Here is a 55,032-nt window from a genome sequence, read left to right on the forward strand (position 1 = left end):
GCGTTCATCCTGAGCCAGGATCAAACTCTCCGTAAAAGAAAAAAACAGGACCACCAGGGAAAACCAGCGACCTGCGAGTTTGAAACTGACCAAAGAGATGACATCATTGCTGACTTCATCCGAATGCCAACCCCCAAAAAGGGAGCTGGTCTTTGATCCAAAGGAATTTCTCAAACCAGCCCAAAGACTGGAACGAGGAATAAATTGGCATTTGACAAGTGCACGCTGTTGAGTTCTCAAGGATCGGATGCTCCCACAGTTCAGCCTCGCGGCATCACAAGTGGGGCTTGATCTCACCCCCATCTCGCTGCGCCTTGCGGCGAACCTGAGGTGGGAGTTCCCAATCATAGTCCAAGATCTCCCGCAAGGGAAGTTCTTGATCGAGATCGGGGGTTGTTCACCGCTTGGGGAGTCAGGCCTTCCGGCCCTTCGCTCTACCGCTTGGGGCGAACAAGTAATAAGTTACGCGGATCCCGCAGATCCGGCAAATCGTGGCCGCATCCCGGGCGTGTCGCGCCCCGGATGCCGGGCACGAGCTCAGATCCCGGGCACGAGCTCAGATCCCGAGCGCGTGCACGGCCGCCTGGCTGCGCGCGACGAGTTCCGCGCGCTGCTCGGCGACGCGCACCGGGGCGGTGCCTCCGACGCCGTCGCGGCTGGCGACGGATCCGGAGATCGTGAGCACCTCCCGGACGGCCGGCGTCAGGTGCGACGACACCTCGGCGAGGAGCGCATCGTCGGCGTCCTCGAGCCCGATGCCGCGCTGTTCGCACGCGCGCACCAGGGATCCGGAGATCTCGTGCGCCTCGCGGAACGGCACCCGGTGCTTCACCAGCCACTCCGCGACATCGGTCGCCAGCGAGAAGCCTTGCGGGGCGAGCTCGGCCATGCGGGCGGTGTCGAAGCGCAGCGTGGCCACCATGCCGGTGAACGCGGGCAGCACGACCTCGAGGGTGCGGACCGAGTCGAAGACCGGCTCCTTGTCCTCCTGCAGATCGCGGTTGTACGCGAGCGGGAGCCCCTTGAGCGTGGCCATGAGCCCCGAGAGGTTGCCGATCAGGCGCCCGGACTTGCCGCGCGCGAGCTCGGCGATGTCGGGGTTCTTCTTCTGCGGCATGATGCTGGACCCGGTCGAGTAGCCGTCGTCGAGCGTGACGAAGCCGAACTCGCGGGTGTTCCAGAGGATGATCTCCTCCGAGAACCGGGACAGGTTCACGCCGATCATCGCGGCGATGAAGGCGAACTCCGCGACCACGTCGCGCGCCGCGGTGCCGTCCAGCGAGTTCTCCGCAGGGCGATCCAGCCCGAGTTCTCGGGCGACCAGCGCGGGATCGAGCCCGAGGGTGGATCCGGCCAGCGCTCCCCCGCCGTACGGCGAGACGCCGGCACGCGCGCGCCAGTCCACGAGTCGTTCGAGGTCGCGGACCAGCGGCCAGGCGTGCGCCTGCAGGTGATGGGCGAGGAGCACCGGCTGCGCGTGCTGCAGATGCGTGCGCCCCGGCAGGATCGCCCCCTCGTGCGCCTGTGCCTGCGCGACCAGCGCGTCGATGAGGCCGAGCAGATCGTGCGCGATGAGCCGCGCGTGGTCGATCAGGTACATCCGCACGAGAGTCGCGATCTGGTCGTTGCGGCTGCGACCGGCGCGGAGGCGTCCGCCCAGGTCGGCGCCGACCTCGGCGATCAGCGCCGCCTCGAGGGCGCCGTGCACGTCCTCGTCCGCCGGTTGCGGCAGCAGGGTGCCGTCGGCGATGCGAGCCGCGAGGGCGTCGAGCCCCGCGTGCATCCGCGTCGCCTCATCCGGTTCCAGATACCCCGCGGCCTCGAGCGCGATCGCGTGGGCGTGGGAGCCGGCGATGTCGTACGGTGCCAGGATCCAGTCGAAGTGGGTCGACCTGCTCAGTTCGGCGAGCTCCGGGCTGGGACCTCCGGCGAAACGGCCACCCCAGAGAGCGCCCGCGTTCGTGCCGTGGCTTCCGCCGCCGTGCGCCGCGCTCATGGCTGATCCTGCTTGCCGATGAGCCAGACGAGCAGCGCCTTCTGCGCGTGCAGGCGGTTCTCGGCCTCGTCCCAGACCACGCTCTGCGGCCCGTCGATCACCTCGGGGTCGACCTCGTATCCGCGATCCGCGGGCAGGCAGTGGATGAAGATCGCTGCGGGGTCGGCGAGCGACATCGTGCCGGTGGTCACCTTGAAGTCGCCGAGGTCGCGCAGGCGCGCCGCCTTCTCCTCCTCCTTGCCCATCGACACCCACGTGTCGGTCACGATGACGTCCGCGCCGGTGGCCGCCTGCGCGGGATCGGTGAGGAGTGTGAGGGACCCTCCTGTCTCCGCGGCACGGCGGTGCGCATCGGCGACCACGTCCTCCCGCGGCGCGTAGGCGGCGGGAGAGGCGACGCGCACGTGCATGCCCGCGGTGACACCGGCCAGCACGTACGAGTGCGCCATGTTGCTGCGGCCGTCGCCGAAGAACGACAGCGTGAGGCCCTTCAGCTCGCCCTTGTGCTCGCGGATCGTGAGCAGGTCGGCGAGCAGCTGGCAGGGGTGGAAGTCGTCGGAGAGCGCGTTGATGACGGGGACGCGGGTTCCCTCCGCCATCTCCTCCAGGCCCGCCTGCGCGTAGGTGCGCCAGACGATCGCGGCGACCTGGCGCTCCAGCACCCTGGCCGTGTCGGACGGCGTCTCCTTGCCGCCCAGCTGGCTGTTCGCCGTCGAGATGATCAGCGGGGATCCGCCGAGGTCGGCGATCCCCACCGCGAACGACACGCGGGTGCGGGTGGACGACTTGTCGAAGATCACCGCGACCGTCTGCGGACCGGCGAGCGTCTTGTCCGCCCAGCGGTCCTTCTTCAGCTCGACCGCGAGATCCAGGATCTCGGTCTGCTCGGCGGTCGTGAGGTCGTCGTCGCGCAACAGGTGGCGGGTCATGCGTTGGTCTCCGTGAGTGCGGTGGCCGCGACCTCGGCGAGGGCGGCCGTGAAGAGTTCGATGAACTCGGCGATCTCTGCGTCGCCGATCGTGAGCGCCGGCGCGATGCGCACCGACGACGGGTTGGCGGCGTTGACGATGAGCCCGAGCCGCTGCGCCGCGGACACCACCTCACCCGCGACCGGAGCCGCGAGCGCCACCCCGATGAGCAGTCCGCGCCCGCGCACACCGGTGACGAGCGGCGATCCGATCCCCGCGATCGCCGCACGCAGCTGGGTGCCGCGGTCCCGGGAGTTCTGCACCAGGCCCGCCTGCTCGATCTCCTCGAGCACGGCGTTGCTGACAGCCGTCGCCAGCGGGTTGCCGCCGAAGGTCGACCCGTGCGAGCCGGGCTGCAGCAGCGTGGCCGCCGCGCCGAACACCACGAGCGCGCCGATCGGGAAGCCGCCGCCGATGCCCTTGGCCAGTGTGATCGCATCGGGCACGATGCCCTCGTGCTGGAAGCCGAACCAGTCGCCGGTGCGGCCGGCGCCGGTCTGGATCTCATCCACGATGAGCAGCGCGCCGTGCTTCTCGGTGAGCGCGCGGGCGGCCCGGAGGTACCCCTCGGGCAGCTCGAGCACGCCGGCCTCACCCTGGATGGGCTCGACGAACAGGGCGGCGACGCGGTCGTCGATCGCCGACTCGAGCGCCTCGATCGTGGCGGGGATGTGCTCCACGCCGCCGGGGAGCGGCTGGAACGGATCCCGCATGGACGCCTTCGCCGTCAGCGCGAGCGCGCCGATCGTGCGGCCGTGGAACGCGTTGTCCAGGGACAGGATCCGCGGACGCCGGGATCCGCCGTCCTCAGACAGCCCGTGCAGGCGGGCGAGCTTGAACGCGGCCTCGTTGGCCTCGGTGCCGGAGTTGCCGAAGAACACCCGGCCGTCCACTCCGGCGCCGGCCAGGCGCTTCAGGCGCGCCGCGAGCTCCAGCTGCGGCGGCGTCGCGAAGTAGTTCGAGACGTGCGCGAGCGTCGCGGCCTGGCGAGACACGGCCTCCACGAACACGGGGTGGGCGTGACCGAGCGCGGTCACCGCGATCCCGGCGAGGAAGTCGAGGTAGCGTCGCCCCTCACCGTCCCACAGGTGCGATCCCTCGCCGCGGACGAGCAACTCGAACCGCGGTCCCGCATTCAAGATCAGGTCACGGTCTGCATCCTGCTGCCAATTCATCCCGCCACCACCTCCGTTCCGATTCCCTTGCTGGTGAAAAGTTCGACGAGCACCGAGTGCGGCACCCGTCCGTCGATGATCGCCGCCGCGTGCACGCCCGACTCCACGGCCGCCAGGCACGCGGCCATCTTCGGGATCATCCCCGACTCGAGCGACGGGAGCAGCGTCTTCAGCTCCGTGGTGGTCAGGTGCGAGACCAATGATTCGCGGTTCGGCCAATCCGCGTAGAGCCCGGCGACATCCGTGAGGATCACGAGCTTGACCGCGCCGAGCGCCGTTGCGAGCGCAGCCGCCGCGGCGTCCGCGTTCACGTTGAGGGACTGGCCGGGATGGTCCAGATCCGGCGCGATGCTGGAGACGACCGGAACGCGCCCCGCAGCGAGATGGTCGTGCACGGGAGTCGGATCCACTTCGACGACGTCGCCGACGCGGCCGAGGTCGACTTCTTCGCCGTCGATGATCACGCCGCGTCGCCGACCGCCGAAGAGTCCGGCGTCCTCGCCGCTGAGGCCGGTCGCGATCGGCCCGTGCGAGTTGATCTTCGAGACGAGCTGCGGGTTGACCTGTCCGGTCAGCACCATCCGCACCACGCCGATCGCCTCGGTGTTGGTGACCCGGTAGCCGCCCTTGAACTCACTCGGGATCTCGAGCCGTTCGAGCATGTCGGAGATCTGCGGTCCGCCGCCGTGCACGACGACCGGCTGCACTCCGACAAAGCGGAGGTAGGCGATGTCCTGCGCGAACGCCTCCTGCAGCTCGTCGCTGATCATCGCGTTGCCGCCGTATTTCACGACGACGATCTGGTCGCGGTACCTCTTCAGCCAGGGCAGCGATTCGATCAGCGTCTGGGCTTTGATCGCCGCTTCCTCGGGGGCGGTGTCCTGGAGGTCGCTCATGAGGAGTACGCGCTGTTCTCGTGCACGTACTCGTGGGTGAGGTCGTTGGTGCGGATCGTCGCCGTCGCGTCGCCCGACTTCAGATCGATCACCAGGTCTGTGGCGCGGGGGGTGAGATCCACCTCTTCGCGCGGGCGGTCGGGGCCGCCCTCCGCGCAGACCCGCACACCGTTCATCCAGACCTCGGTGTCATAGGGGTCGAAGACGGCCCGGGTGGTGCCGATCGCGGCGAGCACCCGGCCCCAGTTCGGGTCGTTGCCGAAGATCGCGGCCTTGAACAGGTTGTTCCGGGCGACCGAGCGGCCGACCTCCACGGCGTCCTGCTCGCTCACCGCACCCCGGACCACGATCGTGATGTCGTGGCTGGCGCCTTCCGCGTCACCCTGCAGCTTCTTGGCCAGCTCGTCCGCGGCCTCCGTCAGCGCCGCCGCGAACGCGTCGAGACCGGGACGGATCCCGCTCGCCCCGTTGGCGAGCAACGTGACCTGGTCATTGGTCGACATGCAGCCGTCCGAGTCGAGCCGGTCGAACGTGACCCCGGTCGCGCGTCGCAGTGCCGCGTCCGCGTCGGCGGCGTCGACATCGGCGTCGGTCGTGAGCACGACGAGCATCGTGGCGAGCCCCGGGGCGAGCATGCCCGCACCCTTCGCCATGCCGCCGATGGTCCAGCCGTCGCGGCGCACGACGACCGTCTTGGCGACGGTGTCCGTCGTCATGATGGCCTCGGCCGCGGCCTGGCCGCCGTCCGCGCTGAGCTGGGCGATGCCGGCCTCGACGCCCGCGAGCACCTTGCCGCGGAACACCTCGTCGCCGGTCCCGATGAGCCCCGTGGAGCAGACGACCACGTCGCCCGCGCTCACCTCGAGCAGTTCGGCGGTCTTCTCGGCGGTGAGGTGGCTGGTCTGGAATCCGAATGCGCCGGTGAAGCAGTTCGCGCCGCCCGAGTTCAGCACGACGGCCTCGACCGTGCGATCGGCGACGACCTGCTGCGACCAGATGACGGGGTTGGCCTTGGCGCGGTTGCTGGTGAACACCGCCGTGCCGACCTTGCGCGGGCCGCGATTCACGACCACCGCGACGTCGGCCTTGCCGGTGGACTTGAGGCCTGCGGCGACTCCGGCCGCCTCGAACCCCTGGGGTGCGGTCACGCTCACGGGGCCACTCCGTTCGTGGTGAGCGCCGTGGCCTCGTCGAGGCCGAGCGCGATGTTCATGGACTGGATGGCGGCGCCCGCGGTGCCCTTGACGAGGTTGTCGACGGCGGTCACGACCACGACGCGGTTCGCGGCGCGATCGATCGCGAGCCCGATGAGCGCGGTGTTGGCGCCGAGCACGTCGGCGCTGCGCGGGAAGGATCCCTCCGGCAGCAGCTGCACGAACGTCTCGTCGCCGTACGCGTGCTGCCAGGCGTCGCGGATCTGCTGATCGGTCGTGCCCGGCACGATCGGCGCGGTCGAGGTCGCGAGGATCCCTCGGGCCATCGGCACGATGACCGGGGTGAAGGAGATCCGGATGTCTTCGGCGGCAGCTGCCCCCGTCGCGGCGAGCGCCTGCCGGATCTCGGGGATGTGCCGGTGCGTCCCGCCGACCGCGTAGGGGTTGGCGGATCCGAGGATCTCGCTGCCGAGCAGATGCGTCTTCAGGCTCTTGCCCGCACCCGAGGGGCCGACCGCGAGCACGGTCACGATGTCGGACGGATCGATCACGCCGGCGGCGACGCCGGGGGCGAGACTGAGGCTGACGGTCGAGGCGTTGCAGCCGGGGGCCGCGATCCGCGTGGCGCCGCGCAGCTTCTCGCGCTGCTTCACGCCGTCCACCAGGAGTTCGGGGACGCCGTAGCTCCACGGCTCGTGGAAGTCGCCGCCGTAGAACGCGTCCCACGCCGCCTCGGAGGTGAGGCGATGGTCGGCGCCGGCGTCGATCACGAGCGGCACGTCGCCGAGGGCATCGGTGTACTGGCCGGACTGGCCGTGCGGGAGGGCCAGGAACACGATGTCGTGCCCGGCGAGGATCTTGGGCGTGGTGTCCTGGAGGGTGAGGTGCGCCAGCGAGCGGAGATGCGGCTGGTGCTCGGAGAGCTTCTGCCCGGCGTTCGAGTGCGCCGTGACGGTGCGGATCTCGATGTCGGGATGGTTCGCGAGCAGGCGCAGGATCTCGCCGCCCGCATAACCGGATGCGCCGGAGACGGCGACGGTATACGTCATGCTTCCACCTTAACGGTCGGAGACGGATGGGCCGGGGCGGCGACACCGGCACTCCACCGCGCACGACGCGGGAGCGCAGGGTCGCCTAGAGTCGGCGGTCGCCCGAACGGCGTCGACGCACCACAACACCCGTGAGGGTGATCGTCTGCGGAGCCGGAAGCATGCGGTGACGATATCGTGCGGTGCCGCCCGCGACCAAATCGAGACCGCTCAGCCGCCGAGATCGGCGGCGGCGAAGAACGCCCGCTCATGCTCGGCCGAGCGCACGAAGGCGACGCGCATGCGCGTGCGCGTCTCCTCGTCGGCGGCCGCCGCATGTGCGGACACGATCCGGATCGCCTCGCGATTCGCGGCCGCGAAGACCGGATCCGCGTACTCCTCGATCCACGGCGCGAACGGATGCGACGAATCGCCCCCGGCCTCGGCGTGCAGCCGGGCGCCGACATCCGCGTAGATCCAGAAGCAGGGCAGCAGTGCCGCGATGAGCACCCCGTAGTCGCCGTCGAACGCCGTGCCGCGCAGGTGATCCAGGTATGCGGTGGTGACGGGCGACGGATCTGCGGCACTCTCGCCCGGCGACAGCAGGCTCTCGTGCAGCTGCAGCTCGCCGAGCACGGACTGCTCGGCCGAGCGGGCCCAGAACCCCTGCTCCGCGGAGCGCGGGGCGAGTCGCGCCGCTTCGGCCAGGGTCCTCGCGTACGCCCGCAGGTACACCGCGTCCTGCGCGAGGTAGCCGCGGAACGCGGCCTCCGGGAGCGTGCCATCGGCGAGCCGGCGCAGGAACGGCAGCTCGTCGATCGCCCGGCGCACGGGCGCGATGTGGTCCCACCACTCCGCGGCGACGTCGTCGGCGGGGCGTGCGACCGTGAGTCCGCCGCGCTGCCAGAGCCCGGCGAAGTGGCTGACCGGACCGTGCCCCGAGCCCACCTGCAGGGCGGCGCCCGCGGCGATCGATTCACGCAGCCACGCGCGGACCTCGGCGACGGCGGCGAACCAGTCGTGACCGGCCGCCCGGCGCGCGGCGAGCCCGGACGACAGCGAGCAGCCGGTGCCGTGCGTGCTGCGGGTGCGGATCCGCGCCCCGGGATATTCGCGGAGAACGCCCGCCGGCCCGACGAGGGCGTCCGGCGCTTCATCGCCGCCGAGATGACCGCCCTTGACCAGCACGAGCGCGCCGGTCGCCGCCGACAGCCCCCGGGCCTGCGCGAGCGCGGCGGGCCAGGTCGTCGCCTGGTCCTCGTGCACGAGAACAGCGAGTTCGGGCAGGTTCGGCGTGATCAGATCGGCGAGCGAGAGCAGTGCGCGCAGGGCCTGCTCGGCATCGGCGTCGAGCAGCCGGTCGCCGCTCGTGGCCACCATCACCGGGTCCAGCACGACCGTGGCAGGCCGGTGCGCGGTCAGCCAGGAGCCGACCTCGGCGATCACTGCAGCCCCGGCGAGCATGCCGATCTTCACCGCGTCGATCCGCACGTCCTCGCTCAGCGCGTCGAGCTGCGCGCGCAGGAACTCCGCCGGCGGCACGTGCACCCCGCTCACACCGCGCGTGTTCTGCACCGTGAGCGCCGTGATCGCGGCCATGCCGTAGCCGCCGTTGGCGGCGATGGACTTGAGGTCGGCCTGGATCCCGGCCCCGCCCGAGGGGTCGCTGCCGGCGATGCTGAGCACCCGGGGCGTCCCGCCGCTGCCCCACTCGCGCAGCAGCTTGCGCGCCGCGATCCGCGGATCCGTTGCGCTGCAGAGCGCGGAGACCACGGCGACGCCGGCGGCCCCGGCCCGGCGGAGGGCGGCGACGTCGTCGCGGCCCACCCCGCCGATCGCGACGCACGGCAGCGAGCTGGCCGCCGTGAACGCCGCGAACCCGTCCACCCCGAGCACCGGCGGGTGATCGGGTTTGGTGGCGGTCGGATGGATCACGCCGACGCCGAGATAGTCGACCGTGCCTGCGGGCAGGGCCCGTACGGCGTCGCGGTGCCCCGGGGTGTTCGCCGTGAGCCCGATGATCGCGTCCGGGCCGAGCAGAGAGCGCGCCACCGCGACCGACGCGTCGGATTGGCCGAGGTGGATCCCGTCCACTCGCGCCCCGCGCCGGCGCGCCTCGATCAGCGCCTCGAGCCGGTCGTCGACGACCAGCAGCGCCCTGCCCGCGATCACCGCGGAGAGCTCGATCAGCTGCGCCACGATCTCGGCGTCGTCCGCGTCCTTGTCTCTGAGTTGCACGATCCGGACCCCGCCCGCGACCGCGGCGTCGACGACGGCAGTGACACCGCGCTCGCCGCACAGGGCGCGGTCGGTGACGAGGTAGAGCGCCAGGTCGTCCGGGTTCAGGCGAGTCATGCCGCGACCGGAGCGGTCACGGCGACGCGGGCCCGCGCCGCCAGGTCTGCGGGCGCGACCGCCGCGAGGGCGTCGAGGAGGCGCACCGCGAAGGATCCGGGCCCGTCGGCCCCCTGCGCGGCGTCTTCGGCCGCGATTGTGTAGACGATCGTGGCTGCCGCCGCCGCGACCGCGGGTGCGTGGCCGGTCTGCCGGGCCGCGCCGAGGAAGGCGGCCATCACGGCGCCGAGGGCGCAGCCGCCCCCGGTCACCCGGGTGAGCAGGGCGTCGCCGTTGTCGATCCGGATCTCCGCGTCCGCATCGACGATGAGATCGATCGGTCCCGACACGGCGACCGCTCCCCCGGTGCGCGCCGCGAGCTCCCGTGCGGCGTCGGCCGCGGCCTCTGTGCCGTCCAGCGCATCCACGCCTCGCCCACCCGCGCTGCGACCGGCGAGCGCGAGGATCTCGGAGGCGTTGCCGCGGATCACGGTGGGGCCCAGCGCCAGCAGCTCGTGCGCGAGCGCGGTGCGCACCGGAAGGACGCCGATCGCGACCGGATCCAGCACCCACGGCGTTCCGGCCGTGCGGGCCCCGTTCGCGGCCTCGAGGCTCGCCGCCCGCTGCTCCGGCGTGGGAGTGCCGAGGTTCACCAGCAGACCGGACGAGATCCCGGCGAACAGGCCGGCCTCGCCCGTGATGTCCACCATCGCCGGGGCTGCCCCCAGCGCGAGCAGGACGTTGGCGGTGAAGCCGGTCACCACCGCGTTCGTGATGCACTGCACGAGCGGGGGCTCGGCCCGCAGTGCGGTGAGCAGGCTCGCCGTGGCCTCGACCACGGACTCGTCAGACAGGTGTTCCAGACGCGCGTTCATCGCGACATCCCTTCGCTAGTACGACCTAGATCAGGTTCGACGGGTGTGATCTCAGCCGCGGATGCGGCACCCCGTGTCACTGCTGGTCAGTCTAGCGATGCCGCCCTCACTCCCGGATCTGCGCCCCGAACCGCTCGGCCGCGACGGCGACGCCGGAGAGCTTCGCCTCGGTCGCCTCTGCAGCGGTCAGCGTGCGATCGTCCGCACGGAAGCGCAGGGCGAAGGTCAGGCTCTTGGATCCGGCCGGCACGCCCTCGCCGCGGTAGTCGTCGACGAGGCGGACGGACTCGAGAAGAGCGCCCGCGCCCTCGGACAGCGCCGCGCCCACCTCGGCGGCGGGGACACCCGCTCCGAGCACGAGCGACACGTCCTGCGTGGCTGCCGGGTAGGTCGACAGCGAGGCCGCGACGACGCGATCGCCGGCCAGCGCCAGCACGCCGTCGAGGTCGAGTTCGAGCACGACCGCGCGACCGGGCAGATCGGCATCGGCCGAGACCTGCGGGTGCAGCTCGCCGACGTAGCCGACCTCGGCACCGCGCACCTGCAGCACGCCGGCACGACCGGGGTGCAGCGCGGCGCGGCTGCCCTGCACGACGTCGATCACGACGCCGGCGGCGTCGGCGATCACGCGCACGGCGTCGAGCGCCTCGCTGAGGCCGTACTCCTCGGCGGCGCGGCCGGGCTGGCGGGGCGCGACGTGTCCGGTGAACAGGGCGGCGACGTAACGGGCCTGCGGCGGGATCGACGCGTCGAGCGCCGCGAGCGTCTCGTCCGAGGGACGCACGCCGAGCGGCGGCACCTCATCGGTGCCGTAGACCACGCCCGGAGCGGGCAGGAACACGACGCCGGTCTCGAAGATCGCCAGATCCACGAGGCCGCGCGCGATGTTGCGGTGCGCGGTGTGCAGCAGTCCCGGGATGAGCGAGCGGCGCAGGAACGGCGTCTGCGAGTCCAGCGGATTCGCCAGGCGCACCCCCGGAAGCTCCTCGCCGGAGGCGGATCCGTGCAGGTCGTTCTGATCCTGCGTGCTGAACGGGAACGCCGGGGTCTCGACGAGGCCCGCGGCGGCCAGCGCGTTCGCCACCCGGCGACGCCCCTGCTGCATCTCGGTGAGCCCACGGCCGGACGGCGGGGTCGGCAGCACGGACGGGATCCGGTCGAGCCCGTGGATGCGCGCGACCTCCTCGGCCAGCGTCCACTTGTCGGTGAGGTCGGGGCGCCAGCTCGGCGGGATGACGGTCCAGCCGGTCCCTGAGCCTGTCGAAGGGTCGACGGCGGTCACCTCGGCGCCGATCGTCTCCAGCGCGCCGGTGACCTCGTCGTCGGCGTAGTCCACGCCGATCAGGCCCGGCACGAAACCGGCGGGCAGCTCGATGCTCGCGAGGAAGACCTCGCCGAAGAGCGCGCCGCCCTCCTCGGTCAGCGTGCCGCCGGCGAGCTCGACCATGAGGTCGGCGACACGGCGTGCGGCCGCGAACGGGATGAGCGGGTCCACGCCGCGCTCGAACCGCTTGGAGGCCTCACTGGGCAGCTTGTGCCGGCGGGCGGAGCGCGCGATCGTGATCGGGTCGAACGTCGCCGCCTCGATCAGCACATTACGGGTGCTCCCGCTCATCTCTGTGGTGCCGCCGCCCATGACGCCGGCCAGGCCGATCGGGCCGGAACCGTCGGTGATGAGGAGGTCTTCGGCGCTGAGCGTGCGCTCCTGGCCGTCGAGCGTGACCATCTTCTCGCCCGCGGCGGCGCGACGGATCACGATGTTCCCGTCGAGCTTGTCGAGGTCGTAGCCGTGCACCGGGTTGCCGAGCTCGAGCATGACGTAGTTGGTGATGTCGATGAGAACGCCGAGCGAGCGCATGCCGGCGAGCGTGAGCCGCGCGATCATCCACGGCGGGGTCGGGCGGGACGGATCCACGCCGCGCACGACGCGGGTGACGAACTCGCTCGCGCCCGCGTTACCACGGATCGGTGCGGTGTCGTCGAGGACCGCGGTGCGTCCGGAGCCCGGCTGCAGCTCGGCGAAGTCGCGTTCGGCGGGATCGCGGAACGCCTCGCCGGTCGCGTGCGCGTACTCGCGGGCGATGCCGCGCAGCGAGAACGCGTAGCCGCGGTCGGGCGTGACGTTCACATCGACCGCGACGTCGTCGAGGCCGAGGAGCGCGATCGCGTCGGTGCCGACGGGGGCGTCGATGCCGAGCTCGGAGAGGATCAGGATCCCGTTGTGCTCGTCGCCCAGCCCGAGTTCGCGGGCCGAGGCGATCATGCCGTCGGAGACGTGCCCGTAGGTCTTGCGCGCGGCGATCGGGAACGGCCCGGGCAGCACGGCGCCGGGCAGGGTCACGACGACCTTGTCCCCCACCGCGAAATTGCTCGCGCCGCAGACGATGCCGCGGACACCGCCCTGGGCCTCGCCCACGTCGACCTGGCACCAGCGGATGGTCTTGCCGTTGGACTGCGGCTCGTCCTCGTAGGAGAGCACCTGGCCGACGACGACGGGTCCGGAGATGCCGAAGCCGATGAGCTCCTCCTCCTCGAAGCCCACGGAGACGAGCGCCGCGAAGACATCGTCCGGCGTGGCATCCTCAGCCACATCCACGTACTCACGCAACCACGAAAGCGGGACGCGCATCACACCACCATCCCGAACTGCTCGCTGAAACGGACATCGCCCTCGGCCATGTCGCGCATGTCCTGCACGTCGCTGCGGAACATGAGCGCGCGCTCGACGCCCATGCCGAACGCGAACCCGCTGTACACGTCGGGGTCGATCCCCGCCGCGCGCAGCACGTTGGGGTTGACCATGCCGCAGCCGCCCCACTCGATCCAGCGCGCACCGCCCTTGAAGGTGGGGTGCCACAGGTCGAGCTCGGCGGACGGCTCCGTGAAGGGGAAGAAGTTCGTGCGGAAGCGGGTCTTCGCCTCCGGGCCGAAGAGCTGGCGCGCGACGTGGTCGAGCGTGCCCTTCAAATGCGCCATCGAGATGCCCTTGTCCACGACGAGGCCCTCGAACTGGGTGAACACCGGCAGGTGCGTCGCGTCGAACTCGTCGGTGCGGTAGACCCGACCCGGGCACAGCACGTAGATCGGCACCTCGCGGTCGAGCATCGACCGAACCTGCACGGGGCTCGTGTGCGTGCGCATCACCAGGTGACGCGAGGACGGATCCACGTAGAACGTGTCCTGCTCCTGACGAGCGGGGTGGTCGACGTCGAAGTTCAGCGCGTCGAAGTTGAACCACTCGTGCTCGAGCTCGGGGCCTTCGGCGATCTCCCACCCCATGCCGACGAACACGTCGCTGATCTGATCCTGGAGCAGGGTGAGCGGGTGCCGGGCGCCGACGCGGGAGCGCGACGCGACGGCGGTGATGTCGACGCGCTCGGCCTCGAGCCGCGCGGCGGTCTCCGCCTCGGCGAGCTCCGCCTCCTTCGCGGCCAGCGCCTGCGTGACGCGTCCGCGCCCCTGGCCGATGAGCTTGCCGAACGCGGCCTTGTGCTCGGGGGCGACCTGGCGCATCGACGCGTTCAGGATCGCCAGCGGCGATCCCTCGGCGACGTGCGCGGCGCGCGCGGCCTTCAGTGCGGCGGAATCGGTCGCCGATCCGATCGCGGCGAGCGCGGCGTCGACGGCGGTGTGAACCGCCTCGGGGGTGATGTCAGGAGAATTCTGTGCGGTGTCGGACACGAGATGAGAGTCTACCGGCGCGCTCAGGGCCGCCCCGCTCGCGGTCAGAAGCTGCGCGGTCCCCCACCGGCATCGAGCCTGCCTGCCCGACTCTGCAGCGCGATCACCTCGGTCATGGTGGATTCGTCATCGGCGGCCGCGTTGCCACCGGTCCCGTGCGGTAGCTTCGGCGAGCGGCGCGTGCGCGCCTCGAGCCACTTCGCGATGCCGGACAAGATCAGGCACATCGCGATGTAGATGACGGCGACGATGAGCCCCGCCTGCAGCAGCGGACGGCCGGGCTGCGAGCTGAGGTACTTGGCGAAGTAGATGAGCTCGGGGTAGGTGATGATGAAGCCGAGAGCGGTGTCCTTCAGCGTCACCACGAGCTGCGCGATGATCACGGGCAGCATCGCCCCTACGGCCTGCGGCAGCAGGATGAACATCATCACACCGGATTTGCGGAGCCCGATCGCGTATCCGGCCTCCTTCTGGCCGCGCGGCAGCGACTCGATGCCGGCCCGCAGCACCTCGGCGAGCACCGAGCCGTTGTAGAGCACGAGGCCGATGACGACGGCCGCGTACGGCGACATCCGGAAGGTGCTGTCCGGGATCGAGTTGATGCCGTAGTAGAAGATCATCATCATGACCAGCACGGGTACGGCGCGCATCAGCTCGATCACGACGGTGACCGGCACCCGCACCCAGGCGTGCTCGGAGAGCCGCCCGATCCCGAGCAGGAACCCGAGCACGATGCTGCCGACGGCGGCAGCCAGGAACGCGCTGACCGTGGCCCAGAGCGCCTGCGCCATGCCCTGCCACACCAGCGTGTAGGTGAACAGGTTCCAGCGCGCGGCGTCGAACTGGCCGGTCGCCGCGAAACGGTAGACGACGAAGCCCAGCAGGGCGAGCACGACCAGTACGGTGACCGCGCCGAGGAGCCGGTTGCGCAGCACCGCGCGGGGGCCGGGGACGTCGTAGAGAACGGATGCGCCGCTCATCGGGCGATCCTCCACTTCTTCTCGAAGTGCCGCTGCAGCAGGCTCAGCAGCATCACCAGGACGATGAACACGACGGCGACCCAGAGCAGGATCTCCATGACGGTGCCGGGTCGGTTCGCGGAATCCGCGACCGTCGCGCGGAGCGCAGCGAGCTCGGCGATGCCGAAGCCGGCGGCGATCGTGGTGTTCTTCAGCAGCGCGATGAACACGCTCATCATCGGCGGAACGACCGAGCGGAACGCCTGCGGCATCACCACGAGCGTCATGACCTGGCCGAATGACAGCCCGATCGCGCGGGCGGCCTCGGCCTGGCCGACGGGGACGGTGTTGATGCCCGCGCGCAGCACCTCGGCGACGTAGGTCGCGGAGTAGATGCCGAGCGCGATGATCCCGAGCGGCAGGAACGGGATCTCCGGCAGGTCGAGCTTCGGATAGCCAAACACGAAGAAGAAGAACACCAGCGTCAGCGGGGTGTTGCGGATGAGGTTCACGTACACCGTCCCCACGCCGCGGGCGATCGGGACGGGTGAGACCCGCATGGCTCCGACGATCGTGCCGAGCACGAGCGCCAGCGCACCGCCGCCGAGGAACAGCACGATCGTGTTCAGGATCGCCGCGCCCCACAGGTCGAGGTTGCCCAGCAGTGCGTCCACGCGATTACTCCTTCAGGACGGGGAGGATGAGAGGGGTGCGGCCGGCGTGCCCCCCGCGCGCCGGCCGCAGCTTTTCAGCGGATGCGAATCACTTCTCGATCGCCGGCTGCGCGACCTTCATGCCGCTCGCGCCGAGGTTCTTCTCGAAGATCGCCTTCCAGGTGTCCCCGCCGTCGGTGAACATCGTGTTCACGAAGGTCTGGAACGCGGTGTCGCCCTTGGCGAGGCCCACACCGTACTTTTCTGTGGTGAACGGCTCTCCCACGACCTTCAGCTCGGTCGGGTCCTGGGCCGCGTAGCCGATCAGGATCGCCTGGTCGGTGGTGACCGCGTCGACCTGCTTGTTGATCAGCTGCTCCACGCATCCCGAGTACAGGTCGACGCCGACCGCCTTGGTGTCCGGGAAGTTCTGCTGGATGTTCTGCAGGGGGGTGGATCCGGTCGCCGAGCACACGGTCTTGCCGGCGAGATCCTTCTCGCTCTTGATCGTGTCCTCGCTCTTGCGCACCAGCAGGCCCTGCCCGGTGACGAAGTACGGACCGGCGAAGTCGATCACGGCCTTGCGCTTGTCGGTGATCGAGTAGGTGCCGACGTAGTAGTCCACGTCGCCGTTCACGATCGCCTGCTCGCGGTTCGCGGACGGGATCGCCTTGAACTCGATCTTGTCCTCGCTGTAGCCGAGGGACGCGGCGACCCAGCGCGCGATGTCGACATCGAAGCCGGTGCGCTTGCCGGTGGTGGCGTCCTTGTAGCCGAGGCCGGGCTGGTCCTCCTTGACGCCGATCGTGATCTTGCCGTTCTTGGTGATGCGATCGAAGGTGGGGCTGCCGTCGAGTTTGACGTCCTTGGCTACCTCGAACAGCGGCTTGTCGCTCGTGGGGCTGACGCCCTCCCCGGAGGCTCCGGGAGTCGTCGGGCTGCCGCTGTTGCAGCCGGTCAGGGCGAGCAGGGCGGCGACCGCGAGGCCGACCCCGGCGAGGGTGCGTGTCTTCAGCATGTGCGTCTCTCCTTGTGTGGTGCAGGGTGCTGCGGTGGTGTGCGATGGTCAGTGCGTGAGCAGCTTGGACAGGAAGTCCTTGGCGCGATCGCTCTGCGGGTTCGTGAAGAACTGCTCGGGCTCCGCCTCCTCGAGGATCCGGCCGTCGGCCATGAACACGACGCGGTTCGCCGCCTTGCGCGCGAAGCCCATCTCGTGGGTGACCACGATCATCGTCATGCCACTGGCTGCCAGCTCGATCATCACGTCGAGGACCTCGTTGATCATCTCGGGGTCCAGGGCGCTGGTCGGCTCGTCGAAGAGCATCACCTTGGGGTGCATGGCGAGCGCGCGCGCGATCGCGACGCGCTGCTGCTGACCGCCGCTGAGCTGGGCGGGCAGCTTGGCGGACTGCTGTGCGACGCCGACGCGCTCGAGCAGCTGCATCGCCTCCTTCTCCGCGTCGGCCTTTTTCATGCCGCGCACCTTGATCGGGCCGAGCGTGACGTTCTCCAGGATCGTCAGGTGCGCGAACAGGTTGAACGACTGGAACACCATTCCGACGTCGGCGCGCAGCTGCGCGAGCCCCTTGCCCTCGGCGGGGAGGCGCTCGCCGTCGATCGTGATGGAACCACTGGTGATGGTCTCGAGCCGGTTGATGGTGCGGCAGAGAGTCGACTTGCCGGATCCGGACGGGCCGATGATCACGACGACCTCGCCCTTGTGCACGGTGAGGTCGATGTCGGTCAGCGCCTGGAAATCGCCGTAGTGCTTCTGCACGTGGTCCACAACCACGAGCGGGGCGCCGAGCGCGGCGTGGGCGGCAGAGGGCGCGGCGGCAGGGGCATCGGTCATGGCTGACTCTCCGTTGAATCGACTGAGCCGGTGAGCCCGGCGGCGACCCGGTCAGGCTATGCGCCAGGCGCGCGCGGCGTCTCGATCCTTGAGCGTTTCTTGAGGAGGGGCGCCGGCGGCAGGGCGGGGCTCAGCCGTGCGTCTCGCGGTAGTACCGCATCGCCCCCGGATGCAGGGCGATGGGATCCGTGAAGATCGCCTGCCGGCGGTCGAGGAGCGCCGCTGCCGGCACATCCTTGGCGATCGTCGCACGGGCGTCGAACAGCACGCGGGTGGCGTCGTGGATGAGGCCCTCCGGCGCATCCGCCCTGGTCACCAGATAGTTCGGCACGGTCATCGTCACCGTGGACGCCGTGATGCCGTAGATCCCGATCGGCAGATCCGCCTGCCGGTACGCGCCAGCGTGGGCTGCGTTGACGGCGTCCACGACGGTCGGCGGGATCGACAGCAGCCGGATCGGCGTGCTCGCCGCGAGCTTCTCGATGCCGGGCGTCGGCAGCCCGCCGACCCAGAAGAAGCCGTCGATGTCGCCGCGCTGCAGCGCGGCGATCGACGCGGCGAGGCCGAGCTGCGGATTGCGGATCGTGGCCGCCTGCACGCCCGCAGCGATGAGGATCCGATGCGAGACCACCTCGACGCCGGAGCCCTGCGCCCCGAGCGAGATCGCCCGGCCGGCGAGATCCTGGATGCTGTGCACCGCCGACCCTGCCCGCACCACGATGTGCACGTACTCGTCGTACAGACGCGCGACCGCCACGATCGGGATGGCGCGATCGAAGGCCCCGGTTCCCGACACCGCGTCGGCCACGGCGTCGCCCTGGGCGAAGCCGAGCACGGCGGCTCCGGAACCCACCCGCTCGAGGTTGTCGACGGATCCGTTCGTCGACTGGGCCGAGAACCGCGCGCCGAGCTGCTCCGAGAGCGCGGCGGCGAAGTGCATGCCGTAGGCGTAGTACACACCGGTCGTGCCGCCGCCGGCGATCGTCTGCGGATGGTCGGCCCAGCCCCGATCCGACGGTGCGCACGCGGCGAGGGCGGCCGCGCACAGCACGCCCAGCACGAGGGCGATGAGGCGGCGCAGGAGCACGCTCATCGCGCCTCCGCCCCGGGCAGGTGCAGGAGCACGCGCAGACCCGAGCCGTCCGCCGCTTCGACCTGCAGCCGTCCTCCGACGGTGGCGAGCAGATCGGTGGCGATCGCCAGTCCCAGCCCGGAGCCGGGCGTCGCGTCGGTCCTGGCGCTGCGCCAGAACCGGTCGGTCATGTGCTCCCGCTCGTCATCCGGGATCCCCGGCCCCCGGTCGCGCACGGCGAGCACGCAGCCGTCCGCGGTGCGCTCAGCCGACACGTCGATCGTGCTGCCCGAAGGAGAGAACTTCACGGCGTTGTCGATCACGGCGTCCAGCGCGCTCTCCGCGATCGTCTCGTCGGCGGCGGCGGGGACGGGCCCGTCGAGCCGCAGCTCGAGCGCGACTCCCTTGGCCGCTGCGGCGTCGCGCCAGGCCGCAACCCGGCGCTCGGCGAGCGCGGCCAGGTCGATCGGGTCCTGAAGCGCTGCCCGGTCGGAGCCGCGGGCGAATCCCAGCAGGGTGTCCAGGATCCGGGTCATCCGCCGGCCCTCCTCGCGAGTCGCCTCGACCTCGCCGTCCCAGCTCTGATCGAGTCCTGTCGCGAGCGACTCGAGGCGCAGCAGCAGGGCGCTCAGCGGGTTGCGCAGCTCGTGCGAGGCGTTCAGCGCGAACTCCTGCTGCCGGGACACCACCCGTTCGATCTCCCCCGCCATCCGGTTGAACAGCAGGATCATCCGGCGCAACTCCGGGGGCCCCGTCTCGTCGGAGATCCGGGCATCCATGTCGCCGCGCTCGATCGCCTCCATCGCGAGATCCACCCGGTGCACCGGCTTGAGCACCCAGGTGGCGAGGCGCAGCACCACGAACAGGCCGGCCACGATCGCCAGCGCGCACACGATCGCGAGCACGAGCCACTGCCGCACGATCTCGGCCCGGGGAGCGTCCACCCGCGCCGACATCACGACGGCGCCGATCACGTCGCCATCGTCCACGATCGGCTCGACGAGGGACTGCTCGGCGAGCTGCCACGGCAGCACGACCAGCTCCGGCAGGTCGCTGCGGCGCCCGGACAGCGCCAGCTGCACCTTGCCGGCCGTCGGTTCGTCGAGCACGAGCGCGGCGTCGGCGAGCGGCGCCCACGGGCGTCCCGAACGATCCACCACGACCACGGTCGTGCCGTAGAGCTCTCGATAGCGCCGCAGCTCGCCGTCCAGCACGTCGGCGCTGGAGGAGCGCAGCGCCTGCCGGGCGCTGGTCACGAAAGTGCCGAGATCGCCGACCTGCTGCGTGTAGAACGCCTGCTGCACACTGCGCGACACGGCCCAGCCGTAGGCGCCGCCGAGCAGCAGCAGCACCGCGGCCAGCGGAACCAGCAACACGACGAAGAGCCTGCGGCGCACGGCTCACAGCCCCGTCAGGCGATAGCCGACGCCGCGCACCGTCTCGATGAGGGACGGACGGCCGATCTTGCGCCGGATCGAGGCCACGTGCACCTCCAGCGAACGCGCGAAGCTCTGCCAGTCGGTGTTCCACACCTCGCGGATCAGGCGCTCCCGCGGCACCGCGACACCGGGGTAGCGGGCGAGCACCGCGATGATGTCGAACTCCTTGCGGGTCAGCTCCACCGGCTCCGCGTCGACCAGCACCCGGCGCGCGACCAGGTCGATCCGGACGCCGTCGATGTCGATCCCGACGGGTCCGGTCTCCCCCGGCAGCGCCTGGGTGCGACGGGTGACGGCCTCGATGCGCGCGAGCAGCTCCTGCACGTCGTAGGGCTTGACGAGGAAGTCGTCGGCACCCGCGCGGAGCCCGCGGATCCGCTCGTGCACCTGACTGCGGGCTGTCGCGATGAGCACGGGGACGCCGCTGACCGCGCGGATCCTCCGGCACAGCTCGATGCCGTCGATGTCGGGCAGTCCCAGATCCAGCAGCACGACCTCGGTCTCGGTGCCCAGGAGCGCCATGGCGCTCTGTCCGTCCATCGCCCGTTCCGTGGCGTAGCCCGCTCGTCCGAGGAATCCCGCGAGGGCGTCACCCACGCGTTCGTCGTCCTCGACGATCAGGATCTTCATGCCGCGCCCCTTCGGCTCAGGCGCGCTGTGCGAACGCGCTCTCGTAGAGGCAGACGCTGGCGGCGGTCGCCAGGTTCAGCGACTCCGCCCGACCGAAGATCGGCAGCCGCAGGGCGCGATCCGCCAGAGCCAGCGCATCCTCCTCGAGGCCGTGCGCCTCGTTGCCGAACAGCCAGGCGGTCGGGGCGGAGAGGATCCCCTCGGCGCGCGCGGCGAGCAGATCGTCGCCCTTCACGTCCGCCGCGACGACCTGGAGGCCGGCGTCACGGGCGCGGTCCACCACGTCGGCGAGATCGCCGCCCACCGAGACGGGCAGGTGGAACAGGGATCCGGTGGTGGAGCGCACCACCTTCGGGTTGTACAGGTCGACGGTGCGCCCGGTCAGCACGACCGCGTCGGCGCCGGTGGCGTCCGCGGCGCGGATGATCGTGCCGAGATTGCCCGGATCGCGCACCTCTTCGCAGATCGCGACGAGGCGCGGCCGCGCGGCGAAGATGTCGCGCACCGAGGTCGGGGTCTGCCGGGCGACGGCCACCACGCCCTGCGGGGTGACGGTGTCGGCCATCGCGGAGAGCACGAACTCGGTGACGTATTCGAAGCGCACGTCTGCGGCCGTCACCGCGGCGCGCAGATCCCCGTGCTTGTCCCAGGCGGTCGGCGTCGCGAACAGCTCGACGATCGCGTCGGGCCGATAGGACAGCGCCTCGCGGACCGCCTGCGGTCCCTCCAGCAGGAACAGGCCGGTCTCGGTGCGCGCGCTGCGTTTGGTGAGCTTCGCGACGGCGCGCACGCGCGGGGATCGGGGATTCTCCAGCACGATCCCAGTCTAGGCAACACGAAAGGGCGCCGTCTGCAGGACGGCGCCCTTTCGCGAGGAGAAGTGCTTACGCAGCCGACTTGGGCGCGTTGACGTCCGCCGGCAGAGCCTTGCGGGCGACCTCGACCAGAGCCGCGAACGTCGCGGCCTCGTTAACGGCGAGCTCGGCGAGCATGCGGCGGTCCACCTGGACGCCGGCGAGACCGAGGCCCTGGATGAAGCGGTTGTACGTGATGCCGTTCTGACGGGCAGCGGCGTTGATGCGCTGGATCCACAGACGACGGAAGTCGCCCTTGCGCTTGCGGCGGTCGCGGTACGCGTAGACGAGGGAGTGGGTGACCTGCTCCTTCGCCTTGCGGTACAGACGCGAGCGCTGGCCACGGTAACCCGAGGCGCGCTCGAGGATGACGCGACGCTTCTTGTGAGCGTTGACGGCGCGCTTGACTCTAGCCATTTTGGTGTGTTCCTTACGTGAGATCGGGGCGCGTCAGCGGCCGAGGAGCTTCTTGGCGACCTTGGTGTCAGCCTTCGACAGCACCTGGTCCTGGTTGAGGCGGCGGGTGCGACGGCTCGACTTGTGCTCGAGGTTGTGGCGCATCCCGGCCTGCTGCTTCTTCAGCTTGCCGCTGCCGGTGATCTTGAAGCGCTTCTTGGCACCCGAGTGGGTCTTCTGCTTCGGCATCTTCTCTTCCTTCGTATGGCGCCCATATAGGCGACAGGGTTCTTCCCGCGCGCTGCGGGAGGTCTGTGTGGGGTTTCTCGCTCTGCGCGGATCACTCCGCGGACGCGGCGGGAGCGGCGGTCTCTGCCGCCTCGGGTCCCTTTGCGTCACGGGCGGCCTGCTTGTTGGCCGCGCGCTGCGCGTCGCGCACCGCGTTCTGCTCGGCCTTCGCCTCGGACTTGTTCTTCAGCGGGGCGACGACCATCACCATGTTGCGTCCATCGATCGTCGGGTTCGACTCGACCGTGCCGAACTCAGCCACGTCCTCGGCGAACTTGCGCAGCAGTCGCACACCCTGCTCGGGACGCGACTGCTCGCGACCGCGGAACAGGATCATCGCCTTGACCTTGTCGCCGGCCTTGAGGAAGCCCTCGGCGCGCTTGAGCTTGGTCGTGTAGTCGTGCGCCTCGATCTTCAGACGGAAGCGCACCTCCTTGAGGATCGTGTTCGCCTGGTTGCGGCGAGCTTCCTTCGCCTTCTGCGCGGCCTCGTACTTGAACTTGCCGTAGTCCATGATCTTGACCACGGGAGGCTTCGAGTTCGGGGCCACCTCGACGAGATCGAGGTCGGCTTCCTGCGCAAGACGCAGTGCGGCCTCGATGCGGACGACGCCGATCTGCTCACCCGCGGGGCCGACGAGGCGGACCTCGGGGACGCGGATGCGCTCATTGGTGCGGGGATCGCTGATGCGGACTCCTTAGACGATGGTTTTCGGCCTCCATGATCCGGATGGATCACGGGCGAAAGCGGAATCGTCCCACCCGCCGACACTCAGACGTCGACGCCCACCCTCCACGAGTTGCCTCGTGGCCGGCCGGAGCCGGACTGCCGACGTGAATCGACGGGGTGCTGGACCCGGTAGCCTTGAGCGGCAAGCGCGGGTGGGAAGTGAATCCTCTTTCGTGCCGGGACCTGAGTCCCGGAGCCCGCAGAAGTCTATCAGAAGGCGGCACCCAGAGTGACCATGCACGCGTCCGAGTCCCCCGAGCACGTCTCCCCCCTCGTCGATGACGCCGACGGCGTCGCCGCGGGCGCCGCGCGCGACATCGCCGACGTCGCCGCCGTCGAGGTCATCACCACGGCCGCCGTGCATCTGCTCAGCGCCGCCGCCGTCAAGGTCGGGCTCGCGGACGATCCCGAGACGCAGAAGGATCTGGACGAGGCGCGCAAGCTCATCAACGCCCTCGCCGGGCTCATCACCGCCGCCGCGCCGGAGATCAGCGACATGCACGCGCGCTCGCTGCGCGACGGCCTGCGCTCGGTGCAGCTGGCGTTCCGCGAGGCATCCTCGATCCCGGATCCGATCGGTCAGGGCCCCGGCGAGAAGTGGACCGGCCCGGTCAACTGACCCGGGTTCGCCTCAGTCGCTCGCGCGCAGGCGCACAGTGAGCGAGTCGACCAGCACGGCGATCCGATCGTCCGTCGCCCAGCGCTGCGCGAGCCGCGCGAGCACCGCATCGAGCGTCTCGCGGTCGAGGCCGTCGACGAGTTCGAGCGTGACGATCAGCTCGGGGCCGCGCAGACGCGCCTCCGGATCGCCGGCCGAGACGGAGACGTCGATGACCGCGAGTTCGCTGCCGACGCTGTCCTGGAGCCCCGCGTAGACCTCGGGTGAGAGGAAGCTCGGCTCCCAGGCCTGCGCCTGCGCGACCGCCCACACGGCCGGCCGGCGCAGCACGAACTCCGTCTCGGATCCGGGATCCAGCACGATCAGCTCGGCATCGCCGGATGACGCGGACAGCGCCACCCGCGCCGCCTCGACGGGAATCGGGCGTGCGACCGGATCCCACGAGCGCAGGGTGTCGACGCTCGTGAACGCCGGCTGCACCGTGCGCCCGTCGGGAGCGGCGACCGTGACGAGCGAGAGTTCCTGCGTCTTGTCGACCACGAGGCCCGAGGGGACGACGCCCTCCTCTCCCTTCTCCGCGACCAGCGGCACCAGCACCCTGGCCGATCGGAACGCGTCGACGACCTCGGCCTGGGAGCCGTCGCCGGCACGGAAGCGCGTCAGCGCCAGCCAGAGGGCAGGATCCGCGGATCCGTCATCGGTGGCGTTCGGGTTCGGCTGGAAGGCGCGTCCCTCCCAGGGCACGCCTGCGGAATCAGTCTCCCGCGACATCCAGCGCCTCGGCCAGGGTGAACGCGCCCGCGTAGAGCGCCTTGCCGACGATCGCGCCCTCGACCCCGAGCGGCACGAGTTCGCGCAGTGCGGCGATGTCGTCGAGGTTGGCGATGCCGCCCGAGGCGACGACCGGCTTGGGGGTGCGCGCCGTGATCTCGCGGAGCAGGTCGAGGTTCGGCCCCTTGAGGGTGCCGTCCTTGGTCACATCCGTGACGACGTAGCGGCTGCAGCCGGCGTCCTCGAGGCGATCCAGGACGGTCCAGAGGTCACCGCCCTCCTTCGTCCAGCCGCGTGCCGCGAGCGTCGTGCCGCGCACGTCGAGCCCGACCGCGACGGCCTCCCCGTAGCGCGCGATCACATCGGCCGCCCACTCCGGGTTCTCCAGCGCGGCCGTGCCGAGGTTGATCCGCGCGGCACCGCTCTCGAGTGCGGCCTCGAGGCTCGCGTCGTCGCGGATCCCGCCGGAGAGCTCGACGTTGACGTGCCGGAACTGCTTGATGACGCGGCGCAGGATCGCGGTGTTGCTGCCGCGTCCGAAAGCGGCATCGAGATCGACGAGGTGGATCCACTCCGCACCCTGATCCGCCCATTCGGCCGCGGCGTCCATCGGGTCGCCGTAGCTGGTCTCGCTGCCGGCCTCGCCCTGGGTCAGGCGCACCGCCTGACCTCCGGCGACGTCGACCGCCGGGAGGAGGGTCAGCGAAGGTGCCTGTGCGAACTCGTTCATGTCGTCCTTGATGTGTTGATCGTTCGGGGGATGCTCAGAGCGTCGAGATCCAGTTCCGGAGCAGCTGGATGCCGGCGTCGCCGGACTTCTCCGGGTGGAACTGGGTGGCCGAGAGCGGGCCGTTTTCGACCGCGGCGAGGAACCGCGAGCCGTGCGTCGCCCAGGTCAGGCTCGGCTCGGGGAACGGGGGGATCACGTCGAGCTCCCAGGACTGCGCGGCGAAGGAGTGCACGAAGTAGAACCGTTCGTGCTCGATGCCGCGGAACAGCACGCTGCCCGCACCGGGCTCGACGGTGTTCCAGCCCATGTGCGGCAGCACCGGCGCATCCAGCTCGGTGATCACGCCCGGCCATTCGCCGAGCCCGTCGACCTCTGCGCCGCGCTCGACGCCGTGAGCGAAGAGCACCTGCATGCCCACGCAGATCCCGAGAACCGCGCGCCCACCGGCGAGACGTCGCTCGATGATCTCGTCGCCCCGATGCGCGGCCAGCGCCTCGCGCACGGCGGCGAACGCCCCGACGCCGGGGACCACGAGCCCGTCGGCCTCGAGCGCGGCCGTGCGGTCGCCGGTGAGCTCCGCGTCGGCGCCGGCGCGGATCAGCGCCTTGACCGCCGAATGCACGTTGCCCGAGCCGTAGTCGAAGACCGCGACGGTGGGCCGGCGGGATCCGCTCACAGCGCACCCTTGGTGGAGGGCACGCCGGAAACCAGCGGGTCGAGCGCCTTGGCCTGGCGGAACGCGCGCGCGAACGCCTTGAACTCGGCCTCGGCGATGTGGTGCGGGTCGCGTCCGCTGATCACGCGCACGTGCACGGTGAGCGCCGCGTTGTAGGCGATCGCCTCGAACACGTGGCGCACCAGGGAGCCGGTGAAGTGGCCGCCGATGAGGTGGTGCTCGTAGCCGGCCGGCTCGCCCTCGTGCACGAGGTACGGGCGACCGGAGATGTCGACCACGGCCTGCGCGAGCGCCTCGTCCAGCGGGACGAGGGCGTCGCCGTAGCGGGAGATGCCGGACTTGTCGCCCAGAGCGTCGCGGATCGCCTGCCCCAGCACGATCGCGACGTCCTCGACCGTGTGGTGGGCGTCGATGTGGGTGTCACCCGAGGAGCGGATCGTGAGGTCGGTGAGCGAGTGCTTCGCGAAGGCGGTGAGCAGGTGGTCGAAGAACGGCACGGAGGTGTCGATGTGGCTCTGGCCGGTGCCGTCGAGGTTCAGCTCGAGCTCGACCGTCGACTCGGACGTCGAGCGGGTGCGGCGGGCGATGCGAGCGGTCATGACGCCGATCCTACCGAGGCCAGCGCCTCCAGGAATGCGGTCGTCTCCGCCTCGGTGCCCGCGGTGACCCGGAGGTGGCCGGGGATTCCGACGTCGCGGATCAGCACGCCCTTGTCGTACAGCGCCTGCCAGGTCGCGGCGGGATCGGCGACACCGCCGAACAGCACGAAGTTCGACCAGGACGGGTGCGGCTCGTAGCCCAGCGCCTCGAGGGTCGCTGAGATGCGGTCCCGCTGCGCCACGATCTCGTCGACCATGGCGAGCATGGTCGGGGCGTTGCGCAGGGCGGCGATGGCGGCGGCCTGTGTGAGAGCGCTCAGGTGATAGGGCAGCCGGACGAGCCGCAGCGCATCGATGAAGGCCGGGTCCGCGGCGAGATAACCCACGCGCGCACCGGCGAACGCGAACGCCTTGCTCATGGTGCGCGACACGGCGAGACGCGGGCGCCCCTCGAGCAGCGTCAGGGCCGAGGGCGAGTCCTTCGGAGCGAACTCCTGGTACGCCTCGTCCACGATCACGATGCCCCGGGCGGCCTCGTAGACGGCCTCGATGACGTCGATCGGCAGGGGCGTGCCGGTCGGGTTGTTCGGGGCGCACAGCAGGATCACGTCGGGCTGATGCTCCTCGACCTGCGCGACGGCTTCGGCCACGGTGAGCTCGTAGTCGGGGTGCCGCACCCCGGCGACCCATCGAGCCCCGGTGCCCTGCGCGAGCAGCGGATACATCGAGTAGGTGGGGGCGAATCCGAACACGGTGCGGCCGGGACCGGCGAACGCCTGCAGGATGTGCTGCAGCACCTCGTTCGAGCCGTTGCCGGCCCAGATGTTGGACGCCTCAAGACCGTGACCCAGGTAGCCAGCGAATGCCTCGCGAAGTTCGGTGAACTCCCGGTCCGGGTACCGGTTCACGTCGCGCAGCGCCACCGCGATGTCGTCGAGGATGTCGCTCGCCACCGCGTCCGGCACGGGATGCGTGTTCTCGTTCACGTTGAGCGCCACCGGGAGGGGCGCCTGCGGTGCGCCGTACGGGCGCAGGCCGCGGAGATCGTCGCGGAGCGGGAGGTCGTCGAGCGAGACAGTCACCCTGCAATGCTAAGCGGCGCCACGTGGCTATGACGTCGGATGACGCGTCAGCGCCCCGCCGTGGAGTACTGCGCGGGGATCGCGAGGTGCTGGCCGACGCTGATCACGCCGCCGTCGATGAGGTTCAGCTTCGAGATCGCGGCGACCACGTCGCGGGGGTCGACCTTCGGCGCGACCTCGCCCGCGATGGACCAGAGCGTGTCGCCGGACTGCACGGTGACCGTGGCGAAGGTGTTGGCGCCGGTCAGCTCGCCGGACGCGAGCGCCGAACCGCCGCTCACCGCAGCGAACGCGATCGCCGCCGCGATCGGGAGCGTCACCAGCGCGGCCAGCACGCGCCGACCGCGCGCCGTGATCCGCAGACGCGTTCCGGAGACTCCGGCGGAACCGAGCGACGGGGCGAAGGTGATGCTGCTCATGGTGCTTCTCCTTAATTGTGCTGTCGGTCCGCTCCCCCGGAGGGAGTCCCTCTGTCTGAGGGAACATCCGCTCCGGCCTCTGGGGAGACGAACCTACGTTCCGAAGATACTTTCGACTTCGAACATCTGTCAAGCGTTCTTCGAACATCGCTTCCACGACATCTCCGACACGCTCGAACAGATCTTCCGAATCCGTGTCTCTCTCGGATACGGTTTCGATATACAGACCTCACCACGGACCACCGACATTCGAATCGAAGGAGATGTCATGAACGGCAGCGCGAGCCCTGAGCCCGAGGCCCCGCGGACGCGGCGCCGGAAGAGCCTGAGCGCGAAGCAGATGGCGATCCTCGAGGTCATCCAGACGTCGATCGCACGCAACGGGTATCCGCCGAGCATGCGCGAGATCGGCGACGCCGTGAACCTGAAGTCGCTGAGCAGCGTGACGCATCAGCTCGGGCAGCTCGAGCTGAGCGGCTATCTGCGCCGCGACGCCGGCAAGACGCGCGCCATGGAGGTGCTGATCGATCTGCCGGCCCTGTCCGGCGAGAATCCGGCGGACGCTGCTCCGTCCGTCGGCGATGCGGCCCTGGTGCCCCTCGTCGGCCGGATCGCCGCCGGCGTGCCGATCACGGCCGAGCAGCAGGTCGAGGAGATCTTCCCCCTCCCCCGCCAGCTGGTGGGCAAGGGCGAACTGTTCATGCTGAAGGTCTCCGGAGAGTCCATGATCGATGCCGCGATCTGCGACGGCGACTGGGTCGTCATCCGCTCGCAGAACACCGCGGAGAACGGTGAGATCGTGGCCGCGATGATCGACGGCGAGGCCACGGTGAAGACGTTCCGCCGGCGCGACGGCCATGTCTGGCTGCTCCCCCGCAACAGCGCGTTCGAGCCCATCCTCGGCGACGACGCCGTGATCCTCGGCAAGCTCGTGGCGGTGCTGCGCGCCGTCTGATCCACGTCACGCGGCAGAGGCCGCCCCGGGATGATTCCCGGGGCGGCCTCTTCTTCGTGTGGCGGTCAGACCGCGACGACGATGTCCTCACGGACGCGGCGGGTGGCCTCGACGATGTTGCGCAGCGAGGCGTTCGTCTCCTCGTAGCCGCGGGTCTTCAGACCGCAGTCCGGGTTGACCCAGAGCTGACGTGTCGGGATCTCCTCGACCGCACGCCGCAGCAGCGCCTCGATCTCGGTGGTCTGCGGCACGCGCGGCGAGTGGATGTCGTAGACACCCGGGCCGATCCCATGGTCGAAACCGCTGGCGGCGATGTCGGTGACGACCTCCATGCGGCTGCGCGCGGCCTCGATCGAGGTCACGTCGGCGTCGAGGGCGCGGATCGCGTCGATCACCACGCCGAACTCCGAGTAGCAGAGGTGCGTGTGCACCTGCGTGGCGGTCGCCGCACCCGCCGTGGAGAGGCGGAAGGACGCGACGGACCAGTCCAGATACGCCGGCTGATCGGCCTTCTTCAGCGGCAGCAGCTCGCGCAGCGCGGGCTCGTCGACCTGGATGACCGCGATGCCGGCCTCCTCGAGGTCGGCGATCTCGTCGCGCAGCGCCAAAGCGACCTGGTTGGCGGTCTCGGCGAGCGGCTGGTCGTCGCGCACGAACGACCAGGCGAGGATCGTGACCGGCCCGGTCAGCATGCCCTTCATCGGCTTCGCGGTGAGCGACTGCGCGTACTGCGACCAGGCGACGGTGATCGGCGCCGGGCGGGACACATCGCCCCAGAGGATCGACGGACGGGTCGCGCGGGATCCGTACGACTGCACCCAGCCGTTCTCGGTGACGTCGAAGCCGTCGAGATTCTCGGCGAAGTACTGCACCATGTCGTTGCGTTCCGGCTCGCCGTGCACGAGCACGTCGAGGCCCAGTTCCTCCTGCAGCGCGACGACACGGCCGATCTCCTCGCGGAGGAACCCGTCGTACTCGTCCGCGGTGATCTCGCCGCGGATGAACTGCGCGCGGGCGCGGCGGATGTCGCCGGTCTGCGGGAAGGATCCGATCGTGGTGAGCGGCAGCGCCGGCAGCGCCAGCGCGCTCTCCTGCGCCGCGACCCGGGCGTCGTAGTCGCCGCGGTCGAAGTCGGCGCCGGTCAGTGCGGCGGTGCGGTCGCGGACGGCGTCGACGCGCACTCCGGGTGCGCTCAGGCGGTCGGCGAGGGCCGCAGAGGCGGCGTCCAGCTCGCCGGCAATCGCGTCGCGTCCTTCGGCGAGGCCGCGGGCGAGCGTGGTCACCTGCGCGACCTTCTGGTCGGCGAAGGCGAGCCAGGCGAGCAGGCGCGCGTCGAGCTTGGTCTCGTCCTCGACGTCGTGCGGCACGTGCTGCAGCGACGTGGAGGTGGACGCCGCGACGCCCGCGGCACCGAGGCCGCGCAGCGCCTCGAGCGTGTCGAAGGCCGCGGCGAGGTCGCCGCGCCAGATGTTGTGCCCGTCGATCACACCGCCGACGAGCACCTTGTCCGCGAGGCCCGCGACGGCGGCCGGGACCGTGCCGCGGACGAGGTCGAGGCCGATCGCCTCGATCGGAGCGGCGGCGAGCACGGCGAGGTTGGCGTCCAGCGCCGCGTAGGGCGCAGCGACGAAGATCGCCGGGCGCTCGGCGAGTCCGCCGAGCACCGCGTAGGCGCGTGCGGCCGCGGCGCCGAGCTCTGCGACGGAGGCCGGCAGGGACTCGCTGACCAGGGCGGGCTCATCGATCTGCACCCACTCGGCGCCCGCGGCCTTCAGCGCCGTGAGCAGCTCGGCGTAGACGGGCACCAGGTCGTCGAGGCGGGACAGCGGATCGAAGCCCTCCGGCGCCTCGTCCGCGGCCTTCGCCAGCGCGAGGAACGTGACGGGACCGACGATCACCGGACGGGTGCGGAAGCCGGCCTGCGCCGCCTCCTGCACCTGACGCAGGATCCGGTCGCTCGAGAGCGAGAACACGGTGTCGGGCCCGATCTCGGGGACCAGGTAGTGGTAGTTCGTGTCGAACCACTTCGTCATCTCGAGCGGGGCGCGCTCCCCCTCGCCGCGGGCGATCGTGAAGTACGCGGGCAGGCCGATCGTGCCGTCGGCGGAGCGCAGATCCTCGAACCGGGCGGGAATCGCGCCGACCGTCACGGCGGCATCCAGCACCTGGTCGTAGTACGAGAACGACTCCGGGATCGCCGAGTCGGCACGTCCGAGTCCCTGCACGGCGAGGCGCTCGCGGGTGGCCGCGCGGAGTCCTGCGGCAGTGCTCTCCAGCTCGGCCTCGTCGATCCGTCCGCCCCAGAACGCCTCGACGGCCTTCTTGAGCTCGCGCTTGCGGCCGATTCGGGGATAGCCCAGGACGGTGCCCTCGGGGAATGCGGTCATGACGGTCCTCTCTGACGGAAGGGGGGAAGGGTGCGGCTCAGCGCGCGCTGGTGGATTGGAGGATGCCGGCGTCCTCGAGGACGCCGAGCACGGTGCGGTGCTGGTTGAACGCGTACAGGTGCACACCGGGCGCTCCGCCGTCGACGAGCTCGCGCACGAGCGCGGCCGCCTGCGCGATGCCGATCTGGGTGCGCCCCTCGACGGTGGGTTCGACCTCGAGTGCGATGGACAGCTCGGCGGGCAGCTCTTCGCCGCTCAGCTCCAGCACCCGGTTCAGCCGTGCCGGAGACGTGATCGGCATGATCCCGGGCAGGATCGGGATCGTCACGCCCGCGCGACGGGCGCGCTCAACGAACGCGAAGTAGTCGTCGGCGTGGAAGAAGAGCTGCGTGATCGCAAGGGTTGCTCCGGCCGCCTGCTTGGCCAGCAGCGCCTCGACGTCCTGGTTGCGGTGCACGGACCGCGGGTGTCCGTTCGGGTAGGTGGCGACCGCGATGTTGACCTTCTTGCGCGGGGTGACCTGCACGGCGCCCGGCACCCCGGGGATGGGCCGTTCCTGGTACGGCGCGCGCTCGGCCTGCGCGCGATCGATCAGCTGCACCAGCTGCGCCGAGCTCTCCAGGTCGCCGAGGAACGGCTCGCTCTCATCGAGGGGCGGGTCCCCGCGCAGGGCGAGGAAGCTGAGGATCCCGGCATCGAGGAACTCCCGGATCAGCCGCGAGGCGCCCGCGTAGGTGCTGCCGACGCAGGTGAGGTGCGCGAGCGGCTCGACCGTGGTCTGCTCGCGGATGTAGCGCAGCACGTCCAGCGAGCGCCCGCCGACCGATCCGCCGGCGCCATAGGTCACCGAGATGAATCGCGGCGACGCCGTGGCGAGCTGCTGGATGGTCTCGTGCAGCGCCTCGACCGGTGCCGGGGTGCGCGGCGGATACAGCTCGAAGGAGATCGGCACGCGCGGCGAGGCCGCCCCGGTCGGGGCGAACGGCGGCGCGTCGAAGGACATGTCTCTCCTGGGTCGGGGCGGTCACCCCACGCTAAGGGGCCCCGAGACGCGGCGCGTGCTGTGTTTCACCATGTGTCGGCGACGGGTGCCGGTGCGCCGTGCACCCGCATCGGCAGCGCTCTACGCTCGAAGCATGACGCCCCTGCACGGATCCTGGCCTTCCCCGCTGTCCGCGGTCGACCTCGCCGTCGCCGGCGTCAAGCTCGACGGGGCACGCTACGGCGCGGACGGCATCTGGTGGAGCGAGTCCGTGCCGCAGGAGCGCGGCCGGCTGACCGTGCGGCGTCAGGATCCGGACGGCTCCGTGCACGAGGTGCTGCCCGCACCGTGGAGCGCGCGGTCGCGCGTGCACGAGTACGGCGGCGGCGCATGGACGGTCGCCGAAGACGGGACGCTGCTCTTCGTCGACGGCGAGGACCAGCGCGTGCACCGCCTGGATCCGGGTTCCGAGGTCCCCGTCCCGCTCACCGCGCCGGGGCCTCGCTACGGCGGCCTGCGGGTGCAGCAGAACCGGCTGTTCGCCGTGCAGGAGGATCTGCGCCCCGAACAGCACGAGCGCGCCATCGCGGAGATCCCGCTGGACGGGTCTGCCGCGGATGACGACGCGGCCGTCGTCCGGGTCGTTTACCGCGGCGGGTTCTACGCCCATCCCTCGCTCTCGCCCGACGGGACCCGTCTCGCCTATGTCGTCTGGCCCGACACGCGTATGCCGTGGGAATCGGCGCTGGCCTGCGTCGTCGACCTCGCCACGGGGGCGGACAGCGCGATCCCGAGCCGGGCGGCGCTGCAGCCCGAGTGGCTCTCCGACGACGAGGTGCTGTTCGCCGACGATGCGACCGGCCGGTGGAACCTGCACCGGGCGCGCATCGGCGCGCAGCCGGTGCCCCCGATTCCGACGCCTCCCGCCACGAGAGAGGACTCCGTCCCCGTGGACGCCGACACCGGCGGCGGACTGTGGGTGCTCGGCCAGCGCTGGTTCCGGGTGCTCGACGACGGCCGGATCCTCGCGGTGCGCACGAACGGATCCGACTCGCTGGTGCTGCTGGATCGGGACGGTGCACTGATCCGCGAACTCGACGTGCCGTTCGACGCCGACCTCAGTCTGGAGGACGCCCGCGGATCGCGTGTACTGGTCATGGGACAGGGTGCGCGGGTCACCCCCGGCGTGTGGGAACTCGACGTCGATGCGGGGACGGTCCGCGCGATCCGCGGCGGGGATCCGGTGGATCCGGCCTGGGTGCCGGGAGCACGTCCGGTGACCTTCGCCGGTACGCACGGCCCCGTGCACGCGTTCGACCACGCCCCCGCGAACCCGGAGGTCTCCCCCGTTCCGGGCGCGCTGCCGCCGTACATCGTGCAGGTGCACGGGGGCCCGACCGCGCACTCGGCCGGGGCACAGGCCGGATGGATCACCTACTTCACCAGCCGCGGCATCGGCGTGCTGGAGGTCAACTACGGCGGGTCGACGGGCTACGGCCGCGACTACCGCACGCGCCTGGACGGACAGTGGGGTGTCGTGGATGTCGACGACGTGCTCGCGGCGGCGCGGGGCCTGGCCGAGGCGGGGATCGCGGATCCCGCCCGCATCGCGATCCGCGGCGGCTCCGCAGGCGGCTGGACCGTGCTGTCGGCGCTGGTGCGCGGCGGCGTGTTCGCGGCGGGGATCGACCGGTACGGGGTCGTCGACCTGCGCCTGCTCGCCCAGGAGACGCACGACTTCGAGCGGTACTACCTCGACGGGCTCGTCGGCCCGCTGCCCGAGGCCGAGCAGACGTACATCGAACGCTCACCGCTGACGCATGCGGACCGGATCGACGTGCCGGTGCTGATCCTGCAGGGCGCCGACGACGCCGTCGTGCCGCCGTCACAGTCGGAGGCGATCCGTGACGCGCTCGCGGCCCGCGGTGTGGCGCACCAATACGTGCTGTTCGCCGGCGAAGGGCACGGCTTCCGGCAGGCGGACACGATCATCGCGGCGGCGGAGGCCGAACTGCGCTTCCTGGGCGGAGTGTTCGGCTTCGACCCGATGCCCTAGGGCTATTCGCCGATGCGGTTGCGCGAGCGCATCGCGCGCTCGGCCTCGCGGGTGTCCTGGCGTTCGCGCAGCGTCTGCCGCTTGTCGTACTCGCGCTTGCCCTTGGCCAGGGCGATCTCGACCTTGGCGTGGCCGTCGGAGAAGTACAGCCGCAGCGGGATCAGCGTGTAGCCGCCCGCGGAGACGGCATGCGAGAGCTTCGCGATCTCCTCCTTGTGCAGCAGGAGCTTGCGGATCCGCTTCGCGGAGTGATTCGTCCAGTGCCCCTGCGAGTACTCGGGGATGTGCACGGCATCGAGGAACACCTCATTGCCCTTGACGAACGCGTAGCCGTCGGTCAGGTTCGCGCGGCCTTGACGCAGCGACTTCACCTCGGTGCCCGTGAGCACCAGCCCCGCCTCGTACGACTTCTCCAGGTTGTAGTCGTGACGTGCGCGACGATTGGTCGCGATGACCTTCTCCCCGCGTTCCCTGGGCATGACGAACTCCTGATCCTCTGCCGCGCGGGCGCACGGCAGCCAGTCAGCCTATCAGGCCCGCAGCCAGCGGCGGATCGCGAAGCCGGCACTGAGCGCGGCCAGGATCACGCCGATGCCGATGAGCACCGGCACCACGAGCGCCGCATCCTGCAGGCCGACCCAGGTGGTGATGAACGGAACCCGCTTGCTCAGATAGTCGTGCACGCCGAACTGCACGCCCAGCAGCACCGCGATGCTCGCCAGCACGGATCCGATCACCGCCGCGAACACGCCCTCCAGGACGAATGGTGTCTGGATGAATCGGTTGGACGCGCCCACGAGGCGCATGATCCCGATCTCACGCCGTCGCGCATACGCGGACAGCCGGATGGTGGTCCCGATCAGGAGCACGGCGGCGATCAGCATCAGCACCGCGATCCCGACGGCGATGTAGGTGGCGACCGTGAGCGCGTTGAACAGCGGATCCAGATACTCGAGCTGGTCCTTGACCTGGTCGACGCCCTTGAAGCCCGCGAACGCCTCGACGAGCACGGGCGACTGCGTCTGGTCCTTCAGGTTGACCTTGAACACCGCGTTGACCTGGTCGGCCGTGAGCACCCCGGCGTAGTCCTTGCCGACGAGCTTCAAGGTCTCCTGATAGGCCTGATCGGCGGTCTGGAAGCTGCTCTTCGCGATCAGCGGCTTGAGCGTGTCGCCCGCGAGTTCGGCCTGCACGGCGTTGATCTGGTCTTGGGTGGCCGCGCCGCCGGCGCAGTCGGCCGAGGTCGACACGGAGGAGCACATGTAGATCGCGACCTGCGCGCGATCCTGCCAGTACGCCCGCATCGTGCCGATCTGCCCCTGCATGAGGATCGCCGCGCCCACGAAGGTGAGCGAGACGAAGGTGACCAGCACGACCGAGATCACCATCGATGCGTTGCGGCGCAGCCCCGACAGGGCCTCGCCGAGGATGAGTCCGATCCTCATGACACGGGCCCCACTTCCTCGTCGTCGCCCGTATCGAGCCCAAGCCGGTCGGCGACGCCCAGTTCGGCGAGGTCGACGGCGGGGAGCGTGAGGGGATGGGTGGCAGGACGCGCGTCGTCCGCCGGCTTCACCATGGGCTGGACGGGCTGGGCGGGCTGGACGGGCTCGGCGGGCTGGGCCGGCTCGGCGATCGCGGCCTCGGTCTCGCGGTGCACCTCGCGCACGGTCTGCAGGGCGGCGGTCGCCGCGGCGCCGCGGATCGTCTCGGGCTCCAGTCGCGGCACATTGGACGTGTCGCCGTAGCCGCCGCCGACCTCATCGCGCACCATCTCGCCGTCGCGGAGCTCGATCACCCGGCGCTGCATCTGGTCGACGAAGGCAGCCTCGTGCGTGGCCATGAGCACCGTGGTGCCGCCCGCATTGATCCGGGCGAGAAGCTGCATGATGTCGACGGAGGTGCCGGGATCCAGGTTTCCGGTCGGCTCGTCGGCGAGCACGATCTGCGGGCGGTTCACGATGGCCCGGGCGATCGCGACGCGCTGCTGCTCACCACCGGACAGCTCGTGCGGCAGTCGCTTCTCCTTGCCGGACAGACCGACCAACGCGAGCGCCTCCGGCACCGCCTGCTGGATGAATCCGCGCGAGGCGCCGGTCACCTGCAGTGTGAACGCGACGTTCTGGAACACGGTCTTCGACGGCAGCAGCCGGAAGTCCTGGAAGACGGATCCGATGCTGCGGCGGAAGTAGGGGACCTTGCGGTTCGCGATGGTCTTCAGGTCGCGGCCGAGCACGGCGACGCGCCCCGAGCTGGGCGACTCTTCGCGGAGGATGAGCTGGAGGCAGGACGATTTCCCGGATCCCGACGCACCGACGAGGAAGACGAACTCGCCTCGCAGCACCTCGAAATCGACCCCGGACAGCGCGGGGCGCTTCGTCCCGCGATAGCGCTTGGTGACGTTCTCGAATCGGATCATGGCGAGTCGAGCCTAAGCGCGTCGCGCGCGGAGCCCCGCGAGCGACACCCCGCTCGCGCCGCCGCGCCGCCATGAGATAGCAGGATGACGGCCCGATCAGAGCCGGATGTAGATCGGCGGGCCGGAGCTCGCCCACGGGGCGTGGTGCTCGACATAGCGGCCCCAGTCCGGCGCGTCGATGATCCCCCCGGCACCGTCCCAGATGCCGATGTGTCGCCCGGGCCACCACACCAGGTCACCGGCCCGGGCTTCGCCGGCGGAGATCACGGTCCCGAGCGCGGCCTGGTTGTCGGCGCCGCGGGGCAGGCTGATGCCGAAGTGGCCGAACACGTATTGCACGAGGCCGTCGCAGCCGAAGGAGTCGCTCGGGTCTGCGCCCCACCCGTAGGGCACCACTCCGACGAACGTCTCGGCGTAGGCGACGATGGCATCGCCGGAGTAACCCTGCCCAGCGGCCACGGATCCGGGAGTCTGGGCGCTCAACGAGGCCGGAGCCGCCGTCACGACCGGGGGCGGCGGGGTGTACACGACGTCGAAGACATCACGAGACGACGGCTGCCCCTGCGCGACAGCGGCGACCGTGAAGGACTGCGGCGCGACCACAAGAGACACCGTCGGGTGTGCCGAGAGAGTGTCTGCCGGGTGGAAGGCGTACGCCGCGGTCGCGGCCACCGGGACGATCAGGGCTGCTATCGCAGACGCCGCCGCTGCTCTGCGTATCGGGAACATCGCGCTTCACCCTACGCGGCCGCGGCGGAAGTCACCAGCTGATCGCCTCAGTCGTCGTCATCTTTCCGCTTGCGCCAGCGGATCCCCGCTGAGATGAAGCCGTCCAGATCGCCGTCGAACACCGTCGACGGGTTGCCGGACTCGTAGCCGGTGCGCAGGTCCTTCACGAGCTGCTGGCCGTAGAGGAAGTAGGAGCGCATCTGGTCGCCCCAGCTCGCCGTGATGGTGCCGGCGAGTTCCTTCTTCTTCGCGGCCTCCTCCTCCTTCTGCAGCAGCAGCAGGCGGGTCTGCAGCACGCGCATGGCGGCGGCGCGGTTCTGGATCTGCGACTTCTCGTTCTGCATCGATACGACGATGCCGGTCGGAAGGTGCGTGAGGCGCACCGCGGAGTCGGTCGTGTTGACCGACTGACCGCCGGGGCCGGACGAACGGAACACGTCCACGCGGATGTCGCCCTCGGGGATGTCGACCTCGGTCGCCTCCTCCATGAGCGGGATGACCTCGACCGCCGCGAACGACGTCTGGCGCTTGTCGGCGGATCCGAACGGGCTGATCCGCGCCAGGCGGTGCGTGCCGGCCTCGACCGACAGCGTCCCGAACGCGTAGGGTGCGTCGACCTCGAAGGTGGTCGACTTGATGCCGGCGCCCTCGGCGTAGGACGTGTCCATGACCTTGACCTTGTACTTGTGCCGCTCGGCCCAGCGCAGGTACATGCGCAACAGCATCTCGGCGAAGTCGGTGGCGTCGTCCCCGCCCGCGCCGGAGCGGATCGTGATGATCGCGCTGCGGTCGTCGTACTCGCCGTCGAGCAGCGTCTGCACCTCGAGCTGATTGACCGTCTCAGTCAGCGAGGCGAGCTCGGCGCGCGCTTCGGCGGCGGAGTCCTCGTCCTCCATCTCGTTGGCCAACTCGATGAGCACGTCGAGATCATCGAGGCGCTGCTCGACGTCCAGCACGCGCTTCAGGTCGGCCTGCCGGTGACTGAGCGCGCTGGTCACCTTCTGCGCCTTCTCCGGATCGTCCCAGAGGTCCGGCGCACCGGCCTCCTCGCTGAGGCGGGCGATGTCGGCGCGAAGGCCGTCGACATCGGCGACCTCGCGGATGTCGCCGAAGGTCTGACGGAGGGCCGCGATTTCGGCGGAGAGATCAAGTTCGAGCATGGCACTCCAGAGTATCGCGCGCGGTGATGGGCGCGGGACCACTGGACGATCGCGCTCGTCGCCACCCCGACCTGTACATCGCTGACGCGGATCCCGACTCACCGACATCACGCTCCGCCTGCAGCTGTCCGAAGACCACGTGCGCGCGGCGGATCCCTCGCCTGCGTGCCGGATGCCGAGCCTGTCCCCGCGCGGGTCTAGCGTGGAGGCGTGGCGGAACGGGCGATCCCTCGGCGAGCAGTCGACGTGCTGTGGTCGTTCGGACCGATGGTCTACCTGCCCACGCTGCTGTTCTCGCTCGGCGAGGGTGCGGTGGTGCCGCTCATCCCGGTGATCGCGGCAAGCCGAGGGGCGACCCTCGCCTCTGCCGGACTCATCGCCTCCGCACTCGTCGTCGGTCAGCTCTGCGGCAACATCCCGGCGGGATGGCTGGTGGCGCGGGCCGGGGAGCGGATCACGATGGTGATCGCCGGATCCGTCTCGCTCATCGGCGTCGTAGGCAGCGCCCTGGCGCCCAGCCTGGCCCTGTTCAGCGTCGCCGTGTTCGTGGTCGGCATGTCTGCGGCGGCGTTCGGGCTGGCCCGGCACGCGTTCATGACCACCCGGGTGCCGGTGCAGTTCCGGGCGCGGGCGTTGTCGCTGCTGGGCGGCTCATTCCGCGCCGGCATGTTCGTCGGACCGTTCCTCGCCGCGGCCCTGCTGTCCCTGTTCCACACCGAGACGGCAGCCTTGTGGTTCTTCGTCGTGTGTCTGGCGGCTCTGATCCTGCTCGTGCTGTTCGGCCCCGATCCCGAGACGCAGGCCGCACCCGCGGAACACGAGTCGATCCCGACCGAGGACACCGGCGAGGCCGTGACCGGGTCGATCCCCCTTCGACAGTCTCAGGCACCCGGTACCGGCGTGTTCCGCACGATGTGGCGCAACCGGGGCGTGCTGTCGCGACTCGGCCTCGCCGCCGCGAGCCTCTCTGCGGTGCGCTCGGCACGCCAGGTTGTGCTGCCGCTGTGGGGCGTGTCGATCGGGCTCGACGCCTCGTCGATCGCCCTGGTGGTCGGCGTCTCCGGCGCGATCGACTTCGCCCTGTTCTACGCAAGCGGGCAGGTGATGGACCGGTTCGGCCGGCTCTGGGCGGCACTGCCCGCGATGGTGCTGATGGGATCCGGATTCCTCGTGCTCTCGTTCACCCATGACGCCGACACGAAGGTGCTCTGGTTCGGCATGATCGCCGCCGTGCTCGGCGTCGGCAACGGCCTGTCCAGCGGGATCCTGCTCACGCTCGGCGCGGACGTGGCCCCGCAGAACGAGCCCGCTGCCTTCCTCGGATCCTGGCGCACGCTGACCGATGCGGGCGGCGCGGCTGCTCCCCTGGTGTTCTCCGGGATCGCCGCGATCAGCTCGCTCGCCCTGGGAGCCGTCGCGATGGGCGTGATCGGGGTGGTCGGCGCGATCGGATTCCTGCGCTACATCCCCCGGTTCGTGCCGAGACCTCCTGCGCAGTAGTGCACTCCCGCGCAGCGGCTCACTCCAACGCTGTGCGACTCGTGCCTGTGGCTTCGATGGTGAGCATCGCGGGCACGAACTCGCTGAGCAGCGGCGGAGTCCACTGCGTGCGCACCGTGACGCGGGCCGAGACGCCGTCGGGAGTGCCCGCGGACGTGAGGGTGACGCCGTCGTCGAGCACTCCGAGCACGGCTGCCGCCTGAGCGCCGATCTCCTCGTCGTCCAGTCCGGCGCGGATCGCGTCGCCGTCGACCTGGAGGCGGAACCCGTCCGCCCCGGCGAGCGCGGCGGCATCGGCGACCGAGTCGAGCCGCTTCTGCGCGATGTACAGGTCTGTGGCGCACACGCACACGTAGATCAGCGCGATCGCCAGCACCAGATAGCCGAGGATCAGCGGCATGATGCTGCCGCGGTCATCGCCGAGCAGCCCCGGCCTCACGACCGGGCGGTTCATCCGACGACCCAGGTGCGCGACACCTTGTACGCGGAGGACGCCTGCACCGGGACGCTCGCGATCCTGTCCAGGCCGAACACCGGCGGCATCAGCGGCAGCGCCACTCCGGCCCGGATCGTCACGACGACTGTCGCCCCTGCGGACGGGCACGCCGCACCGGCCGGTGCACACCGGATGTCGAGGTCGACCGCGGCCGGATCCATGCCGTACTCCGCGATGGCGGTCTGCACCGCTGCCTCCGCTCGTGCGCTCGCATCCGCGACGTCGACCGCCGCGCTCATGGTCCGCGCCGCATGCCGGGCCGCCGATTCGACGCCGAGCACCTGCCCCTGGATGGTCCCGAGTGCGAGCACCAGATACACCAGCGGCACGAGCAGGATCACTCCCAGCGCGATGAACTCGAGCGCCGCGGATCCTGCCTCGCGCCCGTCCGGATCCTCAACGACCATCGGCGGTGAGGCTCTCCACGGGCGCACGTCCGGTCACCTCCAGCGCGGCGGAGACGCCGAGGAAGCCGATGAGCGGCAGGGGCGCACGCACGGTGACCTCCATGGTCGGAACGCCCAGCGCGGTCGTCTCCCGGACGCTCACGTCCTGCGCGTAGGCGTCTCCGACAGCGCGTGCGATGACGCGCGCCGTCCGCTGCGCCCCCTCGCCGGGATCCGTGTCGGCGAGAGCCGCGACGTGGGCTCCCTCGACAGCCGCGTCATGCACGACGTTGCGCACGTACAGGACGAGGGCGAACTGGATGACGCCGAGCGTGAGGGCGGTCAGCAGCACGCCGACGAGCACGAACTCGACCGGGCTGGATCCCCGATCGTCGAACGTGCCGAAGTCGTGCCGGTCGCCGCGCATGATGCCTCAGAGCCCGCTGACCCGCGAGATCGCTTGCTCGAACAGGTTCGTCAGGGCGGGCCCGGCGACCGCCCAGATCAAGACGACCAATCCCGCGGTCATCAAGGTGATCAGCACCCATCCGGGCACATCGCCGCGCTCCGGATCGTCGTCGAGCGCGCCGTACGGCAACGCGGAGTCGAGGTCGGTGTTCATGGCGGTTCCTTTCGTGGAGGCCGAGGCCGAGGTCGAGAGCTATCCGAGCCCGAGCCGGAGGATGAAGACGCCGGGGAAGACGGCGAACAGAACGCTCAACGGGAGGATCGCGAAGACCAGCGGCAAGAGCATCAAAATCTCTTTGCGACCGGCCTGTTCGATGAGGCCGCGCTTGGTCTCCTCGCGGGCGTCCGAGGCTTGGGCCTGCAGCACCGAGGCGAGCGGAGCGCCGCGTTCGAGCGCGGCGACGATCTGGTCGGTCGCCCGTGACAGCGCAGGGATCTGGAGCCGATGTGCACAGTCGCCGAGCGCATCGGCGAGCGACGATCCGGTGTTGACGGAGAGGATCACACTGCGAAGCTCCGCGCTGAGTTCCCCGGATCCGGCAGTCGCGACCCGCCGGATCGCATCCGGAAGTCCCTCGCCCGCCGACAGACAGAGCGCGAGGAACTCGAGCACGGTCGGCAGCTCCTCGGTGAGCCGCGCCAGGCGTGACTTCGCCCGCGCGCCCAGCAGCGCCTCGCAGCCAACTCCTGCGATCGCCGCCGACAACAGCGGCAGCAGCACCGCCGGCGCGGACAGCCGCCCGGCGAGCACCAGAGACAGAGTCGCCACGGCTCCGACGCCGAGGCCCGCCAGCACCCAGGCCAGCTGACGGCTGCGGAACCGGGTCGGTCCGCCGGGCAGGCCCGCCTGCGACATCCGCAGCGCGACACCGGCGTCGCCGCCCCCGAACAGGCCGAAGACGCTCTTGATCCTGGCCGCCCAGGATCCGCCGGCCGGCATGCGCCACGGCAGCCGATCGATCGGGTCGCCGTCGTCGATGATGTCGCGCAGGTGCGGGGCGATGCGCGCGCTGAGACTCGCCGTGCGCCAGCGCGGGAATGCCGCCAGAACCAGCAGGAGCCCGGCGGCCAGCACGCCGCCCAGCAGGACCGCGACAGCGAGATCGCTGACCCCGCTCATCGGAACCACCGCCTCGGCTCGGGCAGCCGCCCGATGCGCAGCATGATCCGGAAGGCGATGAACGACACCGCGGCTCCCACGAGGATCAGTGCGACGCCCTCCGGACTCGTGTACGCCTGTGCTCCCTCCGGCCGCAGCAGCAGGAGCACGAGGATGACCCAGGGTGCCACCGCGCCGAGCACCGCGGCCCCGCGGATCCAGGACTGTCGGGCCTCGACCTCGGCGCGCAGAGCTGCCTCGGCCCGCACCGATGTCGACAGCGACCGCAGCACCGTGCTGAGCTCGGTGCCGCCGACCTCCCGCGCCATACGCAGCGTCTCGACGATGCGGTCGCCGACAGGATCCGCGAGCCCCTCCTTGAGCGTGACCGCCGCCGCGTCGAATCGACCCGTGGCGTGCAGGTCTCGCGCGAACGCCGCGAACGCCGGACGCAGCGGCCCCGGCGCTGCGTCCCCCAGGGCGGCGACCGCATCGGGGAGCGGCATGCCCACACGGATCGAGGCGATCAGCAGGTCGCACACATCCGGCCACAATCCGCGCCGGAGCCGGAGCAGCCGCTGCCGACGGCCGCGCAGGAACATCACCGGCGCCGCCGCACCGGCGACGGCGAGGACCAGTGCGAAGGCAGCCGTGCCGGTGACCAGCCAGGCGACAGAGCCCGCGACGAGCGCGCCGGCGACGATCGCGACGACGAGGACGCGGCCATCCGTGCGGAATCCCGCTTCGCGGAGCAGCCGCGTGGCGGCCCCGGCACGAGGTGCGCGTTCGACCTTGGCGCGGGGCCACAGCCAGGGCGACGCGGCGAGCAGGAGGCCGGCTGCGAGGAGCGCTCCGAGCAGCAGCGTCATGCGATCTGCTCCCGGTACGCGAGCCGGCCCGCGCCTTCATCGCGATGGATCACGCGGTGCTCGATCCGTCCGCGCTCGTCGACCCCGAGCGGTTCGATCACTTCGGCCACGCGCCGGCTCCCGTCGGCTTCACGCCGGCAGTGCACCACGAGGTCGATCGATCCGGCGAGCGCCGGTGCGATGAACGCCCGGTCGATGTTGCGCCCGGCCAGCAGCGGCAGCATCGACAGCTTCTCGAGGGCTTCTGCGCCCGAGTTCGCGTGCACGGTCGCGGCTCCCGGGATGCCGGTGTTCAGCGCCAGCACCAGATCGAGCGCCTCGGCGTCGCGCACCTCCCCCACCACGAGCCTGTCCGGGCGCATGCGCAGCGCCTCCTTGACCAGCCGGCGCAGCGTGATCTCGCCGGTTCCCTCCATGCTCGCCTGCCGCCCCTGCAGGGCCACGAGATCAGGGGCCTCCACCCCGAGCTCGAACGTCTCCTCGACGGTGATCACCCGCTGCTCCGCGCATTCCGCGACGAGCGCCGCGAGCAGCGTGGTCTTGCCCGCATGGGTCGGGCCGGACACGATGACGCTGCGCCCCCCGTGCATGGCCTCGGAGAGCAGCGCCGCGACGGAGGCGGGAACCATGCCCTGCGCGACCAGGCTGTCCAGGCTCCGGTAGCGAGGCAGGAATTTGCGGATGTTGACCGCCCAGGATCCGCGCACCACATCGGCGATCGCGACGTGCAGGCGGGAGCCGTCCGGCAGCGAGGCGTCGACGAACGGCTGCCCGATGTCGACGCGACGGCCCGTCGAGTGCAGCATCCGCTCCACGATGTCGCGCAGCTGCGCCTCCGTGAGCGTGATCGGGACGCGCTCGCTGCGCCCCTCCCTGGCGACGAAGACCCGCCCCGGTCCGTTCAGCCAGATCTCCTCGATCTCGGGATCCTCCAGCAGCGGCTGCAGCGGACCGTATCCGGCGACTCCCGCGAGGATGTCCCGCACGCACGCGGCCTCGTCATCGATCGTCGCGGTCCCGCGCGCGAGCGCCTGATCGTTGTGCCGCCGCACCTCGAACTGGGCGATCCGCCTGGCCTCGTCGGGGTGCACAGACGGATCGGTGCGCTCGGCTCGCAGACGCGCGCGCACCCGCTCGGTGACGGATGCGGTGGTCAGGCTCACCAGGGCATCGTCGCAGGATCCGGGGATCAGGCTCGAAAGTTATCCACAGGCCCCGCCGCGAGGCGCCCATCAGCTGCTCGGTAGACTGATCGCACTCGCGGGAGTGGTGAAATTGGCAGACACGCAGGATTTAGGTTCCTGTGCCTCCGGGCGTGTGGGTTCAAGTCCCACCTTCCGCACACGAGGTCAGGATGCGGCGCGCTGATCCCGCAGTCGCCACACCTCGCCGAGGGGCATGTCCTCCGGCTCACCGACGCCGCCGAAGCTCTGCACGTGCTGGTTGATGAACTCCTGCCAGCGCAGGTTCGCGGGATCGTCGTCCAGCGCCCGCATCGCCGCACCGAAGTCGTCGCAGTCCACGACGTGGAAGAGGTCTCGTCCGTCGCGCCAGATGGTCCAGTCGTGGATCCCGAGACGTCCGAACGAGGCGACCAGGTCGGCGGGGATCGTCTCATGATCGCGCTCGTAGCCGGCCTCGTGGCCTTCGCGGATCAGGGAGCGGAGAGCGACGCGCATGCGGGATCCTTCGTCGACGGGCAGTTCGTCTCAGCCTAAGTCCGGCCGGTCCGCTCTAGACTTCAACACATGCCGGGAACCTCCGGTGTGCGCCGCGCGAATCCCGCGCGGCCGCGAGACCCAGCGACGACACCACGGACGGGATCCACCTGTGCACCACGCCGCCCTCATCCCCTGGCTCGACCCGAACACGCTCATAGCGGGCCCCTGGGCGCTGCTCATCGTGCTGGGGATCATCTTCGCGGAGACGGGTCTGCTGATCGGCTTCATCCTGCCGGGCGACACGCTGCTGATCACCGCCGGGCTCCTCACGCACACCGTCGACGTGTTCCACCTGAACATCTGGCTCGTCTGCACGCTCATCGCCGTGGCCGCATTCATCGGCGGTGAGGTCGGCTACTACATCGGCCACAAGGCGGGACCGGCGATCTTCGAACGCCGAGAATCTGGAATCTTCAGCGCCAAGAATGTCGAGCGCACGAACCACTTCTTCGACCGTTTCGGCGGTCTCACGGTCATCATCGCTCGCTTCGTTCCCGTGGTGCGCACTTTCGCCCCCGTCGCCGCAGGCGTCGGGAAGATGCCGTGGCGTCGCTACAGCCTGTATAACCTCATCGGTGCTGTTCTGTGGGCATTCGTCATGACGATGATCGGCTACGTGATCGCATACATCCCGTGGGTCGCCGATTTCGTCACGAAGTACATCGACGTGATCCTGCTCGGGGTCGTCGTGCTGACCCTCGGGGTGACGGCGTGGCACTACTTCAACGAACGCCGCAAGGCCAAGAAGGAGACCGCCGCGGGCACCCCTGTCGTCGAGCCGGAGATCTGAATCCGGCTCAGCCGACGTCGCGCCGGGCTTCGTCAGTCGTCCCGGCCCGCGCCGCGCGTGACTTCTCCACGCTCGCCCGCAGGGCTTCCATGAGGTCGATGACCTCGCCGCCCTTCTCGGCCGGCGCGAACGTCTCCTCGGTCTCGTAAGCCTCGCCCTTCTCGATCTTCGCGTCGATGAGGGTGCGCAGCTCGACCTGGTACTCGTCGACGAACGCACTCGGATCGAAGTCGGCGGAGAATCCCTCCACGAGCGTCGCGGACAGCTCGAGTTCCTTCTCGGTGACCGCGACCTCCTCCTGCAGCGCCGGGAAGTCCGCCTCGCGCACCTCGTCGGCCCACAGCAGCGTCTGCAGCACGAGCACATCGCCGCGCACGCGCAGCGCCGCCAGGCGCGTCTTCTGGCGCAGTGTGAAGCGCACGATCGCCGTGCGATCGGTCGCCTCGAGGGTCTTGCGCAGCAGCACGTACGCCTTGGGCGACTTCGAATCCGGTTCCAGGTAGTAGGCCTTGTCCAGGGTCAGCAGGTCGACCTGGTCGGAGGGCACGAACTCGACGACGTCGATCTCGCGGCTGCGCTCGGCGGGCAGCGAGTCCAGGTCCTCCTTCGTCAGCACCACCGTCTGCGACTCGTCCTGATAGGCGCGATCGATCTCGGAGTAGGCGACCGTCTCGCCGCACACCTCGCACACGCGCTTGTACCGGATGCGCCCGCCGTCCGCATCGTGCACCTGGTGCAGCGAGACGTCGTGGTCCTCCGTCGCGGAGTACACCTTGACCGGCACGTTGACCAGGCCGAAGGTGAGCGAGCCCTTCCAGATCGTCCTCATGGCACCAGTGAACACCACCCGCGCGGCCTCGGATAGCCTGACGGCATGGCAGACGGCCCGCAGTTCGTGCGCATCGGCGAGCGGCGGCTGCGCGTGACGAACCTCGACAAGGTGGTCTACCCCGACGCGGGCACCACCAAGGGCGAGGTGATCGACTACTACGCGCGGATCGCCCCGCTGCTGCTGCCGGCGGTCGCCGGCCGGCCGGTCACCCGCAAACGCTGGGTCGAGGGCGTCGGAACCGCCGAGGATCCGCAGGGGTCGTTCTTCGCGAAGCAGCTCGAGCCCGGCGCGCCGTCCTGGATCCGCCGGCAGGCGATCCCGCACTCCGGCGGCGCCAAGGACTACCCCCTCATCGACGAGGTCGCCACCCTGGTCTGGATGGCACAGGTCGCCGCGATCGAGCTGCACGTGCCGCAGTGGCGCTTCACCGCCGACGGGAGCCGAGGCAATCCGGACCGGCTCGTGCTGGATCTCGATCCGGGCCCCGATGTGACGCTCGCGCAGTGCGCGGAGGTCGCGCTCATCGCCCGCACGATCCTTGTCGGCATGGGCCTGGATCCGGTGCCGGTCACCAGCGGCAGCAAGGGGATCCACCTGTACGCGGGCCTGCCCGGCGACCGCACCAGCGACGAGATCTCCGCCGTCGCGCATGCCCTCGCCCGCGCCATCGAGGCCGATCATCCCACGCTGGTCACGAGCGTCATGACGAAGACCCTGCGCGCCGGCAAGGTCTTCCTGGACTGGAGCCAGAACAACGGCAAGAAGACCACCATCGCCCCCTACTCGCTGCGCGGCCGCCCGCAGCCGTGGGTCGCCGCCCCCCGCACCTGGGCCGAGCTGGAGGATCCCGCCCTCCGCCACCTGCGATTCGACGAGGTCCTCGAACGCGCCGAGTCGGGCCTGGACCCGTTCGCCCCGCTCTCGCACCCAGCCCCCACACCCACCCCCGAACACGCGGGCCGGCCGACCGACCGGAGCGCAGCGATCGGTCCGTCGGTCGCGCAGGCATCGGGTCTGGCGGGAGCCGGCGATCCGCGAGCTCGCGAGCGGATCACCGGCGGGGGACTGCGCGACCGACGGACCGATCGCGGAGCGGAACCGCGCACCGATCCTGAGCCCGGACACACCGTCCCCGCATACGCGCCGATGCTCGCCGAGCACGGCACGCCGGGCACCGCCCGCGGCCTGGGCTGGGCCGAGATCAAGTGGGACGGGATCCGCGCGATCGGCACCTGGTCGGAGGGGCGCTTCCGGCTGCGGTCGCGCAGCGGCGTCGACATCACCGACCGCTATCCGGAGCTCACCGCCGACGGCGCCCCCGGCTTCGCGATCGGCGAGGCCGTCGTGGACGGCGAGATCGTGGCGATGGATGCCGATGGCCGCCCCAGCTTCTCGCGCCTGCAGGACCGCATGCACCTGACCCGGGCGCGGGAGATCGAGCGCGAGGTGATCCGCACGCCGGTGCGCTACCACCTGTTCGACCTGCTCCGCCTCGAAGGGCACGACCTCACCGGCCTGGCGCTGCGGGACCGCCGCGAGCTGCTGGAGTCGATCGCCGCGGATCTGCCGGCGCCCGTCCTGGTGCCGCCGGTCTTCGATGACGTCGAAGCCGCCCTGGCCACCAGCGCCGCACTCGATCTCGAGGGCGTCGTGGTGAAGGATCCTGCCTCCGGCTACGCGCCCGGGGCCCGCACGCCCCACTGGCTGAAGATCAAGCACACGAAGACCCAGGAGGTCGTGATCGTCGGGATCCGTCCCGGCAAGGGCGATCGCGGCGGGCGCATCGGATCACTCCTGCTCGCGATCCCCGACACCCGCCTGCCGTCAGGGCTCCGCTACGTCGGCCGGGTCGGCACGGGGTTCACCGACCGCGCCCTCAAGGATCTGAGCGCACGGCTCGACCCGCTGCGGGTGATCGCACCCGCCGTCGACGGCGTCCCTGTCGCCGACGCCTCGGACGCGCTCTGGGTGCGTCCCGAACTGGTCGGCGAGGTGGAGTTCTCGAACTGGACCCCGGATCTGGTGCTCCGGCACGCGCGCTGGCGGGGGCTGCGGCCGGACAAGACGCCGGGCGAGGTCGTGGTCGAGGACTGACCCTTCGAGAGCCTCAGGCGTGCACGGCCTCGCAGTCGCCGGCGCCGCCCTGACCGCTCGCGTCCGGTTCGATCTGGAAGGTCGAGTGCTCGACGTCGAAGTGCTCCTCGAGGCAGGTCTGCATCTGCAGCAGCAGCGCAGACGCTCCCCCGTCCGCGAGCGCCTCGGGCTGCACGGACACGTGCGCGGTGAACACCGGCGCACCCCGGGTGAGCTGCCACACATGCACGTCGTGCACGCCCGTCACGCCCGGGTACTCGAGCAGGTGCCGCCGGATGTCGCCCACCGCCGTGCCCTTGGGGGCCGACTCGGCGAGCACGGAGAACACCTCGCGCAGCAGCGAGATCGCGCGCGGGACGATCATCGCGGCGATGATCAGCGAGGCGATCGCGTCGGCGGGCGCCCAGCCCGTCGTGATGATCACGATCGCCGCGACGATCACCATCGCGGAGCCGATCAGGTCGCCCATCACCTCCAGATAGGCGCCCCGCACGTTGATGCTGGTGCGCTGGGCGGCGCTGAGCAGCCACATCGAGATGCCGTTCGCGACCAGGCCGACCACCGCGACGATGAGCATCAGATTTCCCGCGACCTCGACATCGGCCGGGTGCAGCAGCCGGGAGATGCCCTCGAACGCCACCCAGGCCGAGAGCAGGATCAGGATGATCGCGTTGATCAGAGCGCCGAACACCTCCGCGCGCTGATAACCGAACGTGCGCCGGTCGTCTGCGGGGCGGGCGGCCACCGCGCTCGCGATCAGCGCGATGACCAGCGCCGACGCGTCGGTGAACATGTGCGCGGCGTCGGCGAGCAACGCGAGGGATCCGCTCAGGATCGCGCCGACCACCTGCACGAGCATGATCACGCTCGTCAGCGTCAGGGAGATCGCGAGCAGGCGGCGATGGCCTGCGGAGCGGATCCCGGTGGCGGGTGCGTGATCGTGCATGCTTCCAGGGTAGAGCGGGGATGACCCGGTCGGAGCGGTTTTCGCCTAGTCGGGAATGGGGATGATTCTCAGTTGCGGTGGACGGTTCAGAGCCCCGCGAGCAGCGGCACCAGGGCGACGAAAGCGCGGGCGCGATGCGACTGGGCCTGCTTCTCCTCGGCGGTGAACTCGCCCACTGTGCGCTCGGCACCGCTCTGCCCGTCGGGGACGAAGATCGGGTCGTAGCCGAAGCCGCCATCGCCGACGGCCGCGTGCGCGAGGCGGCCGGGCCATTCGCCGCGGACCGTCCATTCACGCCCGTCCGGCAGGACCAGCGCGATGACGCTGACGTAGTGCGCGGAACGGTGCGGATCCGCGACGTCGTGCAGCTGGTCGAGCAGGAGGTCGCGGTTCGCGATGTCGTCCTTCTTCTGCCCCGCCCAGTAGGCGGAGAAGACTCCGGGCGACCCGCCCAGCACGTCCACGGCGATGCCGGAGTCGTCGGCGAGCGCCGGAAGCCCGGTGTGGGCGGCCGCTGCGCGGGCCTTGATGAGGGCGTTCTGCTCGAACGTCACACCGTCCTCGACGGGCTCCGGACCGTCGTAGCCGACGACCTCGAGATCCGGCCTGGTCGCCGCGACGATGCCGCCGAACTCGGCGACCTTGTGCGGGTTGTGCGTCGCGAGGACGATCCTCACGCTTCGGTCCCTGAGCCTGTCGAAGGGGCCAAGACAGCCAGCTGGCGGTCGCGCAGATCTGCGCAGCCGTTCACGCCCAGTTCGAGCAGCGCGTCCAGTTCGCGCTTGTCGAAGGGCGCACCCTCGGCCGTGCCCTGCACCTCGACGAACAGACCGCGGCCGGTGACGACGACGTTCATGTCGGTCTCGGCGCGCACGTCCTCGACGTAGGCCAGATCGAGCATGGGCTCGCCGTCGATGATCCCGACCGACACCGCGGCGACCGAGTCGCGGAGCACCTGCGACTTCTGCCCGATGAACTTCTTGCGCCGGCCCCACTCGATGGCGTCGGCGAGGGCGACGTAGGCCCCGGTGATCGCGGCGGTGCGCGTTCCGCCGTCGGCCTGCAGCACGTCGCAGTCGATGACGATCGTGTTCTCGCCGAGCGCCTTCGTGTCGACGACCGCGCGCAGGGCGCGGCCGATCAGGCGGGAGATCTCATGCGTGCGCCCGCCGATGCGGCCCTTCACGCTCTCCCGGTCGTTGCGGTCGTTCGTGGCCCGCGGAAGCATCGCATACTCGGCCGTGACCCAGCCCTTGCCCTTGCCGCTGAGCCAGCGCGGCACGCCGTTCGTGAACGACGCCGTGCACAGCACCTTGGTGTTGCCGAAGCTGATCAGCGCGGATCCCTCGGCCTGGGCGCTCCAGCCTCGCTCGATCGTGATCGGGCGGAGCTGGTCCACGGTGCGGCCGTCTTTGCGGATGGTGGACTCGGTCATGAGAACTCCTTGAGGTGGGGAAGGTCGATGACGCCGGTCTGCACGAGCTGCACATCGCGCACCTCCTGGCCCATCAGGCGGTTGGCGAGGGCGGTGAACTCGGCGGCGGATCCGCCGGTGGCTTCGTACACGTAGCGGGGGCGGGCGTCCGGCGGAGCGAGCAGATCTCCGCGCACCAGCTGCCGGTACACGTCGCCCGCGGTCTCGTCGTCGCTGGAGACGAGGGCGACGCCCTCGCCCATCACGTAGCCGATCGCGCCGCGCAGGAACGGGTAGTGCGTGCAGCCGAGCACGAGCGTGTCGACGTCCGCGCCGCGCAACGGCGCGAGGTACTCCGCGGCCGTCGCGAGCACCTCCGGGGTGTCCGTGATCCCGGCCTCCACGAACTCGACGAAGCGCGGGCAGGCCGCGGCGTGCACCGACAGCGTCTCATTCACCTCGAGCATGTCCTGGTATGCGCGCGATCCGATCGTGCCGACCGTGCCGATGACCCCGATCCGCCCGTTCCGGGTCGTCGAGATCGCGCGGCGGACCGCCGGTCCGATCACCTCGACCACCGGCACGTCGTAGCGCTCTCGTGCGTCGCGCAGCATCGCCGAGGACGCCGTGTTGCAGGCGATCACGAGCATCTTCACGCCCTGGTCGACGAGCGTGTCGAGCACCTCGAGCGCGTACCGGCGCACGTCCGCGATCGGCTTGGGCCCGTACGGCGAGTGCGCGCTGTCGCCGATATAGACGAAGGACTCGCGCGGCAGCTGAGCCCGGATCGCCCGGGCGACGGTGAGACCGCCGACCCCGGAGTCGAAGATCCCGATCGGCGCGTCGTTCATGATGCCCCAGCCTAGCCGCTGCGTCCCTCGCGCTCCGGCCGCGATGCGCGTCCTATGCTGTGGATCATGACCGCGTCGAGCGCCCTGAAGACCGATCGCTACGAGCTCACGATGCTGGAGGCCGCGCTGCGCGACGGCACGGCCGCCCGCCCCAGCGTGTTCGAGCTGTTCTCCCGCCGGCTCTCGGGCGGACGCCGGTTCGGCGTCGTGGCGGGCACCGGCCGCCTGCTCTCGCTGCTGCGCGACTTCCGCTTCGGCGACGACGAGCTGCGCTACCTGCGCGACGAGAAGGTCGTCGACGCCCCGACGCTGCGCCATCTAGAGGCCTACCGGTTCGCAGGCTCGATCCGCGGCTACCGGGAGGGCGAGCTGTACTTCCCGGGATCCCCCATCCTCACCGTCGAGGGCACCTTCGCCGACGCCGTGATCCTGGAGACCCTCGCGCTCAGCGTGCTGAACCACGACTCCGCGGTCGCGACCGCCGCGTCCCGGATGAGCATCGCCGCGGGCGAGCGTCCGCTCGCCGAGATGGGCTCGCGCCGGGCCGCCGAGGACTCCGCCGTCGCCGCCGCCCGCGCCGCGTTCATCGCCGGCTTCGGCGCCACCAGCAACCTCGAAGCAGGCCGCACCTGGGGGATCCCCACGATGGGCACGGCCGCGCATTCCTGGACCCTGCTGCACGACAGCGAGGAGGACGCGTTCCGGGCGCAGATCGCCGCACTCGGCACCGACACGACCCTGCTCGTCGACACCTACGACATCCGTCAGGGCGTCGAGACTGCGATCAGGGTCGCCGGAACCGGGCTCGGCGGGGTGCGGATCGACTCCGGCGACCTGCCGATCGTCGCCGGGGCGGTACGCCAGCAGCTCGATGAGCTGGGCGCGACCGGAACCAGGATCACGGTCACGAGCGACCTGGACGAGTACGCGATCGCGTCGCTGGCCGCGTCGCCCGTCGATGCCTACGGCGTCGGCACCTCGGTCGTGACCGGCTCGGGCTACCCGACCGCGAGCATGGTCTACAAGCTCGTCGCCCGGCAGGGTTCGGACGGCGGCTGGGTCGCGGTGGCGAAGGCCTCCCAGGACAAGGCCTCGAAGGGCGGCCGCAAGGCGGCGTTCCGGATCGTGTCGGACGGCGTCGCGCAGTCCGAGACCGTGGTCGTGTCGGACGGCTTCGAGGATCTGGACTCCCCCGCGGCGCACCCGGACGGCCGCGCCCTGCAGGTGAGCTTCGTGGACGGCGGCGAGATCGACACGGCGTTCGAGGGCCCCGCAGGCACGCTCGCCGCGCGCGAGCACCATCTGCGGGTGCGGGAAGAGCTGCCGGTGCGCGCCCTCGCGCTCAGCAAATCGGATCCGGCGATCCCGACCGTCTACCTCGACGCGGACTGAGGATCCTCGATCCCGACGGTCCCTGAGGCTCTCGCAGGGTCAGCGCACCAGGGACTCGTAGATCTCCTTGCAGGTGGGGCAGACGGGGAACTTCTCCGGGTCGCGGCCCGGGGTCCACTTCTTGCCGCACAGCGCACGCACCGGCTTGCCCGTGAGCGCGGACTCGAGGATCTTCTCCTTCTTCACATAATGGGAGAACCGCTCGTGGTCTCCGGGCTCCTGCAGCTCCTCGTTGAGGAGCTGCTCGAGTTCGCGATCGAGGGTGGCGACACCGCCCTGATCCGGGGCGTCCAGCGGAGTGCTCATGCTGGCGAGTCTAATCGCGCGAGCGCGAAGAGGCGCCGGTGCGGTGCGATCCGCGGGCTCACGCGCTCTCGACGAACTCCATCAGCGGGGCACCGCGACGCTCGAACGCCAGCCCGCCGAGGAGCACGCCCGCGACGAGCACGACCACGCCGGTGCCGACGCCGACCCACAGCGTGGGCGCGGTGGCCAGCGCGGGATCGTCCATCGCCGACCAGGCGAGCAGCAAGGTGGGCACGCTCAGCAGCAGCGCACCGAGGAGGGATCCGGCCTGGCCGACGGCACCGCCGCGCGATCGCTGCGGCTGCTGGAACGGGCTGTCCCCCGGCCGCGACACGGCATACGGGGCGAGTGCGGAGAAGATGCTGGACAGGCCGAGCCCGGTCAGCAGCAGGCTCGCCACCACGCCGATCAGGATCGGCAGGGCGGACCACCGCGAGATCACGGCCAGCGTCACCGGGATGGCGATCGCGAGTGTCGGCACCGCGAACAGCAGGACGGGCACGAGCCGGCCGAGCCGGTCCGGCACGCCGCGCACGCCGCTCGCGACGTGGATCCAGAACGCCGTGGAGTCGTACGCCACGTCGTTGTGCGGCAGCCAGCCGAAGAACAGCGCGATGATCGCCACGGGGAGCGCCGCCGCCACCTCCAGCGGCACTCCGGCCACGAGCAGCGGGATCACGGTGAGCACGCCCGCGATCGGCACGATCACGACGTTGACGAGGTAGCGGCCGTCGCGCAGCCAGTACACCAGACTGCGCGCCGCGACGGCGCCGAACGCGCTCGACGGCAGCAGGCCGAACCAGCCGAGGCCGGGCCGCTCGCGGACCGTCTGGGCGCGATCCGTGCGGCGCAGGGCCCGGCGCGCCAGCATGAGCCATGCTGCGGCAGCAACGGCGGCGGTCAGCACCGCGATGACGAGTGCGGTCCACAGCCCCGAGGAGTCCCCCGTCACGGCGAGGAAAGGGAGCGCCGCGGCCGCGCCCAGCGGCGTGTAGCCCAGCACGTCCGCCACTCCGTGCAGCACGGGCGGCACGGCCCCGTCCCAGCCCAGCGACGCCACGAAGACGCAGACCGGCACGGCGACGACGATGACGGCCAGCGCGAACAGCGCGGTCAGCTCGCGCGAGCGCCGCTCCGGGAGCACCACGGCGCTGAGCGCCATCCCCACCCGAGCCGCCAGCACCGATATGACCAGGCTCAGCACCCCGGAGAGCACCGCGATCGTCCAGGGCGCGCCGAGCGCGATCCCGAGGACGACGACGCTCACCTGCACCACGAGCAGCGCGAGGCTGGGCACGCTCACGA

At 70.5% G+C, this 55,032-nt stretch carries 56 protein-coding genes, 1 tRNA gene and 1 riboswitch (1 of these 58 only partly in view); of the genes, 8 read left to right on the top strand and 49 right to left on the bottom strand.

The features are described from left to right. Window positions 1–556: 556 nt before the first annotated feature. The 21 genes from argH to infC all read right to left on the bottom strand — a co-directional run bounded on the left by argH (window position 557) and on the right by infC (window position 22,938). A complete protein-coding gene (argH, locus tag ABD882_RS16550) occupies window positions 557–1,996 on the bottom strand; it encodes an argininosuccinate lyase (protein WP_345188504.1) in 1,440 nt (479 codons plus the stop codon). Next, on the bottom strand, window positions 1,993–2,925 hold the full coding sequence (gene argF, locus ABD882_RS16555) for an ornithine carbamoyltransferase (protein WP_345188505.1): 933 nt from the start codon (window positions 2,923–2,925) through the stop codon (window positions 1,993–1,995). Before argF ends, argH begins: the two co-directional genes overlap by 4 nt. Then, the gene (locus ABD882_RS16560; protein ID WP_345188506.1) at window positions 2,922–4,139 is read right to left on the bottom strand and encodes an acetylornithine transaminase; all 1,218 of its coding nucleotides are present in this window, start codon (window positions 4,137–4,139) and stop codon (window positions 2,922–2,924) included. The genes argF and ABD882_RS16560 overlap by 4 nt, the downstream gene beginning before the upstream one ends. Beyond that, window positions 4,136–5,035, bottom strand: coding sequence for an acetylglutamate kinase (gene argB, locus ABD882_RS16565; RefSeq protein ID WP_345188507.1), 900 nt, complete (start codon window positions 5,033–5,035; stop codon window positions 4,136–4,138). The genes ABD882_RS16560 and argB overlap by 4 nt, the downstream gene beginning before the upstream one ends. Further along, the gene (gene argJ / locus ABD882_RS16570; RefSeq protein WP_345188508.1) at window positions 5,032–6,189 is read right to left on the bottom strand and encodes a bifunctional glutamate N-acetyltransferase/amino-acid acetyltransferase ArgJ; all 1,158 of its coding nucleotides are present in this window, start codon (window positions 6,187–6,189) and stop codon (window positions 5,032–5,034) included. Before argJ ends, argB begins: the two co-directional genes overlap by 4 nt. Next, window positions 6,186–7,238, bottom strand: coding sequence for an N-acetyl-gamma-glutamyl-phosphate reductase (gene argC / locus ABD882_RS16575; RefSeq protein WP_345188509.1), 1,053 nt, complete (start codon window positions 7,236–7,238; stop codon window positions 6,186–6,188). The genes argJ and argC overlap by 4 nt, the downstream gene beginning before the upstream one ends. A 210-nt stretch (window positions 7,239–7,448) precedes the next feature. Then, a complete protein-coding gene (locus ABD882_RS16580) occupies window positions 7,449–9,572 on the bottom strand; it encodes a bifunctional hydroxymethylpyrimidine kinase/phosphomethylpyrimidine kinase (protein WP_345188510.1) in 2,124 nt (707 codons plus the stop codon). After that, entirely contained in the window at window positions 9,569–10,426 is an 858-nt protein-coding gene (gene thiM, locus ABD882_RS16585; protein WP_345188511.1) for a hydroxyethylthiazole kinase, read from the bottom strand. Before thiM ends, ABD882_RS16580 begins: the two co-directional genes overlap by 4 nt. Continuing rightward, window positions 10,417–10,510: riboswitch (TPP riboswitch) on the bottom strand. It overlaps the preceding gene by 10 nt. 22 nt (window positions 10,511–10,532) lie before the next feature. Further along, window positions 10,533–13,055 carry a phenylalanine--tRNA ligase subunit beta gene (pheT, locus tag ABD882_RS16590; RefSeq protein ID WP_345188512.1) on the bottom strand — a complete coding sequence of 841 codons (2,523 nt, stop codon included), beginning with the start codon at window positions 13,053–13,055 and terminating at the stop codon, window positions 10,533–10,535. After that, a complete protein-coding gene (pheS, locus tag ABD882_RS16595) occupies window positions 13,055–14,107 on the bottom strand; it encodes a phenylalanine--tRNA ligase subunit alpha (protein WP_345188513.1) in 1,053 nt (350 codons plus the stop codon). Before pheS ends, pheT begins: the two co-directional genes overlap by 1 nt. 44 nt (window positions 14,108–14,151) lie before the next feature. After that, window positions 14,152–15,087: an amino acid ABC transporter permease gene (locus ABD882_RS16600; RefSeq protein ID WP_345188514.1), complete on the bottom strand. Its 936-nt coding sequence runs from the start codon at window positions 15,085–15,087 to the stop codon at window positions 14,152–14,154. Next, the gene (locus ABD882_RS16605; protein ID WP_345188516.1) at window positions 15,084–15,740 is read right to left on the bottom strand and encodes an amino acid ABC transporter permease; all 657 of its coding nucleotides are present in this window, start codon (window positions 15,738–15,740) and stop codon (window positions 15,084–15,086) included. Before ABD882_RS16605 ends, ABD882_RS16600 begins: the two co-directional genes overlap by 4 nt. 88 nt (window positions 15,741–15,828) lie before the next feature. Next, window positions 15,829–16,737 carry a glutamate ABC transporter substrate-binding protein gene (locus ABD882_RS16610; protein WP_345188517.1) on the bottom strand — a complete coding sequence of 303 codons (909 nt, stop codon included), beginning with the start codon at window positions 16,735–16,737 and terminating at the stop codon, window positions 15,829–15,831. Window positions 16,738–16,785: 48 nt separating this feature from the next. Continuing rightward, a complete protein-coding gene (locus ABD882_RS16615; protein WP_345188519.1) occupies window positions 16,786–17,571 on the bottom strand; it encodes an amino acid ABC transporter ATP-binding protein in 786 nt (261 codons plus the stop codon). 130 nt (window positions 17,572–17,701) lie between these two features. After that, complete coding sequence (locus ABD882_RS16620) at window positions 17,702–18,664, bottom strand: TAXI family TRAP transporter solute-binding subunit (protein ID WP_345188520.1); 963 nt, start codon at window positions 18,662–18,664, stop codon at window positions 17,702–17,704. Beyond that, the gene (locus ABD882_RS16625) at window positions 18,661–20,019 is read right to left on the bottom strand and encodes a sensor histidine kinase (RefSeq protein WP_345188522.1); all 1,359 of its coding nucleotides are present in this window, start codon (window positions 20,017–20,019) and stop codon (window positions 18,661–18,663) included. Before ABD882_RS16625 ends, ABD882_RS16620 begins: the two co-directional genes overlap by 4 nt. Window positions 20,020–20,043: 24 nt before the next feature. Then, the gene (locus ABD882_RS16630; protein WP_345188523.1) at window positions 20,044–20,712 is read right to left on the bottom strand and encodes a response regulator transcription factor; all 669 of its coding nucleotides are present in this window, start codon (window positions 20,710–20,712) and stop codon (window positions 20,044–20,046) included. A 16-nt stretch (window positions 20,713–20,728) separates the two neighbouring features. Continuing rightward, a complete protein-coding gene (locus ABD882_RS16635) occupies window positions 20,729–21,529 on the bottom strand; it encodes a TrmH family RNA methyltransferase (protein WP_345188524.1) in 801 nt (266 codons plus the stop codon). A gap of 67 nt (window positions 21,530–21,596) precedes the next feature. Next, window positions 21,597–21,983 carry a 50S ribosomal protein L20 gene (rplT, locus tag ABD882_RS16640; RefSeq protein ID WP_345188526.1) on the bottom strand — a complete coding sequence of 129 codons (387 nt, stop codon included), beginning with the start codon at window positions 21,981–21,983 and terminating at the stop codon, window positions 21,597–21,599. A gap of 33 nt (window positions 21,984–22,016) precedes the next feature. Then, window positions 22,017–22,211, bottom strand: a complete 195-nt coding sequence (gene rpmI / locus ABD882_RS16645) for a 50S ribosomal protein L35 (RefSeq protein ID WP_017828564.1) — start codon at window positions 22,209–22,211, stop codon at window positions 22,017–22,019. 91 nt (window positions 22,212–22,302) lie between these two features. Further along, window positions 22,303–22,938 carry a translation initiation factor IF-3 gene (gene infC / locus ABD882_RS16650; protein ID WP_345188782.1) on the bottom strand — a complete coding sequence of 212 codons (636 nt, stop codon included), beginning with the start codon at window positions 22,936–22,938 and terminating at the stop codon, window positions 22,303–22,305. Window positions 22,939–23,214: 276 nt separating this feature from the next. On the opposite strand from infC, the gene ABD882_RS16655 reads away from it, so the two are divergent. Next, the gene (locus ABD882_RS16655) at window positions 23,215–23,598 is read left to right on the top strand and encodes a DUF1844 domain-containing protein (protein WP_345188783.1); all 384 of its coding nucleotides are present in this window, start codon (window positions 23,215–23,217) and stop codon (window positions 23,596–23,598) included. A gap of 12 nt (window positions 23,599–23,610) precedes the next feature. On the opposite strand, the gene ABD882_RS16660 is transcribed toward ABD882_RS16655, so the two are convergent. Genes ABD882_RS16660 through ABD882_RS16685 form a run of 6 tightly spaced genes read right to left on the bottom strand, consistent with a single transcriptional unit; the run spans window position 23,611 to window position 27,875 of the window. Further along, complete coding sequence (locus tag ABD882_RS16660; RefSeq protein WP_345188527.1) at window positions 23,611–24,369, bottom strand: SseB family protein; 759 nt, start codon at window positions 24,367–24,369, stop codon at window positions 23,611–23,613. After that, entirely contained in the window at window positions 24,353–25,099 is a 747-nt protein-coding gene (priA, locus tag ABD882_RS16665; protein ID WP_345188528.1) for a bifunctional 1-(5-phosphoribosyl)-5-((5-phosphoribosylamino)methylideneamino)imidazole-4-carboxamide isomerase/phosphoribosylanthranilate isomerase PriA, read from the bottom strand. Before priA ends, ABD882_RS16660 begins: the two co-directional genes overlap by 17 nt. Window positions 25,100–25,133: 34 nt before the next feature. After that, window positions 25,134–25,775 carry an imidazole glycerol phosphate synthase subunit HisH gene (hisH, locus tag ABD882_RS16670; RefSeq protein ID WP_345188530.1) on the bottom strand — a complete coding sequence of 214 codons (642 nt, stop codon included), beginning with the start codon at window positions 25,773–25,775 and terminating at the stop codon, window positions 25,134–25,136. After that, window positions 25,772–26,374, bottom strand: a complete 603-nt coding sequence (hisB, locus tag ABD882_RS16675) for an imidazoleglycerol-phosphate dehydratase HisB (protein ID WP_345188531.1) — start codon at window positions 26,372–26,374, stop codon at window positions 25,772–25,774. The genes hisH and hisB overlap by 4 nt, the downstream gene beginning before the upstream one ends. Next, entirely contained in the window at window positions 26,371–27,456 is a 1,086-nt protein-coding gene (locus ABD882_RS16680) for a histidinol-phosphate transaminase (RefSeq protein WP_345188532.1), read from the bottom strand. Before ABD882_RS16680 ends, hisB begins: the two co-directional genes overlap by 4 nt. A 47-nt stretch (window positions 27,457–27,503) precedes the next feature. Continuing rightward, a complete protein-coding gene (locus ABD882_RS16685) occupies window positions 27,504–27,875 on the bottom strand; it encodes a LysM peptidoglycan-binding domain-containing protein (protein WP_345188533.1) in 372 nt (123 codons plus the stop codon). Between the two features lie 268 nt (window positions 27,876–28,143). Here ABD882_RS16685 and lexA point away from each other — a divergent pair, with 268 nt between their 5' ends. After that, window positions 28,144–28,830: a transcriptional repressor LexA gene (gene lexA, locus ABD882_RS16690; RefSeq protein ID WP_345188535.1), complete on the top strand. Its 687-nt coding sequence runs from the start codon at window positions 28,144–28,146 to the stop codon at window positions 28,828–28,830. A gap of 65 nt (window positions 28,831–28,895) precedes the next feature. Here lexA and metE read toward each other — a convergent pair whose 3' ends face one another. Further along, window positions 28,896–31,217 carry a 5-methyltetrahydropteroyltriglutamate--homocysteine S-methyltransferase gene (metE, locus tag ABD882_RS16695; RefSeq protein ID WP_345188536.1) on the bottom strand — a complete coding sequence of 774 codons (2,322 nt, stop codon included), beginning with the start codon at window positions 31,215–31,217 and terminating at the stop codon, window positions 28,896–28,898. 37 nt (window positions 31,218–31,254) lie between these two features. Next, on the bottom strand, window positions 31,255–32,220 hold the full coding sequence (locus tag ABD882_RS16700; RefSeq protein ID WP_345188537.1) for a methylenetetrahydrofolate reductase: 966 nt from the start codon (window positions 32,218–32,220) through the stop codon (window positions 31,255–31,257). Window positions 32,221–32,353: 133 nt separating this feature from the next. Between ABD882_RS16700 and ABD882_RS16705 the strand changes: the two genes are divergently transcribed. Then, window positions 32,354–34,255 carry a S9 family peptidase gene (locus tag ABD882_RS16705; protein WP_345188539.1) on the top strand — a complete coding sequence of 634 codons (1,902 nt, stop codon included), beginning with the start codon at window positions 32,354–32,356 and terminating at the stop codon, window positions 34,253–34,255. 2 nt (window positions 34,256–34,257) lie between these two features. Here ABD882_RS16705 and smpB read toward each other — a convergent pair whose 3' ends face one another. The 5 genes from smpB to prfB form a co-directional block, all read right to left on the bottom strand. Then, entirely contained in the window at window positions 34,258–34,734 is a 477-nt protein-coding gene (gene smpB / locus ABD882_RS16710; protein ID WP_345188540.1) for an SsrA-binding protein SmpB, read from the bottom strand. A gap of 51 nt (window positions 34,735–34,785) precedes the next feature. Then, window positions 34,786–35,700, bottom strand: coding sequence for a permease-like cell division protein FtsX (gene ftsX, locus ABD882_RS16715; protein WP_345188541.1), 915 nt, complete (start codon window positions 35,698–35,700; stop codon window positions 34,786–34,788). Beyond that, window positions 35,697–36,674, bottom strand: a complete 978-nt coding sequence (gene ftsE, locus ABD882_RS16720) for a cell division ATP-binding protein FtsE (RefSeq protein ID WP_345188543.1) — start codon at window positions 36,672–36,674, stop codon at window positions 35,697–35,699. The genes ftsX and ftsE overlap by 4 nt, the downstream gene beginning before the upstream one ends. Window positions 36,675–36,770: 96 nt before the next feature. Continuing rightward, complete coding sequence (locus tag ABD882_RS16725) at window positions 36,771–37,403, bottom strand: C40 family peptidase (RefSeq protein ID WP_345188544.1); 633 nt, start codon at window positions 37,401–37,403, stop codon at window positions 36,771–36,773. A 47-nt stretch (window positions 37,404–37,450) separates the two neighbouring features. Further along, window positions 37,451–38,563, bottom strand: a complete 1,113-nt coding sequence (prfB, locus tag ABD882_RS16730) for a peptide chain release factor 2 (protein WP_345188545.1) — start codon at window positions 38,561–38,563, stop codon at window positions 37,451–37,453. 267 nt (window positions 38,564–38,830) lie between these two features. Here prfB and ABD882_RS16735 point away from each other — a divergent pair, with 267 nt between their 5' ends. Continuing rightward, a complete protein-coding gene (locus ABD882_RS16735; RefSeq protein ID WP_345188784.1) occupies window positions 38,831–40,063 on the top strand; it encodes an MFS transporter in 1,233 nt (410 codons plus the stop codon). Between the two features lie 19 nt (window positions 40,064–40,082). Here ABD882_RS16735 and ABD882_RS16740 read toward each other — a convergent pair whose 3' ends face one another. The 7 genes from ABD882_RS16740 to ABD882_RS16770 are packed head-to-tail and all read right to left on the bottom strand — an operon-like array spanning window position 40,083 to window position 44,544. Further along, window positions 40,083–40,517 (bottom strand): pilus assembly protein TadG-related protein, encoded by a 435-nt coding sequence (locus ABD882_RS16740; RefSeq protein WP_345188547.1) that lies wholly within the window; start codon window positions 40,515–40,517, stop codon window positions 40,083–40,085. Beyond that, complete coding sequence (locus ABD882_RS16745) at window positions 40,514–40,966, bottom strand: TadE family protein (RefSeq protein WP_345188548.1); 453 nt, start codon at window positions 40,964–40,966, stop codon at window positions 40,514–40,516. Before ABD882_RS16745 ends, ABD882_RS16740 begins: the two co-directional genes overlap by 4 nt. Then, entirely contained in the window at window positions 40,956–41,372 is a 417-nt protein-coding gene (locus ABD882_RS16750; protein ID WP_345188549.1) for a TadE/TadG family type IV pilus assembly protein, read from the bottom strand. Before ABD882_RS16750 ends, ABD882_RS16745 begins: the two co-directional genes overlap by 11 nt. 6 nt (window positions 41,373–41,378) lie before the next feature. Further along, window positions 41,379–41,567: a hypothetical protein gene (locus tag ABD882_RS16755; RefSeq protein WP_345188551.1), complete on the bottom strand. Its 189-nt coding sequence runs from the start codon at window positions 41,565–41,567 to the stop codon at window positions 41,379–41,381. A 39-nt stretch (window positions 41,568–41,606) separates the two neighbouring features. Next, window positions 41,607–42,533, bottom strand: coding sequence for a type II secretion system F family protein (locus ABD882_RS16760; protein ID WP_345188552.1), 927 nt, complete (start codon window positions 42,531–42,533; stop codon window positions 41,607–41,609). After that, entirely contained in the window at window positions 42,530–43,381 is an 852-nt protein-coding gene (locus tag ABD882_RS16765) for a type II secretion system F family protein (protein ID WP_345188553.1), read from the bottom strand. The genes ABD882_RS16760 and ABD882_RS16765 overlap by 4 nt, the downstream gene beginning before the upstream one ends. Then, window positions 43,378–44,544, bottom strand: a complete 1,167-nt coding sequence (locus ABD882_RS16770) for a TadA family conjugal transfer-associated ATPase (protein ID WP_345188555.1) — start codon at window positions 44,542–44,544, stop codon at window positions 43,378–43,380. The genes ABD882_RS16765 and ABD882_RS16770 overlap by 4 nt, the downstream gene beginning before the upstream one ends. Before the next feature lie 97 nt (window positions 44,545–44,641). On the opposite strand from ABD882_RS16770, the gene ABD882_RS16775 reads away from it, so the two are divergent. Then, window positions 44,642–44,723 (top strand) — tRNA-Leu (locus tag ABD882_RS16775). A 7-nt stretch (window positions 44,724–44,730) separates the two neighbouring features. Here the strand turns inward: ABD882_RS16775 and ABD882_RS16780 are convergent. Beyond that, complete coding sequence (locus ABD882_RS16780) at window positions 44,731–45,060, bottom strand: L-rhamnose mutarotase (RefSeq protein WP_345188556.1); 330 nt, start codon at window positions 45,058–45,060, stop codon at window positions 44,731–44,733. A 151-nt stretch (window positions 45,061–45,211) separates the two neighbouring features. Between ABD882_RS16780 and ABD882_RS16785 the strand changes: the two genes are divergently transcribed. Then, window positions 45,212–45,892 carry a DedA family protein gene (locus ABD882_RS16785; RefSeq protein ID WP_345188557.1) on the top strand — a complete coding sequence of 227 codons (681 nt, stop codon included), beginning with the start codon at window positions 45,212–45,214 and terminating at the stop codon, window positions 45,890–45,892. 7 nt (window positions 45,893–45,899) lie between these two features. On the opposite strand, the gene ku is transcribed toward ABD882_RS16785, so the two are convergent. Continuing rightward, window positions 45,900–46,721 (bottom strand): non-homologous end joining protein Ku, encoded by an 822-nt coding sequence (gene ku, locus ABD882_RS16790; RefSeq protein ID WP_345188558.1) that lies wholly within the window; start codon window positions 46,719–46,721, stop codon window positions 45,900–45,902. 45 nt (window positions 46,722–46,766) lie between these two features. On the opposite strand from ku, the gene ligD reads away from it, so the two are divergent. Beyond that, the gene (gene ligD, locus ABD882_RS16795) at window positions 46,767–48,818 is read left to right on the top strand and encodes a non-homologous end-joining DNA ligase (RefSeq protein WP_345188560.1); all 2,052 of its coding nucleotides are present in this window, start codon (window positions 46,767–46,769) and stop codon (window positions 48,816–48,818) included. 13 nt (window positions 48,819–48,831) lie between these two features. On the opposite strand, the gene ABD882_RS16800 is transcribed toward ligD, so the two are convergent. The 4 genes from ABD882_RS16800 to murI all read right to left on the bottom strand — a co-directional run bounded on the left by ABD882_RS16800 (window position 48,832) and on the right by murI (window position 52,029). Beyond that, window positions 48,832–49,764 carry a cation diffusion facilitator family transporter gene (locus ABD882_RS16800; RefSeq protein ID WP_345188561.1) on the bottom strand — a complete coding sequence of 311 codons (933 nt, stop codon included), beginning with the start codon at window positions 49,762–49,764 and terminating at the stop codon, window positions 48,832–48,834. A gap of 86 nt (window positions 49,765–49,850) precedes the next feature. Then, the gene (rdgB, locus tag ABD882_RS16805) at window positions 49,851–50,441 is read right to left on the bottom strand and encodes an RdgB/HAM1 family non-canonical purine NTP pyrophosphatase (RefSeq protein ID WP_345188562.1); all 591 of its coding nucleotides are present in this window, start codon (window positions 50,439–50,441) and stop codon (window positions 49,851–49,853) included. Continuing rightward, entirely contained in the window at window positions 50,438–51,199 is a 762-nt protein-coding gene (rph, locus tag ABD882_RS16810; RefSeq protein WP_345188563.1) for a ribonuclease PH, read from the bottom strand. The genes rdgB and rph overlap by 4 nt, the downstream gene beginning before the upstream one ends. Beyond that, the gene (gene murI / locus ABD882_RS16815) at window positions 51,196–52,029 is read right to left on the bottom strand and encodes a glutamate racemase (RefSeq protein WP_345188564.1); all 834 of its coding nucleotides are present in this window, start codon (window positions 52,027–52,029) and stop codon (window positions 51,196–51,198) included. The genes rph and murI overlap by 4 nt, the downstream gene beginning before the upstream one ends. 66 nt (window positions 52,030–52,095) lie before the next feature. Between murI and ABD882_RS16820 the strand changes: the two genes are divergently transcribed. Beyond that, window positions 52,096–53,421, top strand: coding sequence for a nicotinate phosphoribosyltransferase (locus ABD882_RS16820; RefSeq protein ID WP_345188565.1), 1,326 nt, complete (start codon window positions 52,096–52,098; stop codon window positions 53,419–53,421). A 39-nt stretch (window positions 53,422–53,460) separates the two neighbouring features. Here ABD882_RS16820 and ABD882_RS16825 read toward each other — a convergent pair whose 3' ends face one another. Both ABD882_RS16825 and ABD882_RS16830 read right to left on the bottom strand, forming a co-directional pair. Then, window positions 53,461–53,727, bottom strand: coding sequence for a DUF3039 domain-containing protein (locus tag ABD882_RS16825; protein WP_345188567.1), 267 nt, complete (start codon window positions 53,725–53,727; stop codon window positions 53,461–53,463). A 58-nt stretch (window positions 53,728–53,785) separates the two neighbouring features. Beyond that, window positions 53,786–55,032, bottom strand: the 3' portion of a protein-coding gene (locus ABD882_RS16830) for a hypothetical protein (RefSeq protein ID WP_345188568.1). 292 nt of this gene lie beyond the right edge of the window; the window shows 1,247 of its 1,539 coding nt (coding positions 293–1,539); its start codon lies beyond the right edge, outside the window; its stop codon occupies window positions 53,786–53,788.

This window comes from Microbacterium panaciterrae (genome assembly GCF_039541635.1).
Classification (GTDB): domain Bacteria; phylum Actinomycetota; class Actinomycetes; order Actinomycetales; family Microbacteriaceae; genus Microbacterium; species Microbacterium panaciterrae.

What these genes read in the sequence shown, in the direction of transcription:
- ABD882_RS16660 (WP_345188527.1), bottom strand. Translation starts at nt 24,369, where the DNA reads ATGTCGCGGGAGACTGATTCCGCAGGCGTGCCCTGGGAGGGACGCGCC.
- ABD882_RS16610 (WP_345188517.1), bottom strand. Translation starts at nt 16,737, where the DNA reads ATGCTGAAGACACGCACCCTCGCCGGGGTCGGCCTCGCGGTCGCCGCC.
- priA (WP_345188528.1), bottom strand. Translation starts at nt 25,099, where the DNA reads ATGAACGAGTTCGCACAGGCACCTTCGCTGACCCTCCTCCCGGCGGTC.
- ABD882_RS16580 (WP_345188510.1), bottom strand. Translation starts at nt 9,572, where the DNA reads ATGACTCGCCTGAACCCGGACGACCTGGCGCTCTACCTCGTCACCGAC.
- ABD882_RS16765 (WP_345188553.1), bottom strand. Translation starts at nt 43,381, where the DNA reads ATGACGCTGCTGCTCGGAGCGCTCCTCGCAGCCGGCCTCCTGCTCGCC.
- ABD882_RS16745 (WP_345188548.1), bottom strand. Translation starts at nt 40,966, where the DNA reads ATGGTCGTTGAGGATCCGGACGGGCGCGAGGCAGGATCCGCGGCGCTC.
- ABD882_RS16685 (WP_345188533.1), bottom strand. Translation starts at nt 27,875, where the DNA reads ATGAGCAGCATCACCTTCGCCCCGTCGCTCGGTTCCGCCGGAGTCTCC.
- ABD882_RS16600 (WP_345188514.1), bottom strand. Translation starts at nt 15,087, where the DNA reads ATGAGCGGCGCATCCGTTCTCTACGACGTCCCCGGCCCCCGCGCGGTG.
- ABD882_RS16725 (WP_345188544.1), bottom strand. Translation starts at nt 37,403, where the DNA reads ATGTTCCCGATACGCAGAGCAGCGGCGGCGTCTGCGATAGCAGCCCTG.
- ABD882_RS16820 (WP_345188565.1), top strand. Translation starts at nt 52,096, where the DNA reads ATGACCGCGTCGAGCGCCCTGAAGACCGATCGCTACGAGCTCACGATG.
- pheT (WP_345188512.1), bottom strand. Translation starts at nt 13,055, where the DNA reads ATGCGCGTCCCGCTTTCGTGGTTGCGTGAGTACGTGGATGTGGCTGAG.
- ABD882_RS16655 (WP_345188783.1), top strand. Translation starts at nt 23,215, where the DNA reads ATGCACGCGTCCGAGTCCCCCGAGCACGTCTCCCCCCTCGTCGATGAC.
- ABD882_RS16620 (WP_345188520.1), bottom strand. Translation starts at nt 18,664, where the DNA reads ATGAGCGTGCTCCTGCGCCGCCTCATCGCCCTCGTGCTGGGCGTGCTG.
- ABD882_RS16800 (WP_345188561.1), bottom strand. Translation starts at nt 49,764, where the DNA reads ATGCACGATCACGCACCCGCCACCGGGATCCGCTCCGCAGGCCATCGC.
- metE (WP_345188536.1), bottom strand. Translation starts at nt 31,217, where the DNA reads ATGACCGCATTCCCCGAGGGCACCGTCCTGGGCTATCCCCGAATCGGC.
- ABD882_RS16740 (WP_345188547.1), bottom strand. Translation starts at nt 40,517, where the DNA reads ATGAACCGCCCGGTCGTGAGGCCGGGGCTGCTCGGCGATGACCGCGGC.
- ku (WP_345188558.1), bottom strand. Translation starts at nt 46,721, where the DNA reads ATGAGGACGATCTGGAAGGGCTCGCTCACCTTCGGCCTGGTCAACGTG.
- ftsE (WP_345188543.1), bottom strand. Translation starts at nt 36,674, where the DNA reads ATGATCCGATTCGAGAACGTCACCAAGCGCTATCGCGGGACGAAGCGC.
- rpmI (WP_017828564.1), bottom strand. Translation starts at nt 22,211, where the DNA reads ATGCCGAAGCAGAAGACCCACTCGGGTGCCAAGAAGCGCTTCAAGATC.
- ABD882_RS16560 (WP_345188506.1), bottom strand. Translation starts at nt 4,139, where the DNA reads ATGAATTGGCAGCAGGATGCAGACCGTGACCTGATCTTGAATGCGGGA.
- rplT (WP_345188526.1), bottom strand. Translation starts at nt 21,983, where the DNA reads ATGGCTAGAGTCAAGCGCGCCGTCAACGCTCACAAGAAGCGTCGCGTC.
- ABD882_RS16735 (WP_345188784.1), top strand. Translation starts at nt 38,831, where the DNA reads ATGGTCTACCTGCCCACGCTGCTGTTCTCGCTCGGCGAGGGTGCGGTG.
- argH (WP_345188504.1), bottom strand. Translation starts at nt 1,996, where the DNA reads ATGAGCGCGGCGCACGGCGGCGGAAGCCACGGCACGAACGCGGGCGCT.
- ABD882_RS16755 (WP_345188551.1), bottom strand. Translation starts at nt 41,567, where the DNA reads ATGAACACCGACCTCGACTCCGCGTTGCCGTACGGCGCGCTCGACGAC.
- prfB (WP_345188545.1), bottom strand. Translation starts at nt 38,563, where the DNA reads ATGCTCGAACTTGATCTCTCCGCCGAAATCGCGGCCCTCCGTCAGACC.
- ABD882_RS16630 (WP_345188523.1), bottom strand. Translation starts at nt 20,712, where the DNA reads ATGAAGATCCTGATCGTCGAGGACGACGAACGCGTGGGTGACGCCCTC.
- hisB (WP_345188531.1), bottom strand. Translation starts at nt 26,374, where the DNA reads ATGACCGCTCGCATCGCCCGCCGCACCCGCTCGACGTCCGAGTCGACG.
- ABD882_RS16760 (WP_345188552.1), bottom strand. Translation starts at nt 42,533, where the DNA reads ATGAGCGGGGTCAGCGATCTCGCTGTCGCGGTCCTGCTGGGCGGCGTG.
- murI (WP_345188564.1), bottom strand. Translation starts at nt 52,029, where the DNA reads ATGAACGACGCGCCGATCGGGATCTTCGACTCCGGGGTCGGCGGTCTC.
- smpB (WP_345188540.1), bottom strand. Translation starts at nt 34,734, where the DNA reads ATGCCCAGGGAACGCGGGGAGAAGGTCATCGCGACCAATCGTCGCGCA.
- argB (WP_345188507.1), bottom strand. Translation starts at nt 5,035, where the DNA reads ATGAGCGACCTCCAGGACACCGCCCCCGAGGAAGCGGCGATCAAAGCC.
- ABD882_RS16750 (WP_345188549.1), bottom strand. Translation starts at nt 41,372, where the DNA reads ATGCGCGGCGACCGGCACGACTTCGGCACGTTCGACGATCGGGGATCC.
- ABD882_RS16615 (WP_345188519.1), bottom strand. Translation starts at nt 17,571, where the DNA reads ATGACCGATGCCCCTGCCGCCGCGCCCTCTGCCGCCCACGCCGCGCTC.
- lexA (WP_345188535.1), top strand. Translation starts at nt 28,144, where the DNA reads ATGAACGGCAGCGCGAGCCCTGAGCCCGAGGCCCCGCGGACGCGGCGC.
- rph (WP_345188563.1), bottom strand. Translation starts at nt 51,199, where the DNA reads ATGACCGAGTCCACCATCCGCAAAGACGGCCGCACCGTGGACCAGCTC.
- ABD882_RS16780 (WP_345188556.1), bottom strand. Translation starts at nt 45,060, where the DNA reads ATGCGCGTCGCTCTCCGCTCCCTGATCCGCGAAGGCCACGAGGCCGGC.
- thiM (WP_345188511.1), bottom strand. Translation starts at nt 10,426, where the DNA reads ATGAACGCGCGTCTGGAACACCTGTCTGACGAGTCCGTGGTCGAGGCC.
- ligD (WP_345188560.1), top strand. Translation starts at nt 46,767, where the DNA reads ATGGCAGACGGCCCGCAGTTCGTGCGCATCGGCGAGCGGCGGCTGCGC.
- argF (WP_345188505.1), bottom strand. Translation starts at nt 2,925, where the DNA reads ATGACCCGCCACCTGTTGCGCGACGACGACCTCACGACCGCCGAGCAG.
- ABD882_RS16705 (WP_345188539.1), top strand. Translation starts at nt 32,354, where the DNA reads ATGACGCCCCTGCACGGATCCTGGCCTTCCCCGCTGTCCGCGGTCGAC.
- ABD882_RS16700 (WP_345188537.1), bottom strand. Translation starts at nt 32,220, where the DNA reads ATGTCCTTCGACGCGCCGCCGTTCGCCCCGACCGGGGCGGCCTCGCCG.
- argC (WP_345188509.1), bottom strand. Translation starts at nt 7,238, where the DNA reads ATGACGTATACCGTCGCCGTCTCCGGCGCATCCGGTTATGCGGGCGGC.
- ABD882_RS16825 (WP_345188567.1), bottom strand. Translation starts at nt 53,727, where the DNA reads ATGAGCACTCCGCTGGACGCCCCGGATCAGGGCGGTGTCGCCACCCTC.
- ftsX (WP_345188541.1), bottom strand. Translation starts at nt 35,700, where the DNA reads ATGAGGATCGGACTCATCCTCGGCGAGGCCCTGTCGGGGCTGCGCCGC.